This is a genomic window from Rhodanobacter sp. 7MK24 (assembly GCF_014842995.1).
Classification (GTDB): Bacteria; Pseudomonadota; Gammaproteobacteria; order Xanthomonadales; family Rhodanobacteraceae; genus Rhodanobacter_A.
Map to the genome: position 1 here is coordinate 1 of NZ_JACYXL010000002.1, position 56,924 is coordinate 56,924.

At 61.5% G+C, this 56,924-nt stretch carries 54 protein-coding genes and 1 tRNA gene (1 of these 55 running past the window's edge); 25 read left to right on the plus strand and 30 right to left on the minus strand.

The features are described from left to right. Positions 1-375 precede the first annotated feature (375 nt). The 5 genes from IHE49_RS04805 to IHE49_RS04825 all read right to left on the minus strand — a co-directional run bounded on the left by IHE49_RS04805 (position 376) and on the right by IHE49_RS04825 (position 4,232). Entirely contained in the window at positions 376-1,338 is a 963-nt protein-coding gene (locus tag IHE49_RS04805) for a TniB family NTP-binding protein (RefSeq protein ID WP_192155474.1), read from the minus strand. Further along, positions 1,322-1,873: a Mu transposase C-terminal domain-containing protein gene (locus IHE49_RS04810; RefSeq protein ID WP_192155476.1), complete on the minus strand. Its 552-nt coding sequence runs from the start codon at positions 1,871-1,873 to the stop codon at positions 1,322-1,324. Before IHE49_RS04810 ends, IHE49_RS04805 begins: the two co-directional genes overlap by 17 nt. Continuing rightward, complete coding sequence (locus IHE49_RS04815) at positions 1,857-3,146, minus strand: DDE-type integrase/transposase/recombinase (protein ID WP_192155477.1); 1,290 nt, start codon at positions 3,144-3,146, stop codon at positions 1,857-1,859. Before IHE49_RS04815 ends, IHE49_RS04810 begins: the two co-directional genes overlap by 17 nt. After that, positions 3,136-3,459: a hypothetical protein gene (locus tag IHE49_RS04820; protein WP_192155479.1), complete on the minus strand. Its 324-nt coding sequence runs from the start codon at positions 3,457-3,459 to the stop codon at positions 3,136-3,138. Before IHE49_RS04820 ends, IHE49_RS04815 begins: the two co-directional genes overlap by 11 nt. 497 nt (positions 3,460-3,956) lie before the next feature. After that, complete coding sequence (locus IHE49_RS04825) at positions 3,957-4,232, minus strand: hypothetical protein (RefSeq protein ID WP_192155481.1); 276 nt, start codon at positions 4,230-4,232, stop codon at positions 3,957-3,959. A 152-nt stretch (positions 4,233-4,384) separates the two neighbouring features. On the opposite strand from IHE49_RS04825, the gene IHE49_RS04830 reads away from it, so the two are divergent. The 4 genes from IHE49_RS04830 to IHE49_RS04845 all read left to right on the plus strand — a co-directional run bounded on the left by IHE49_RS04830 (position 4,385) and on the right by IHE49_RS04845 (position 7,303). Beyond that, positions 4,385-5,305 (plus strand): hypothetical protein, encoded by a 921-nt coding sequence (locus IHE49_RS04830; protein ID WP_192155483.1) that lies wholly within the window; start codon positions 4,385-4,387, stop codon positions 5,303-5,305. Between the two features lie 411 nt (positions 5,306-5,716). Then, positions 5,717-5,815, plus strand: a tRNA-Ile gene (locus IHE49_RS04835). Between the two features lie 15 nt (positions 5,816-5,830). Beyond that, positions 5,831-6,220: a hypothetical protein gene (locus tag IHE49_RS04840; RefSeq protein WP_192155485.1), complete on the plus strand. Its 390-nt coding sequence runs from the start codon at positions 5,831-5,833 to the stop codon at positions 6,218-6,220. Positions 6,221-6,460: 240 nt separating this feature from the next. Next, entirely contained in the window at positions 6,461-7,303 is an 843-nt protein-coding gene (locus tag IHE49_RS04845; RefSeq protein WP_192155487.1) for a hypothetical protein, read from the plus strand. On the opposite strand, the gene IHE49_RS04850 is transcribed toward IHE49_RS04845, so the two are convergent. The 4 genes from IHE49_RS04850 to IHE49_RS04865 form a co-directional block, all read right to left on the minus strand. After that, positions 7,290-8,603, minus strand: coding sequence for a DNA cytosine methyltransferase (locus IHE49_RS04850; protein WP_192155489.1), 1,314 nt, complete (start codon positions 8,601-8,603; stop codon positions 7,290-7,292). The two genes, IHE49_RS04845 and IHE49_RS04850, sit on opposite strands and share 14 nt — an antisense overlap. Positions 8,604-8,736: 133 nt before the next feature. After that, positions 8,737-9,144 carry a very short patch repair endonuclease gene (locus IHE49_RS04855; RefSeq protein WP_192155491.1) on the minus strand — a complete coding sequence of 136 codons (408 nt, stop codon included), beginning with the start codon at positions 9,142-9,144 and terminating at the stop codon, positions 8,737-8,739. A gap of 162 nt (positions 9,145-9,306) precedes the next feature. After that, positions 9,307-9,597, minus strand: coding sequence for a hypothetical protein (locus IHE49_RS04860; protein ID WP_192155493.1), 291 nt, complete (start codon positions 9,595-9,597; stop codon positions 9,307-9,309). Between the two features lie 24 nt (positions 9,598-9,621). Next, entirely contained in the window at positions 9,622-13,677 is a 4,056-nt protein-coding gene (locus IHE49_RS04865) for a helix-turn-helix domain-containing protein (RefSeq protein WP_192155495.1), read from the minus strand. A 393-nt stretch (positions 13,678-14,070) separates the two neighbouring features. On the opposite strand from IHE49_RS04865, the gene IHE49_RS04870 reads away from it, so the two are divergent. Together IHE49_RS04870 and IHE49_RS04875 are read left to right on the plus strand one after the other, a co-directional pair. Beyond that, complete coding sequence (locus IHE49_RS04870) at positions 14,071-14,538, plus strand: hypothetical protein (protein WP_192155497.1); 468 nt, start codon at positions 14,071-14,073, stop codon at positions 14,536-14,538. After that, positions 14,535-15,611 carry a serine/threonine-protein kinase gene (locus IHE49_RS04875; RefSeq protein ID WP_192155499.1) on the plus strand — a complete coding sequence of 359 codons (1,077 nt, stop codon included), beginning with the start codon at positions 14,535-14,537 and terminating at the stop codon, positions 15,609-15,611. Before IHE49_RS04870 ends, IHE49_RS04875 begins: the two co-directional genes overlap by 4 nt. Positions 15,612-15,760: 149 nt before the next feature. Here the strand turns inward: IHE49_RS04875 and IHE49_RS04880 are convergent, their stop codons facing one another. The 7 genes from IHE49_RS04880 to IHE49_RS04910 all read right to left on the minus strand — a co-directional run bounded on the left by IHE49_RS04880 (position 15,761) and on the right by IHE49_RS04910 (position 21,552). Then, entirely contained in the window at positions 15,761-16,117 is a 357-nt protein-coding gene (locus IHE49_RS04880; RefSeq protein ID WP_192155500.1) for an STAS-like domain-containing protein, read from the minus strand. Then, entirely contained in the window at positions 16,114-17,103 is a 990-nt protein-coding gene (locus tag IHE49_RS04885) for a hypothetical protein (RefSeq protein WP_192155501.1), read from the minus strand. Before IHE49_RS04885 ends, IHE49_RS04880 begins: the two co-directional genes overlap by 4 nt. A 116-nt stretch (positions 17,104-17,219) precedes the next feature. Beyond that, positions 17,220-18,875, minus strand: coding sequence for a serine hydrolase (locus tag IHE49_RS04890; protein ID WP_192155503.1), 1,656 nt, complete (start codon positions 18,873-18,875; stop codon positions 17,220-17,222). A gap of 190 nt (positions 18,876-19,065) precedes the next feature. Next, entirely contained in the window at positions 19,066-19,320 is a 255-nt protein-coding gene (locus IHE49_RS04895; RefSeq protein WP_192155505.1) for a helix-turn-helix transcriptional regulator, read from the minus strand. Position 19,321: 1 nt separating this feature from the next. After that, on the minus strand, positions 19,322-19,762 hold the full coding sequence (locus IHE49_RS04900) for a hypothetical protein (RefSeq protein ID WP_192155507.1): 441 nt from the start codon (positions 19,760-19,762) through the stop codon (positions 19,322-19,324). Positions 19,763-20,599: 837 nt separating this feature from the next. Beyond that, on the minus strand, positions 20,600-20,884 hold the full coding sequence (locus IHE49_RS04905; protein WP_225578194.1) for a YkgJ family cysteine cluster protein: 285 nt from the start codon (positions 20,882-20,884) through the stop codon (positions 20,600-20,602). Then, positions 20,881-21,552: a methyltransferase domain-containing protein gene (locus IHE49_RS04910; protein ID WP_192155511.1), complete on the minus strand. Its 672-nt coding sequence runs from the start codon at positions 21,550-21,552 to the stop codon at positions 20,881-20,883. Before IHE49_RS04910 ends, IHE49_RS04905 begins: the two co-directional genes overlap by 4 nt. Positions 21,553-22,474: 922 nt before the next feature. On the opposite strand from IHE49_RS04910, the gene IHE49_RS04915 reads away from it, so the two are divergent. Beyond that, positions 22,475-22,696, plus strand: a complete 222-nt coding sequence (locus tag IHE49_RS04915) for a TonB-dependent receptor (RefSeq protein ID WP_192155513.1) — start codon at positions 22,475-22,477, stop codon at positions 22,694-22,696. Between the two features lie 231 nt (positions 22,697-22,927). Here the strand turns inward: IHE49_RS04915 and IHE49_RS04920 are convergent, their stop codons facing one another. Further along, on the minus strand, positions 22,928-24,571 hold the full coding sequence (locus IHE49_RS04920) for an ABC-F family ATP-binding cassette domain-containing protein (RefSeq protein ID WP_192155515.1): 1,644 nt from the start codon (positions 24,569-24,571) through the stop codon (positions 22,928-22,930). A gap of 200 nt (positions 24,572-24,771) precedes the next feature. Here IHE49_RS04920 and IHE49_RS04925 point away from each other — a divergent pair, with 200 nt between their 5' ends. Beyond that, entirely contained in the window at positions 24,772-25,455 is a 684-nt protein-coding gene (locus IHE49_RS04925) for a Fe2+-dependent dioxygenase (RefSeq protein WP_192155517.1), read from the plus strand. A 4-nt stretch (positions 25,456-25,459) separates the two neighbouring features. Here the strand turns inward: IHE49_RS04925 and ung are convergent, their stop codons facing one another. From ung to IHE49_RS04950, 5 genes are all read right to left on the minus strand, one after another. Then, the gene (gene ung / locus IHE49_RS04930) at positions 25,460-26,158 is read right to left on the minus strand and encodes a uracil-DNA glycosylase (RefSeq protein WP_192155519.1); all 699 of its coding nucleotides are present in this window, start codon (positions 26,156-26,158) and stop codon (positions 25,460-25,462) included. Further along, positions 26,155-26,997 carry a response regulator gene (locus IHE49_RS04935; protein ID WP_192155521.1) on the minus strand — a complete coding sequence of 281 codons (843 nt, stop codon included), beginning with the start codon at positions 26,995-26,997 and terminating at the stop codon, positions 26,155-26,157. Before IHE49_RS04935 ends, ung begins: the two co-directional genes overlap by 4 nt. A gap of 16 nt (positions 26,998-27,013) precedes the next feature. Beyond that, complete coding sequence (gene ftsX, locus IHE49_RS04940) at positions 27,014-27,973, minus strand: permease-like cell division protein FtsX (protein ID WP_192155522.1); 960 nt, start codon at positions 27,971-27,973, stop codon at positions 27,014-27,016. Next, positions 27,970-28,647, minus strand: coding sequence for a cell division ATP-binding protein FtsE (gene ftsE / locus IHE49_RS04945; RefSeq protein ID WP_192155524.1), 678 nt, complete (start codon positions 28,645-28,647; stop codon positions 27,970-27,972). Before ftsE ends, ftsX begins: the two co-directional genes overlap by 4 nt. A 114-nt stretch (positions 28,648-28,761) precedes the next feature. After that, complete coding sequence (locus IHE49_RS04950) at positions 28,762-30,468, minus strand: DEAD/DEAH box helicase (RefSeq protein ID WP_192155526.1); 1,707 nt, start codon at positions 30,466-30,468, stop codon at positions 28,762-28,764. A 403-nt stretch (positions 30,469-30,871) separates the two neighbouring features. Between IHE49_RS04950 and trxA the strand changes: the two genes are divergently transcribed. The 3 genes from trxA (at position 30,872) to IHE49_RS04965 (ending at position 34,312) form a co-directional block, all read left to right on the plus strand. Next, on the plus strand, positions 30,872-31,198 hold the full coding sequence (gene trxA / locus IHE49_RS04955) for a thioredoxin TrxA (protein WP_192107499.1): 327 nt from the start codon (positions 30,872-30,874) through the stop codon (positions 31,196-31,198). 177 nt (positions 31,199-31,375) lie between these two features. Beyond that, positions 31,376-33,088: a transcription termination factor Rho gene (gene rho, locus IHE49_RS04960; RefSeq protein WP_192155528.1), complete on the plus strand. Its 1,713-nt coding sequence runs from the start codon at positions 31,376-31,378 to the stop codon at positions 33,086-33,088. A gap of 138 nt (positions 33,089-33,226) precedes the next feature. Further along, entirely contained in the window at positions 33,227-34,312 is a 1,086-nt protein-coding gene (locus IHE49_RS04965) for a hypothetical protein (protein WP_192155530.1), read from the plus strand. A gap of 250 nt (positions 34,313-34,562) precedes the next feature. On the opposite strand, the gene IHE49_RS04970 is transcribed toward IHE49_RS04965, so the two are convergent. Beyond that, complete coding sequence (locus IHE49_RS04970) at positions 34,563-34,898, minus strand: hypothetical protein (RefSeq protein WP_192155532.1); 336 nt, start codon at positions 34,896-34,898, stop codon at positions 34,563-34,565. Here IHE49_RS04970 and IHE49_RS04975 point away from each other — a divergent pair. The 7 genes from IHE49_RS04975 to IHE49_RS05005 all read left to right on the plus strand — a co-directional run bounded on the left by IHE49_RS04975 (position 34,897) and on the right by IHE49_RS05005 (position 41,278). Beyond that, positions 34,897-35,634 (plus strand): rRNA pseudouridine synthase, encoded by a 738-nt coding sequence (locus tag IHE49_RS04975; protein WP_192155534.1) that lies wholly within the window; start codon positions 34,897-34,899, stop codon positions 35,632-35,634. The genes IHE49_RS04970 and IHE49_RS04975 overlap by 2 nt on opposite strands. A gap of 867 nt (positions 35,635-36,501) precedes the next feature. Then, positions 36,502-37,122, plus strand: coding sequence for a DUF2170 family protein (locus IHE49_RS04980; protein WP_192155536.1), 621 nt, complete (start codon positions 36,502-36,504; stop codon positions 37,120-37,122). A 7-nt stretch (positions 37,123-37,129) separates the two neighbouring features. Further along, on the plus strand, positions 37,130-37,822 hold the full coding sequence (locus IHE49_RS04985) for a PspA/IM30 family protein (protein ID WP_192155538.1): 693 nt from the start codon (positions 37,130-37,132) through the stop codon (positions 37,820-37,822). A 68-nt stretch (positions 37,823-37,890) separates the two neighbouring features. Further along, on the plus strand, positions 37,891-38,544 hold the full coding sequence (locus IHE49_RS04990; RefSeq protein ID WP_192155540.1) for a DUF2491 family protein: 654 nt from the start codon (positions 37,891-37,893) through the stop codon (positions 38,542-38,544). A gap of 19 nt (positions 38,545-38,563) precedes the next feature. Next, entirely contained in the window at positions 38,564-39,118 is a 555-nt protein-coding gene (locus tag IHE49_RS04995) for a DUF1190 domain-containing protein (RefSeq protein WP_192155542.1), read from the plus strand. 2 nt (positions 39,119-39,120) lie between these two features. Continuing rightward, entirely contained in the window at positions 39,121-40,284 is a 1,164-nt protein-coding gene (locus IHE49_RS05000; RefSeq protein WP_192155544.1) for a glutathionylspermidine synthase family protein, read from the plus strand. Positions 40,285-40,369: 85 nt separating this feature from the next. After that, a complete protein-coding gene (locus IHE49_RS05005) occupies positions 40,370-41,278 on the plus strand; it encodes a prohibitin family protein (protein WP_192155546.1) in 909 nt (302 codons plus the stop codon). Between the two features lie 988 nt (positions 41,279-42,266). Here IHE49_RS05005 and IHE49_RS05010 read toward each other — a convergent pair. Beyond that, the gene (locus IHE49_RS05010; RefSeq protein ID WP_192155548.1) at positions 42,267-44,576 is read right to left on the minus strand and encodes an AAA family ATPase; all 2,310 of its coding nucleotides are present in this window, start codon (positions 44,574-44,576) and stop codon (positions 42,267-42,269) included. A 508-nt stretch (positions 44,577-45,084) separates the two neighbouring features. Between IHE49_RS05010 and IHE49_RS05015 the strand changes: the two genes are divergently transcribed. Continuing rightward, complete coding sequence (locus IHE49_RS05015; RefSeq protein WP_192155550.1) at positions 45,085-46,452, plus strand: glutamate--cysteine ligase; 1,368 nt, start codon at positions 45,085-45,087, stop codon at positions 46,450-46,452. 14 nt (positions 46,453-46,466) lie between these two features. Here IHE49_RS05015 and IHE49_RS05020 read toward each other — a convergent pair whose 3' ends face one another. Further along, on the minus strand, positions 46,467-47,342 hold the full coding sequence (locus IHE49_RS05020; protein WP_192155552.1) for a LysR substrate-binding domain-containing protein: 876 nt from the start codon (positions 47,340-47,342) through the stop codon (positions 46,467-46,469). A 126-nt stretch (positions 47,343-47,468) separates the two neighbouring features. On the opposite strand from IHE49_RS05020, the gene IHE49_RS05025 reads away from it, so the two are divergent. Beyond that, the gene (locus IHE49_RS05025; protein ID WP_225578196.1) at positions 47,469-48,425 is read left to right on the plus strand and encodes an alpha/beta hydrolase; all 957 of its coding nucleotides are present in this window, start codon (positions 47,469-47,471) and stop codon (positions 48,423-48,425) included. A 75-nt stretch (positions 48,426-48,500) separates the two neighbouring features. On the opposite strand, the gene dcp is transcribed toward IHE49_RS05025, so the two are convergent. The 4 genes from dcp to IHE49_RS05045 form a co-directional block, all read right to left on the minus strand. Further along, on the minus strand, positions 48,501-50,720 hold the full coding sequence (gene dcp, locus IHE49_RS05030) for a peptidyl-dipeptidase Dcp (RefSeq protein ID WP_192155554.1): 2,220 nt from the start codon (positions 50,718-50,720) through the stop codon (positions 48,501-48,503). Between the two features lie 109 nt (positions 50,721-50,829). Beyond that, entirely contained in the window at positions 50,830-51,180 is a 351-nt protein-coding gene (locus IHE49_RS05035) for a hypothetical protein (protein ID WP_192155556.1), read from the minus strand. Between the two features lie 57 nt (positions 51,181-51,237). Beyond that, the gene (bioD, locus tag IHE49_RS05040) at positions 51,238-51,915 is read right to left on the minus strand and encodes a dethiobiotin synthase (RefSeq protein WP_192155558.1); all 678 of its coding nucleotides are present in this window, start codon (positions 51,913-51,915) and stop codon (positions 51,238-51,240) included. Beyond that, positions 51,912-52,583, minus strand: a complete 672-nt coding sequence (locus tag IHE49_RS05045) for a TMEM175 family protein (protein ID WP_192155560.1) — start codon at positions 52,581-52,583, stop codon at positions 51,912-51,914. Before IHE49_RS05045 ends, bioD begins: the two co-directional genes overlap by 4 nt. A 59-nt stretch (positions 52,584-52,642) precedes the next feature. Here IHE49_RS05045 and IHE49_RS05050 point away from each other — a divergent pair, with 59 nt between their 5' ends. Then, a complete protein-coding gene (locus IHE49_RS05050) occupies positions 52,643-53,134 on the plus strand; it encodes a GAF domain-containing protein (protein WP_192155562.1) in 492 nt (163 codons plus the stop codon). A 23-nt stretch (positions 53,135-53,157) separates the two neighbouring features. On the opposite strand, the gene yihA is transcribed toward IHE49_RS05050, so the two are convergent. After that, positions 53,158-53,790, minus strand: a complete 633-nt coding sequence (yihA, locus tag IHE49_RS05055; protein ID WP_192156070.1) for a ribosome biogenesis GTP-binding protein YihA/YsxC — start codon at positions 53,788-53,790, stop codon at positions 53,158-53,160. Positions 53,791-53,897: 107 nt separating this feature from the next. On the opposite strand from yihA, the gene IHE49_RS05060 reads away from it, so the two are divergent. The 4 genes from IHE49_RS05060 to IHE49_RS05075 all read left to right on the plus strand — a co-directional run. Beyond that, positions 53,898-54,683: a c-type cytochrome gene (locus tag IHE49_RS05060; RefSeq protein ID WP_192155564.1), complete on the plus strand. Its 786-nt coding sequence runs from the start codon at positions 53,898-53,900 to the stop codon at positions 54,681-54,683. Between the two features lie 68 nt (positions 54,684-54,751). After that, positions 54,752-55,633, plus strand: a complete 882-nt coding sequence (locus tag IHE49_RS05065) for a thiol:disulfide interchange protein DsbA/DsbL (RefSeq protein ID WP_192155566.1) — start codon at positions 54,752-54,754, stop codon at positions 55,631-55,633. Positions 55,634-55,680: 47 nt separating this feature from the next. After that, the gene (locus IHE49_RS05070) at positions 55,681-56,352 is read left to right on the plus strand and encodes a thiol:disulfide interchange protein DsbA/DsbL (RefSeq protein ID WP_192155568.1); all 672 of its coding nucleotides are present in this window, start codon (positions 55,681-55,683) and stop codon (positions 56,350-56,352) included. Between the two features lie 69 nt (positions 56,353-56,421). Continuing rightward, positions 56,422-56,924, plus strand: partial view of an endonuclease/exonuclease/phosphatase family protein gene (locus IHE49_RS05075; RefSeq protein ID WP_192155570.1) — the 5' portion only. It continues 277 nt past the right edge of the window; 503 of the gene's 780 nt are visible here — the first part of the coding sequence; the start codon lies at positions 56,422-56,424; the stop codon falls past the right edge of the window.

The window sequence follows — 56,924 nt, forward strand, 5'->3', positions numbered from 1 at the left end:
CGCATGACCGAGGACTGGCGCCACCGCTACAACCATCAACGTCCCCATCGCTCACTCGGCGGACTCTCGCCCGTCGCGTTTGCCATGGCATCATCAACTACCTCTATTTCCGGGTGACTCGGGAAAACGAGGACGCTTCACGGGGAGCGCCATCCCTCGACACTCCCCGCCAATACTTGTTCAAGCTGCGCAGATGGATTCAGATCCAGATCGGATATTCCCTTCCCGAAAGCCCTCTCGCGACCAAGCAATTGGCCAATAAGTACCTTGGGCGGCATTGCGTAGAACTGCGAGGCACGCCCAAGAAATGAAGACATGCTCTCCCCCGGGAAGGGAGGCGCCACACGTAAACGCATCACAGAATGCCCCATAGCTTCACTCCCCCTGGGCAGCTTCTCTCTTGAGGAGACGCGCCGATGGGCGCCCGGCCGACGCCACAATCAATTCGGTCGTGATGCACTCGGTTCCATTCGCAATCGCCGCAAGCGCCGCATTCTTGATGCGGGCGACGATATTCCCCAGTACACCCTTGCCTACCTTGGCCAGGGCGGAGACTTTGTCTGGCGAACCCAAATTTGAGGGTCTCCGCAAGGGCAGCAACTGCTCATAGGTCACCAAGAAATTCGCCAGGCTAGCATCCGGTTTCCAGGATGGCATCGCGAACTCTGTAAAGCGTGCAGCAAGGTGGGGATCGCTCCGGAAGCCCTGTCCGGCACGATCCGTGCCGAACGCGAGTATGTGGATACTCAATTCGTTCATCAGCAGCTTGATGCCTTCGAGAGCCCTCAGCTGCTCGCGTTCGCTACCTTGCAAAATGTCCTGAACCTCGTCCAGCACGAGCAATCGACAATCGGCGTCCCGAAGCAAACGCTGCACCAAGAGTTCTCGATCGCTGAGGCGATGTGAGATGCGTGCCGGACTGCCGAGCTCCTCCATGATGCGACCGTAAACCGAACGTGCATCCCGGGTCCCGGACATGGAAATTTTCAGCACACAAGGTGCGTCACTTCGGTCGTTGTCGCCGTATCTTTGATGGACCAGCTTAGCGAGGCTTGTCTTTCCGTTTCCCCTGTCGGCACACACGATCAGCCCACGCGCCCTCGTTTGCCTGGGCTCGTACACCATCCATTCTGCTTCGTTCATCACCTCCAGCAAGGCCGGATACAGAATCTGGCGGTCTTCAATGATTGCTTTCGCACGGACGTCATTCGGAGCATCGAGCAAGCTTGCTGTCGACGGATGCAGATGACGCCTATCGTTCACCTCGGCTCCCCTTGCATCGTAGAAATCTCCGCCTTGTTTGTCGCGGCTGGGCATACCTTCAGCGGTAGCGTTCATTTTCGAATTCCTCTATGTCATAGGCTTGCGGGCGGTAGTCGCGCAGCTGCTGCTCGACGTCGCGAAGATTCACAGTGGCGGGCTCAGGCTTGGCAGACGGCGTAGGTTCGCTGCGGTACCGATCACCCGCCGCCTCCGTGGCCTTTCGTCTACGGATTCGCCTTGATGCTTTTGCCTGCTCGACAAGGGCGTCTGCTCGTTTCTGACTGGCGTCAGCCAACGCCACAAGCTCGGGCGACCTCGACAACGATCTCTCGTGGAAGCGCCTGACCTGCCATTCCGCAAGCGAGATCGGTTGAATGTCTGGCGTCGTCACAAGAGCCTTCACGAGCAAGCCGCCGGGCGTACGCACGAAGACATGAGTGATGTCTCGTGGGTCGTAATGGACGTGCACGTTCAGGTGTTGACCTACCCACGGCACCAACTCATCGCTCCAGTACTGAAGTGAGTGAATCTGCACACCAGTACGGGTCAGACGACGCGCGTCGCCTGGCAGAAATGTGGCAAGGAACTCAAGTTCATTGAGCGGCTGCATCGTCGCCCTCCGCAGCCCTCTTCCACATTTCGATAGGTGGAATACGGATCATCCGGTGCTCGTTCACGTGATACCGTCCGAGCAACTGCTCGACGAACCACGTCCTCGCTTGACGCAGCGTCAACACGGCATGCTTCGCACTGTCGTATTCGCCTTTCGCCTTGACGGAGTTCTTTGTCGTGCCTGGAAGAAGGTGGCACTGCCCTACCATGGTTCCGATCAGACGTTCGATGGATCCGCCGTAGTGTGGTGAACCCACAGGCCGGTAACAGAGGACGATTCCATGCTCCATGCACCCGCGCTTGAATGCGGCGGAGACGAAATCCTTCCCGTTGTCCACCACGATTTCACGTGGAAGACCCTGCATCGGCCAGTCAAGCGGCACACCAAACTCTGCAGCAGGCACCTTGGGCAGAACCGCATGAGTCAGGCACAAAGCAACTGACAAGATTGAAGGTGGCTCGAACCCAATATGGATGCCAAGGATGCATCGCGTGTAGACGTCGATAGCAACTGTCAACCAAGGGCGACCGATGTAATCGCAGTACGGATCATCGGATCGAACCATCACATCCATCGGCGTGTGATCGATTTCGACACGCTCAAGGCGTGCGGACACTTTCACATGCCCGGGCATCGCTTCGTAAAGGTACTTTGCCTTTTTTGATCCTATCCGACGCCGCTGTGCGGCCCGTGTCTCATAATTGCGCACACGCTTTGCCACCGTAGCTCTTGTCGGCGGCTGAAGGCTCTGTTCCCGACAAGCCACCGCTATGCGCTCATGCAGTGCCGTCACCGTCGGCCGCTCAGGTTGCAAGTAGTAGCTATCGATCTTCTCCGCGATAACGCGCTCGACGCCTGGATCCAAGACCGTCGTTCCTGCCTTGCGCCCTGGCGCCTGCCTGATCAGGCCGCTCACCGTTTCATGCAGCTTGTAGTCGCTGACAAGCCGCCAGAACTGGCGCTCACTGATACCCAGTGCAGAAGCCTGCTTCTGTGCCTCTGCAGTGCGCCCTGATTTCTTGCTCAGCAACAGGCGGATCGCTCCTGCGCGAGTGTCAGCCGGATCCCACTGGCCTGATGGAACGGCAGCAACATCCGTCTTTCCAAGCACATCTTCCGGATCTGCCATGGGGAGCAATTCCCGGCGCTTGACCGTGAGCTTGGTTCCCTCCATGTCGATGACGGCGGCGTCGTGGAATATCAGCTCAATCACTTTGACGACCGCACCACGGTAAAACGCCATCCTCTGTGGTCGAAGCTCAGGTGCCATGACGCACCTGCCGGTCAAGCACGAGGGAATCCAGATCGGTAATCAGGACGACAGGGTGTCCCGTAGCTTCCGACAGCGCGGCGAAACGTCGCGACAGTCGGTCACGGATCTTCAGGGCCTCAAAGTAGGGCTTAACCTCGACGTAGGTTCGACTGCCAAACCCAAGCTCAGCCAGAGCGAATGGGACGCTATGCAAGCGAACCATAAAGTCGGGTGTGTATGACCGCGCTTTCCCATCCTCGCGGTATGTCACCGTCACAGGCTGACTAGCAACGCGGATCAACTCGCTATAGCCAGTCAGCGCATCAATCACGCGCCGCTCCAGTTGTGATTCGAACCCAACCGCATCATGCCCAAGTCGAACAGGGTGCCAACCACGGACATGCCGGCTACGGGATAGAGGAATCACACGGTGATCGTGCTTGACCTCCAGGATGCTGTAAGGCGATGCAACACGGTCTTCCGCTAGATAGGATCGGAGCGCGTGTACTCGACGTATATGAAACATGCTGTTTTCCTCAGTTTTAGAGCCGCTATGCGGCAAGAACTGAGGCCCACGCCTTGCGAGATTTCCGGCAAACCTCACCCGCAACACGGCCGCTTGACGACTGCGCAGGGGTATGAAATGCTGGGGATGTCAGGACGCCAATCCGACACCAGTCCGCTAGGACAACCGAGGCTCGCAGATGTTTGCCCATCTGCGGGCCTCTGTCGTTCAGGGCCTCTCGAATTTAAAGCTGACAGCTAATCGTTCTTTCTCCTCCTCTGTGTTCGACGTGATCGTCTGATTACGGTGGCATAGCGGCGCGCTTACCCTTCCGGATGACCTTGAGCCACTTCGGCACGAGCCTCCGTGCGAGCTATCCACGCTGCCACATCCTTCGTACTCGCGAACCGCGGCTGGCGCCCCTCCTGCAAGAATGTGGTCACCGGCACGCGCTTGTGCATCACCGCCTGTCGGAAAGCCGCCCCCGTGCTGTAGCCCAGCAAAAGGCGCAGAGCGCTTCCGCCCACGAAAGGACCGTATTTGGCGAACAACTTCTCTTCGAGTTCGGCTTGCCGCTGGGCTAGATGGTGCGTGCTCATGGAGTTCCCTCGCTCTGTAGGCGTGATCTCGTTCTGTAGGCGTAATCCTCCCTCAGGTATGCCCCACATCGGTAGGTAAGGTTTTATGCAAAACCTTACCCGTGACTAGGCGTGATCAGTAAGATCAGCAAGTCCCGCCCAGCACCCACTTCATGCCACCTACTGCACGACGATGGACCAAGGAAGTCAGGCTGCTTCGGGCACGCGCCGCTTTCGCCGACATTGCCGTCGCAGCGAACGGAATCTGGCAGCCAAAGCGGCTAGAAGAGGTGGTACTCAGCAAGCACCCGAGCCGATCTTTCGTTGAAGCCTCAAACAAGTTCGGCAAGATGGCCAGAGATGGATTTGTTCCTGACAGCGCAACCATTCAAGCCGTAACGGCAGCCTTCCCGAACTGCAACATCCGGTACTGGCTGGATCATCCGCTGTTCTATCTTCTGGACGCCAACCAGGACAGGCAAGCGGCCCTGAACTACGCCCTCGATAGCATTCCGGGTGCTCTACGTACGGAGCTGTGGCGTGAACCGATCGACTTTGAACCCTGGACAGGAAAGACACTTCGCCCGTTGGACGGCGTGCCCCTGTTTGCCTTGCTACGCGGCACCCTTACCCAACACTTGGCTTGCCTCGATGAGAGAGACCACATCCAGTTCGTTGAGACGGGCATCGAACGCACCCCGGAGGCTGCCGATAAGCTCGACAGGAAGAAGCAGCAACTCACTCGAGACATGCTGCGACTGGAGCAGCCCGGCCAACTCGATCACCTGGATGCGCTGACCCTGATCACCGCCTTAGCCAAGTACGCTCAGGACATCCAAGAAGCACGCGCCTTTGAGTTGGCCTCCCTGATGCTGCGGTCACTATTTCCCAAAGCAATCGCCTACCACCCGCAGCTACTTTTCAGCGTAAAGTTGATCTCGAAACTGTTCTACGAACAGATCTGGGCGCCTGCAAACCATGCGTTCTCCGTTGCCACGCGATACGGCGCTGATCCAGACAGACTTGCGGAAGACGCCATAGAGTCTGCTGCGCTTCTTGGACAGATCTGTCCGCCCGATCAATACATCCGCTAGGCACAATGGACTGCTGCCGAAGACAATCACTACGGTCTAGGAGGTTCGCCATGTCACATCACCTTGGAACGTATTCCGACTGGCGAACCATTGCACCGGTGGATCATTGCCCTCGGTGCGGAGGGACACATCTGCGATCACGGGATTGCCCAACGGGTCTGGAAGTCGAGTGTGCAAGCGGCTGCGGCTATCGTGAAGTGCTCGCCGATTTCACCCGTGAGGACTTCGACCGGTGGATGCAACGCGTGCGCTCGCAGCGCACTTCGTGATGCCCAGTCCCTGTCCACGCTCACCCCATAGACGTACACCCATGTGGCTATGTGATCATGATAGGCTCATGACGTGATCCGCCCTCCTTTCCACCACGAGCGAATACCGACGAGCAGCTGAAGCATGCTCGTTCGTTGATTCGCCCCCGTGGCCGAGAGGTTAGGCGTCCGGCTTATATCCGGATAAAGGCAGTGGCCAGATAAGCCACCCATGCAGGTTCGAGTCCTGCCGGGGGCACCAATCCCAGGTGCCCGTATGAATCCTGAAAATTCACGACGACTGCAGTCGGACTTCCCGCAGCTGTACCGATCGCAGAGGCTCGATCCTCTTCGCCAGGATCAGCCCACCGTGCTCGCGCTCTGGGGCTTCGAGTGCGGTGATGGCTGGATGGACTTGATCTATCGCCTTAGCCAAGCCATCTCCAAGCGCATCGAATCCACCGGGCTGGACATCGTCGCGACGCAGGTGAAGGAGAAGTTCGGCACGCTGCGGTTCTATGTCGATGGCGGGGATGAAGAAGTTTTCCGGCTCATCGATTCTGCCGAACAAGAGTCGGCAACGATTTGCGAGGCATGTGGTGCACCTGGCACCCTTGTCACGAAGGGGTGGCATTCGACGCTCTGCGAATGCTGCAGGCGTGCCTGATAATTCTTTGGTTTTGTTGCGCGCGAGCGTGACATGCCGTCTCCGTAGGAAGGCCGGGCGTAGACACAGGAGCGCAGCTATTTCCTTAGGCAGCCAAGAGCTTCATGCCTGCGGCCAGAGCTATTGGGACAAGGCCTTGAACGACTTGTCGTGCCGTCGACGTGGTGGAGCAGCCCTCAAATCGCAAGCAGGGACTGGTTCGTGCGAGACTGCACATTCTCGATCAAAAGATGCCCGACCATGGCGCTTCCGTATGCAACGACGAGTCAGGCCGCAGCCTACGCCGACTATGACTGGGTAGCCGTTTTGCTTTTTAGACGGTTGACGGCCAATTATACGGTGGCGACCTTGCCTCCCCGCATCCCCTTCTCCCTAGATGATGTTCGAGATGCAGCGGAAGAAGCGTTACGAGACGGGCTTTTGAAGAAAGGCAAAATTCGAAACATCGCCGACATCAAGTATTCCTACGATGCACGGCGCGATTTCCCTGCAGAGATGATGCAGGCGTTTCCGATCACTTGGCTGTCATCTGGCAAGGGTCAATACTTCTTTAGAAAGACCATTCGAAAGAACATCATCGATCTGCAATCGATTTGTTCTCCTCTGCCCCAGCTTGAGTACGTTGTCGACCAGACGCCGATATTTAACTCGAAGCTCATGGGGAAAGACGAACAAGCCGTTTTTGCTCGGGCCCGATATGCTGGAATATTCAATCAGATACTTGGCTTCCAAGCCAACCCAGTTCAGGGACATCACCGAACGAGTGTCGGGTACGGGCAGGTGGAGGTGGACGAGGTTCAAGCCGGGCTTGAGGGACAGCTCGGCGTAATTGTCCCGATTTCCGGAAAGGGTGGACAGGACAGGCTCTCGTGGTCGCAAGTACTGAACCTCAACACCTATGGGGCAGCGTGCTTAGCACGATACGGCAAGATCCAACCCCCTCTTACTGGTGCCAAGGTGCGAAGCCTGTGCCTATGGATGGACAAGGTGACCGCTGAGATTTGGGTCGTCGAGTTCTCTGACCAGCACAGCGACATCGATTTGATCGATATCGTTCAGGTGCGCCGATTCAAGTTCGTTTGACACGAGTTGCTTCAATCTCTTGCTGGGTCCGCTTCTTAGCTCCACTCTTTCTGTTCCTTCGGCCAATTGGCGTCGTGATTCCCCAATACGCCGAAGCGTCGCTCATGGTCATCCGAAGCAATACCTGGTTGCTAAGTTCCAATACCTTTTCTGGCTTGGTTGGGACTGCGCCCATCGCTTTGAGGACCGCCCCGGCTACTGCCCGCCCTAGCGGCGGCGGCACTGCGTTCCCAATTTGTCGAGCACCATGCCATTTCGTTTCATGAAATCGGAACCAGTCGGGAAAACCATGTAGCCTTGCCATTTCCCGTACGGTGACGCAACGATCATGTTTGTAGTGGATCGGTCGGGGACTTGTGAAAGCACCTCTCGCAGAGTCAGTGCCCGCCCGTAGGGTGTTAGATACGCCCTTGATCGGTAGCTTGAAGAACCTGGAAATGGGTTCGACGCTTCCAGGTTTTGTCTCCGAGAATCGGCGGCGGGAAACTTCCGTATGATCCGTTCTGAGACTTGCGGTCAGTAGTTCAGGATTCCATTCGCGCCTATAGCCGAATACCCATCCTGAATTGTCGACGCAGCGCATGAGGCGTGCATATGCACTCGGCTTGCCCCATTTTTTGGTTTCAACCTCGTCGCTGTCTAGAAGTCGCTTAAACCCCTCGGCGTCTGGCAAATCACTGAGTGCATCGTGACAGGTCGGTGCGCTCGGTAGACCGTTAACTTTACCTGGCTTTCCCGTGATGGCGTCGGGATATTCGGGGACTTTGCGCCCTTTCTTTGCACCCATGAGGAAGAGGCGTTGACGATCTTGGGGTACTCCGTAGTTGTACGCGTTGAGTACCCGCCACTCATTTCGAACCTGATAGCCGTTGCGGGTGAACTCGGCGATCAGCTCTTCGAGAAACTTGCGATGCTTGCCAAGCGTCAATCCCTTGACGTTCTCGAAAACGAAATAGTCCGCATCCAACTCGTGCACGATACGCACAAAGTCCTTCACCAAGGAGTTGCGCGGATCGTCCAGTATCCGCTGCCCTATCAACGAAAACCCCTGGCATGGCGCTCCGCCAAACACCACGTCGACCTTCTTCTTGCCGATACCGGCCAACTTCCTGATTTGAGCACCTGTGAGATCTTTGACCGACTTGGGGATCACACGGCAATGAGGGAAGTTGAATTTGTGGATCGCCGCGTGAACGGGATCAATTTCGACTGCTGCCGCAACGTCGAAGCCCGCCTGTTCGAAGCCAAGACTCAGGCCGCCAGCTCCTGCGAAGAGGTCGATTCCGATAGGTCTTGCCATGTTCCGTGCACGTTCGGTGGTTTCGGTCAAAGGTTAACGCAGGTTCGCCAAAAAGTCGATCGGAATCAATCCGGCGTCCCTGAGTGATTTGTAGCCGAATCCAGTCGCACTTCGTGAGATAAAAGAGCTGGCATTAGTCGTTCGCAACGACAGCCCTGTAGAGCCTCTCCAGTCGGGACGGGCCAATCTTGCACTGCCACACCACAAGCACGCGCCAGCCCATTCTCCGAAGCCGTGTCTCGACTCGTCGATCCCTCGTCTTGTTCGCAGCGATTTTGGTGCGCCAGTAGACACTTCGCGTCTTTGGGATCCGTGCTTTGGCGCACCCAACGTGTCCATGCCAGAAGCACCCATGGACGAACACCGCAACTTTGCGGCTCTTGAATGCCAAGTCGGGCTTGCCAGGAAGGCTGGAATCGTTGAGTACGTATCGAAGCCCGCGCACATGCAAGTACCTGCGAACCGCAAGTTCGGGCTTGGTGTCGCGTCCCCGTATACGCGACATCAAGGCACTACGCGCTTTCGCATCTAAAAAGTCCATGCAAGCAAAGTACCTATCAACCGAGTCGAAAGACCCAACGGACTTAGCATCCTCCTGCTACAGACTGACCTACCTCTACCCCAGAGATCAAGGCACCTAGCGCCCCTGCCAAGAGCTGCCATTGTCTCTTGGCTATTGCCATCAGCGTCAGAATCAGCTTGATCAGCCCGAGGGCAAGATCGACAGGAACGTCGCGACACCAAAAAGGAAGGCCGCACATGCAGACCATCGTGCTGCTCGGCCGTTCAAGTCGGCGGATTTTTGATATGCAACCATGAGCGCGCAGATCTGCGCGTCTTGCTGAACTGCATGCAGCCCTGACTGCGCTCCGGGCCCAAAGTCAACCGACACCTCGCTTGCCTTTCTCCACAAGATGGCTGCAACCGAGGAGACGAGCACCGCCGTCATACCCACGAGGAACACGCTCATTTTCAATAACGGAAGTGCCGTCATAAATCCTCTAGCGATCTGTAGTTTTCAATCTCTTGGCGTGAATTCCGAATCGTCCTGCTCATCCATGATCCTCCCCTCTTCAACTTGCCTCTCGATGTCGCACATGGCGCTCTCTCGTACGCGCTGATACAGCTTGTAGGCAGGGTCGAAGCGACCCATGCTTTCCATGAGCTTAGTGGCTTCGTCACGCACCATGAGATCACGCGGGAATGGCTTGCCCGGAAGTCCATGTCTCACACCCGAGACTGATGATGCGTAGAGAGCACTTGACACTTGTTCCAAAGCATCATCACTCACGAACTTGGCTGTACGCAGCAGGTCGCGTACGAAGTTGCTGTTCGTAAAAATGAAGTCGTATGGCACTTCGCGTAGCACACATGTCAGCACATCTATTTCAATCTGCGTGGCGCTCGACGCCAGGCCCAGCACGAGCCCGCGCAATGACTCGCTCAGTGTGCCGAACAGGAACTTGATGAAGTCGCCAAACCACGGAAGGACACTGCTGCCAGCCTCTTCCAGCTCCACGGCCCACTGAAACAATTCACGAAGAAGGCGATCTGTGTGGGGAGTGACGGCAAGATCAGAGCTAACTTCGTTCGTCGCACCCCACGGTATCGGGCGGTAAGTCCAATCTTCTCGCCTGGTGGCGTGAAACATGCGCGCCTTTAAGAACTGGATGCCCATGTCTCGACGACTGTTCAACACCTTCTTCAAAAACGCGAGAATCCAGTAATCACCGATGTCTCTGCGGCCCTCCAATTTTTCGAGCAAAACCCTGATGTGCTCTTCAGTCAATCGATGGAATGGAACCTGATCATTGCCACTGAGCCACATCAGGTAGTCATGCGTCGCTTCCGGTGAGGCGTCGAACTCTGCAGCGACTACCAACTCCACCGCCAAGTCGTAGTCTTTCCTGGCAATGGTAAAGAGCGCAGAAGCCACAGTCCTGTGAACCATGGGGTCCACGGACAACGCCAGCCTCTTGAGGATCTGACGATCTTCGTCGGTGTAGTCATCCGTCGGCTGATGGCGACAGTAGGCTTCCGCCACAGCCCGTATGTATCGCTGATCGTCAGATGCCAAAAGTGTCTGGATCATTGCATAGGCATCTTCCGGCGCAGCGCGCATCAATGCTGCCAAAGCGATACCTACGTGCGGAAGGATCAGCGGATCCGGAGTGTTACAAGGCCTCGCGTGATCAAGCAACAGACGAGCAAATGATGTGGAAATCTCAACAAGTTGCTGTAGCAGCAGTTGGGAGGATGCATCGCTCGTCTTCGATGCTTGGATTTCCCCTAAACATTCGCGCAAGAACGCATAAAGCGCTTCGGGGTCAGTGAACTGTTGCAGTAGATCTTGTGCGAATGCCTGGAGACTTTGGAGGTTTTCTTGCCAGCTGTCCCCGCCAAGGGGCGCAGTCAGGTGCCCCCAACCATCCAACAGCTTGAGAATCGTACGCGACCTTAGATCTTTGCCGGGAAAGGCCATGATCTTTTCAGCCAATGCCCTTTGCTCGTCGGTTCCATGCTGCGCATGCCAGCGTACGTTGGAGGCCAGCTTGATAGCCACAGTGGCGGGAACAGCTCCTGTCTCAACCTTTTCTAGAAGGTCGTGCAGGGTTTGCAAGAAATCGCCATCCCAGCTCTTCTGGGTTGCCTGATCGACTTTCGCCCCGAACAGCCCCACCGGAAACCGCAAGGCGCCGCCCAGCACCTGAGCCGCTTTGATAGCGTGTGAAACATCCGAATCTGACAGAAGGCGGATGCACGCATCAATCACTTGACGCCGTAGGCGAGCCATTCCTTCTGGAGAAACGAAGAACGTCCGCATGCGGATCTCACGATTGTTTCCCTCGGTTGTATGTCCCTCTGTCGCCAATACTCCAGTCAAAAACTCCAACGGCGTGTGCGCACCTGTCCAGGCTTTCGGGTAACGCAGGAGCTCCAGTCCATATGCCACGACTTGCTCTATGTATCCGATCGGTTTTCCCGGCATAGGAGATGCCATTTCGGAGAGCACGCGGATGCCATGGGACGGCTGTTGATTGGTTGACTGCGTGTCGTTCTGCCCAAGCTGCCAGAGAAGCTCGCATGCCTCGGCCATGTGATCGAATTCCTTGCCCATGGAAGCATTGCGCGCGATCTGAGCCAACAACTCGTCTCGCTGCCCTTTCTCGATCACCCGGTGAGCGAATGCCAACGCCTGCTTGGGTTGGTAGAAAGCAACAGCCGCCGCGGCTCGCAGGTAGCTCTGCCCGACAGGGAAGTCCTTGAGGAGACGCGACCACAGCGGATCCAGAAATTGACTTCGATCCGTGTCGCCATTCGATCGACGCCAATCCAGTCGTCCCTGGTTGAGAAGAATCTGCTCGGCGTAGCGGTCAGGGACATGATCGAACACATCTTCGGCGGAGACACCCTGCTCCTCGATGAGGAAATCACCCATCAGATCCGGTATCAGACGACTTTCGTAACCTCGCTTGTAGAGCACACTGGCATCGTGCAAACGCTTCAAGATTTGCGCTACTTCGTGGCGTGAGATATGCGCGAGACGTGCCAAGCCCTCGATGAGATCAGGATCGCTGTCCCGAATTGGCTGAAGCATGGCGATCGCCGCCAGCACCGTCTTGAGCGATGGCTCGTTAAGACCAGAACTGACGCCCGATACGGTCTGGCTAACGATGTGACGAAGGAACTCTCCTCGGAACTGCGATTCATCACCGAGGAATTGCGCATCCATCACCCCAGATGCAAGAACCTTGGCACCAATGACGGTCGCCAATGGGCAATCACGCGTGTAGGCAGCGAGGCGTTCGACATGGCGCCGATCACCACCGAACTGACGCAGAGCTCGCTGAGCCAGTCGCTCGCTTTCGTCTTTGTTGAGTGGCGGCAGGGTGATTGGGATCGAATCTTCGGAGCGCAGCGCGCGGATCTGTTTGTCTACGCGCTGCCGACCATAAGGCCGAAGCGACAAGATCAACCGAGCCTGATGAGATGGGTCAGCCACATACTCAGCAAGCCGCCCCAAATCGTCTCTGTCATGAGCATCATCGCTTATCAGAACCTTGGGATCATTGCCAAACGCCTCGAAGTCTTTCGGGTGTGCTGTGGCATCGCGCGGCAGGAAGAAAACTCGCCTGTCCTTGGATATCGCATCGCACACAGCCTTGAGCAATCGCGTCTTGCCACTACCTCCATTGCCTATCAGCAACAAGGCGCGACCACCGGGCTCCTCGACAAAGCGCCTGATCACCTCCAGCTCTTTGGATCGACCAACTAGTTCCCACGCATAAGTCCATGGCTGGACGTTTCCACTTGAGGCTGCCGTCATGCCGGCGAAGAACTCCTCGGGGCGACGCCAAGGTGACGGCTCCAGCTCGCCCAGCAACTGTCGTCGCTGCCCTGGAAAGTAAACGTCCACCAGTCGCAGTTGGTCGATTCTGTCCAGGTCAAGCCGTGCGCGGCGCGTGATGTCTTCGCGATCCCATAGCTCCCAGCCTTGGTCGCGATAACTCTTTATTTTCTCGCGAGCCTGCGGGCTGGCAATGCCGCTGAACAGGATGACCTTTTTATCGGCGGGCTCCTTATGGTCCTTAACAATCTTGGCTATATGGGTCGGCCCCAAGCTCTTTTGGCGTTTGCATTGATACGTCGTACGCGAGCCATCACCGAAGACGGCGTCAATGTCGAGTCCGTTCTGCTTGTGACCTTGTGAGCCGTAGCGCGTCACCGTTGCAGCATCGCCATGCAAGCAATCAAGTAGATCCGCACAGAAGCGTTCAAAGGTTTCGTAAGGGAGGGCATCCACCGGCCACGGCAGATCAAGTCCATAGCGTGACGATGACGGGAGTTCGCCCCCGGAACTACCTTCGGCGTAACCGGCGGCCGAGAGGAGCCGCGCAGCATCGGTATTGAGAGCAGCGGCCAAGGCGGGAATTTGTGCCGCACGCGGCCGAGACTTTCCTTGCTCCCATCGACTGACGGTCTGCTGGCTGACTCCCAAGGCTGCCGCCAGTTCGACCTGGCCCGCCATGCCGACGTCGAGACGAGCCTGGATCAGGATCTTTCCGAATTCCACTAGGTGCATACGCATAACTCAAAAAAAGTGTTATGCTTTATCGTAACACGTTTCATGAGTTATGAAATTGTCCCAACCAACGATGGAAGCTACGAACATGAGGTGGGCCTCCACCGCGTCGTCACCTCCGCGCGGCGTTTCGACCGCCTGCGTGAAGCGGGCTAAGAGGGCGAGCAAAGCCGCGCCGATCAGCCCAGCTAATTTCCCAGAGCACATGGCTCTCCCTGTGATGCGACCCAGCACCTCGTACATTCTCGCGGCCTGGACTGGGCAGACCAACGCCGAGTGCGCCAGCATCGAAGCTGAGGCCGAAGCCTTGGCGCGCCAAGACCGCGGCCTGATACAGAGGGTGCTGGCGGCCGATTGGCTCGTGAATTCAGAGAAGGAATGGATATGAAGGTTCTCGGATTTCGCGGCGACCCAAAGGCTCCTCGCTACGCTGTCGTTTCCGAGACCGGCGGCGCGTATAAGCTGGAGAATGCGGCTAACGACAACAAGCTGCCCGTCCCCGCATCGATCGGGGAAGACGCGAATGCAGAGCGGCTGGACTGGCTGTACCGCGAAGTCCTTGCGATCTTCGATGCCCATCCTGGCATCACGATGGTGATGATCAAGCAGAACGAATACACGCCGAACGATACCAAGGCGAAGCGCAAGTCTGCCCATGCAGATGCCGTCGTGGTGCTCGCGTGTGCGCATCACGGAATTCCGGTCGAGTTGAAAACCTACGCCTCCATACCAACGACGAGCAAGGACACTAGGCGGCACGCCGAAACTCGGGTTGGAAAGACCGACAGGCACTGGGACGACAAGATGGCCGATGCCGTGAATGCCGCATGGTGTGGGCTGCGCAACTCATGAGCCAGCTCACCCCAGTCGCCCTCATGCCCGGCACGGATCTCTACAAGTACCGGCTGGTCAACAAGATCGGGGCAGGTAGCTTCGGCGAGGTCTGGCTAGCTCAGGATCTGGCGGTGCAACGGGAGTACGCTGTCAAGATCCTTCAGCCGGGGGTGTCAGTGGATGAGCGTTTGCGCGAAGCCCAAATTGGCAACCGGCTTGAGCACAACAACCTCGTGTACGTCCACCAGGCGGATGTCGTTGCCGTGGCCGGAGGCGATGTCGTCATCCTCGCCATGGACTACCAGTCGAACGGCTCAGTCGAGACCCTGGCAAATTCGGCGGGTTATCTTCCACTTCCTGCGATCCTGCGAATCGCGAGAGATATTCTGCAGGGACTGGAATATCTGCACGCGCGCAGCTTCTATCACAACGACATCAAGCCGGGGAACATCCTACTTGGACCGCAGCAGCAGGCCATGCTGTCCGATTATGGGATTACCGGCGTTTCATCGAACGGCGCGCCAGTGGCCGCCCCGAGAGCTTACGTCCTCCACCGTGCGCCGGAAGTCTTGTCGACGGGCAATATCGGCGTCAGTTCGGACATCTTCCAGGTCGGGATGACTCTTGCAAGACTGGCGATTCATTTGGATCACCTGCGAGCAGTTCGCGCCAGCGTCGGCTCGGAGCAGTACGAACAGAACATCGCATCTGGGAGGCTGCTTCAGGCAAAGGATTTCGGGCACCACATACCGGCAGCAGTTCGACGCATCATCCTGAAGGCCGTCGATCCTGATCCAGCTCAGAGGTACACCAGCGCCCTTGAGATGCGGCGAGCACTCGAAAGACTGGACTACCCCGGACACTGGACGGTCGACGATGCCGGCAATGAGGTTGGTAAATGCGGAAGCTATGAGTTCTTGCACTCAGTCCTGCCGGTCGCAGGCGGGAAGTTCGATGCGACCTGCAGCAAGCGCAATGTAATCTCAGGCAAGACTCAGCGTGTTACCCAGTTCTGCAAGCGCGGCCTCCCCCAGAGGCAAGCTGAGAAGGTCATCGCGGACTTCAAGCAATTCGTGGTGACCGGAAAATGACGTTTGAGGCCACCGAGAACTATCAGTCCCGGTTGCCGGCGCTGGATTGCGCGTGACGGATTGCCGACGAAGCAGTCCGGATACGAACATCACCTAAAGCTAGCGCTGACGCCATCGCAGAACGCTTTGCTTGACACCGCGAGGCGGTTTTAGGCCTGCGCCAAACGAGCATCTCTCTGCCGCACCGCACGCTGAGCCGCACATATTGCATCGTTTTGCCCGGACGTCAGACGATGCACAAGGCGGTATCTGATCGCCGCTGTGATCGTGCCCAGGATCGTCGGACTCGCATTCTTCACGTTTAGGTTGCTGAAAACAGCCTCCAATGAGTACTTCTCCACAAGAACACCAAACAGCTCATCCGCATAGGACTCAGACACGCTTAAGACGTCGCCAAAGTCCAAAACCACGCCAGACTGAAGAGCGCTCTCAATCCTCAGGCGCAAGGCAACAGCTGTCTGCCTCGACGCGAGATCCGTTCCTGGAATTTTGAAGATTGCGTTCATGACCTGTCCTCCAGCAATGTGGAGAGAAGACGATCCAAGTCGTCCATTTCTTTCTGCTGCCCAGCTGCCACGGCTTGGGCAACCTTGTCAGTCTCGAACCGACACGCCAAAAGTACACCACTCCACCCGAGCACAGACTGATGCATCTCTCTGTTTCCGGCGGCATCCACCGTGAGATAAGAGTCTCCACTTGCAAGCCACAACTGACCGTGAAATCGCTGTACAAGTTCCACAAGTTTGGCCAAGCCAAGACCTAGATGATTGTTTTCCTTGACTTTTACATAGGCCATATCGCCTATGGGATTTCCTACAGCGTCTGGCGGGAGAGCTTGAGCCCAAAAATCTAAGTCTTTCTTTTTACTTGAATTTCCTTCAACGATACACCAGTTGATGGCCTCCGCATGAGTGCTGAGTCCCTCCCGGCGATCTATCCCTGCGCGCCTTAACTCCGCAAGGAAGCCGGCCCCGGCATCAGCTAACGCAAACTCTAAAACATGCTCCTGGCCGCTGCTGTAGGGTTTCTTCCACTTCGAGGCCATGGATATCCCGGTGCTTTCGGCATGCGACCATACATTGTCGTGCAGGTCACCGACCACGTCACAGAGATTGGCCACGAACGGCCCCATCTTGGGGTCTGTGAACCAATTTCGCACACATGACGCAATATCCTGCGTTGCTCGGTCGATCTCCTCCACGCCGCGCAATAAAACCAAAGGACTGTAGTTCTTACCTTGATTTGTCCTTTGATATGCGTAGGTATCGTCGCAATCCAAGGCGGCTTCGATCCCAATCGCTCGCGCATACTGCTGCGTATTAATGTTCAAATCGCAGAAGATTTCTTCCACGTCCAACCCCTTAGCTCTTGCCAGCACCGCAAGTGCCGCCCAACAGCCTGGAGACGCATAGTCGCACCGAACCGCCTCAATAACAGCGTCAAGCGGGTCGGCATCCTTGCGACGCCCAAGAAAGCAATCCGGAGCTTTCACTTCGACAAATCCATCAAGAAAAGAGATTTTGTAGGTTGCCAGAGTTGTACGCTGCGCAATCCTGGCAGAGTCGGATGGAATTCACCCGAATCCCAAACATCATCGTCCAAATCGTCTTATTCGCCGATCTTAGGCGCCCGTTTTGTCTGGCCATTTTGATGTAGCACCAACGCCACGACCCTCCCTGAGGCATCACGCTCAAAGTCGATCTTCGCGTCGACCACCCGGTAGAAGAAATGGTCTTTGGCGCTGGCGTACAGGGGAAGCGAGGGCTGGCTGGCGAGCTTGGCCATCAGTTGCCCATGGTCGATGGTGACTACAAACGCCGCGCCTGGGGCGAGATCATAGCGCCCCAAATATCCCTGAAGGGTTGCAGTATCCAAGGTGACCTGGCTGATCCCTTCAACTTTGTCGGCGGTCGCTTCACTTATCTTGGGCGCGGGGTGGTCGCCATGTTGGTGCACGACGAGGCTGTCGACAGTGCCGTCTGCCTTGCGCTTGAAGCTGATCGTGATGTTGTCGAACTGGGCGAAGAACTCATCCCGCGCCGTAGGGTAGATCGGAATAGGCTGCTGGCCCGTCGCCTGCGTTAACAGTTGATCACCCGCCAGGCTGATTCGAAGCACCATGCGGGGGGAGAGCTGGTAGATGCCCTGATAGACCTTCAGCTCGGCGGCCGACATCGCGAGTTTTTTGTGTGCCTGTGCCAGCGGCCAGCCAGCGCGCAGTGTGGCAAGGCCCAGATCATCCACACCGATTTGTGCATTGGTGAGGATCACGACACCGTGCTTCCGGTCGGCAGTAAAGCCGATAAAGCTGGCATATCCACCGGTCATACCGTTGTGCCAGATGACGTCTTGTCCGCCCTCTTTGTGCAGGGTCATCCAGATCAAACCGATCTGGTTATCCGGTACTCCAGAGGAGGCTCTGGGCGATTGCGCCAGCTGCATCGCGGGAAGAAGTGGCGAACGCAGCAAGCCCATGTTGGCTTCCAGATAGCGCAGCATGTCTGCCCCGGTGCTACGGATGCCGCCTGCTGCAGCCAGGGCGTCGAAGTGCCAGTTGGGTACCGCTTTCCCCGAGGCATCGTGGCCGATCGCCATCCCGGCAGGGTTGCCCTTGCCCATCGCCACAGAGGTGTCCTTCATTCCCAGCGGTTCGAAGATCGCGGTCTTCAGCAAGGCGGGGTAGCTCGATCTGGCGTGCTGACCCAGTGCATAGCCCAACAGGCCCACGGCCAGATTGGAGTATTCGTAGGTGGTTCCGGGATCTCTGGGCAGGGTGTAGTTGGCCAGGAACTGTTTGAGTTTCGCCGCGTCGTAATCCGCGTAAGGATCGGTGGGGTCGGCCGGGGCCAGATTTGCAGGGAGGCGTGGAAGGCCGGAGTTTTGCTCCGCTATGGCGGCCAAGGTGATGGTCTTGCCATCCTTGGAAGGGATGCTGAAGCCGGGGAGCAACTTGGACAACGGTTGATCCAGGCGAAGTTGCCCGTTGTCGACGGCATTCGCCAAGAGCGTGGCCGTGAATGTCTTGGTCACTGACCCTATCTCGTAGATGGTCGCGCTCGTGGGCGCAGCTCCGGTATCGAGCTTGCCAAACGCGTGGACCTCGCCTTTGTCACCGTCTACGACAGCGATCACGAATGTGGGGTTTTCTCCGGCGGCCACGCGATCGTGAATGGCTTGCTCAACCCGGGCCGGAATGAGGGATGGCGCCGCCATGACGTTCATGGCAACCAGGCAGGCTCCAGCAACAACGGCGACTCGCTTCACGTTGGCTCCTTTCCGTCCTTGATGACGGAGACGTTGGGTTTTCAGCATTCAAAGTGCATCTGGACGATCATCCCGACGCCCACTCCGGAACCGCAAAACCTTTGGCGTCGCATGAATCCATGCGTATCGGAGCTGCCTCCGATACGTTACTTCGAAGGTCTTCGGTGGTTGGGAGTCGGTGTGGTTGGGATCAGATGCGTGGCATGGACAGCCGCTTCGTAATCGCAGACAGATCGAAGTCATCCAGACTGAAAATGTCCTCGACGGTGGTGCCAAGCGCATGCGCCAGTCGAAGCGCCAAGATCGTAGACGGCACCATCCTCCCTTGCTCAATCGCGTTGATGGACTTCCTCGTCACGCCGATCAGTTCGGCAAGATCCGCCTGTGTCAGTTCCTTGGCTGCTCGATAGACCCGCAAGGAATTCTTTAGCGCGGCCTCGTCCATGCTAGCGATCCATGTATAGGAACGAGGCCAGTAGAAAGATCGGCCCGATGGCTGCCGTCATGTAGGCCATGAAAAATGCGGGGCCACCCGGAAATGCGACCAGCGCGCAGATGCAAAGCGGCGCCTGCATGGCCAGAACGCCGATAAAGGCTATGCGGAAAGAACGATCGAGGCTGCGCTTGCGGAGCTCATCGGAAAACATTGCGCGAAGAAGTTCGGATGCCTCGGGGCCAAGCTGCCTGCGCTTCGTGTGAAGGACAGAAACAAGAGCCACGATCGCAACAGCGATCAGTGCGCCGACGATCGAAGGACTCGCGGCCGGGACTCCCAATAGTTTGACGGCTGGTAACGCCGCCGCGATCAAGATGAACATGCAAAGCAGTACCCACAGGGTTTGCCGCCCATACTTGACGCAGTCATCGAGCGAGGTCTGTGAGTTCATAGTCGAGCCCCTGTCTGGTGAAGCTAAAATGTAACACATAGGTTACTTTATGCAACCTTTGCATCACCTCTCTCCATGAGCGCTGGAGGCAGCGGATGCTCATCACCAGTGAATTTGAGCCAAGCGACGTAAGCGGCAAGCGCGCCAATCACTCCTAAGTAATTGTTTTTATGTAATTAGCTCACCCGAGCTAAAAAGCAAGATCAGAAAATTCCTGCTAATTCCAGCTGTGCGCAGAGTCGGCCTTGCCTGAGCCCGTTCGGTGGTAAGCGGCTGAAGTTGCACAAGCCGCAACAGTAAGCGGAAGGCACCCTTAAAGCGGTCAATACGACGGCCTTGTGGGCTTGAATTTGTCAGCAGCGTCGTTATCCCGCAGCGGCCGCGCAAGAGAAAATCTCTAGACATCAGAACCTTAGATCCAGCTGACACCGTTAAGGGATCTCGACACCTGCTATCGGGTTTGGTTAACGATGTCAGTGCCCCGTAACTGCGCCACTAGACACGGCAGCAAGGCACACCGAAACGACAATAAGTCATTGATGCTAAAATATTTTCTATCAAAACGAGCGCATTGCGCCGCCAGCCAAATAACCGGGAAAGCGTCCATCGATCACTTAGGGCTGGGTTGGGATGAAGGACAACCGCGGCTATGGCTTTGGTTGCTATCCGACAACGCCCTGCAACCGAAAGGGTTCGGCAAAACGGAGGAGATCCATTTCGCGTTGGCTGCGCGCCCGCGGCCAGGGTTTCCAAATGCGGGGCTTAGAGTTCCCAAATCCCGAACATCTGCCCGCTCGCGCCATATGTCGCCGAATCGGGGCATTGCCACACGGCGCTTCAGTATTCGGCGCGAATGGCCTTGCAATAGGGGCCATTCATCACAAATCGGCGGCACACGGAGGGCCGGGTTTCATAGATGCCGCAGTTCATGCGCGCACCGTTCAAGGCTACACACCAACCGTCCTCGCCACGCTTCATGACATGCAAGCCTGAAGGCAAGTAGGTGGTGAGATGCTCGGGAATATGGTCCTCCGGCTGCAGGACAACCATGAGGCGGCAGCAGACGGCCTCGCACGCGGAACAGCGTGCGGCACCCGGGGCACGGCCGGTTGGTGAAGTCATGCGCGAGAGGGCTCCTGGCCCCGGATGTAATGCAGAAGGTGGCCGCGGTACGGCGGCACGTCGCGATCGTCCATGGGACATTGCTCTTCGGTGAGTGTGAAGCCCTGCTCTGCCAATAGCTGGCTGAAGTGCTGACTGTGGCTGCGACCGGGGTCGGTAATCACAACCTCCGCTGCTGGGTAGGCATGCCCCCTGACCATCTCGGCGAGCAGCGGCGCCTGCAGGGGTTCGTACAGCACGTCACTCGCAATAATCACATCGAAGTGACCCAGTGACGGCCGCAGGGCGTCCCATGGCAGGCGGCGGTAATCAATGGCAGGCAATGCATTGAGCGTCGCGTTGTACGCGAGAAAGGATTCGGCGAGGGGGTGTGAATCTGATGCGACGATGTCGGCACCGCGACGCTTGAGGACAAGGCAGGCCAATCCGATACCGCACCCCAGTTCGAGGATGCGCTTCCCATCGATGGCGAAGCGATGCATGGCCTGAGCGAGAAGACGCTCCGATGGCCAAAGTTGACCAAACAGGCCCCATTGAGCGACCGAAAGGCCCATGCGTGCGCGGTGACCGGCGGCATCCGAAAACTGCTGTTTGTCGCTCAGAACTCGCAAGCGATACTTGTGGCCACCGATCAAAAGCTGCTCGCTGCGGGTTGCGTAAGCTTGCACGGATGCTTCCGGAAGAACCCTGCAAACAGGGCGGAATATTGGGGGCGACGCGCTTGGCCGACTGGCCCCACCATGGCGTGCACGGCAAACATGCCGCAACGTGAGCGCGGCACACCCGCCGCATGCACTTGGCCCACATCGCAAACCAGCACTGATGACTTGGCGGCGGCCTGATTCGGATGAGTGACTGCGTTGCCCAGGTTCTACCTTTGCGAACCGCTAGCGCCCGTTGCGCGACGGCGGCCGATTGGGCGCCGAACCGGGATGTCCTGCGACGCGCGCAAAACGATCGATTTTCCGATAGCGCTGTTCCGCTCCGTCCGTATCTCGCCTCTTCGCAGATCCGCAGTAAACATCGTGGATGTCCGATAACGTGATCGGCTTGGCCGGTGGCGGCATGACAAGTTCCTTGCAATCGGGGACGCAAAGGCCGCACCCGCCTCCCGGAATTGAGAGACCGATGCAGAAGAGGATGCCTTTCGATCAATGAAGGCTGTGGTACCAGAGCGCTTCCATGCCAAGGCGCGTCGCACACACCCTGGTCTGCTCCACACTTACCAAGCCCGCCTTGCAGAGCCAGCGCAGATCGGCAAGACGTTCTATCGCGCACAGTGACAATGGACAACGCTTTACAACCTCGCCCAGCAAGGCCCATTGCTTACAACTCAAACCACAGGGTCGACGGGTACTCATGCGCTCTTGGTCGCGAGCATCCCTGCACGCGTCGTTGGAGTAACCGCTAGAAGGCGAATCCAGCTTCGCCACCATACGCCCTTGTGCTGCTTCAAGTGTTAGTTTCTTCGCGTGAGCCGCAACGCGGGTGTTTAGCCAGGCAACGGTTCTCGTCCCGCTCCGTGTATTCGCGCAACACCCTCGTCAAAGGAGTAGTGTCAGCTCACGACTTCACGCGGAGCACGCCGCTATGGATGACCTCGTTGGCACCACCAGCAATGGCTTCAACTACACCGCACAGTACGACACGGCGGCGCTGGACAGCGTCGCATGGGCGGCGACCTTTCGAAAGGATGGAATCTACCGGGGGATGCGGCACGGGCGTGTTTTCGACGTTTCTAATCTGTCGAATCCCGATATCAAACTCGCCGTCATGGACGACATCGAAGAAATATGGGTCAAGGAGCATTGAGACCCATTGGCTCGCATCGCTGACGGACGTCTATCCAGGCCCTGTGCGTATCCGGCGCGATCGAGTTTGCCGTGACTGAGCCAATGAGACATCGTCCGCAGCCTTACCCGAAGCACGTGCGGTTCAACGGGTTGCAGCCCAACTCCCACGACTGGCACAAGACGGAAGAGGTCTACCTGACACCGGCGCCAGGCATGGGCCGTTCGGAGGATTCGAAAGCCGCCTCGTGCCCTACCCTTCCGGCTGCTGCCTGCGACTCTTGATGACATCGGTCACCAGGCATCCTTTCGCCGACAGGTCGATCCGGGAATCGAGCCGGAGGTTGCCGAGGAATACCTCGTCATGCGAAACGAGAACCAAGGCCGCTCGATACTGGAGAAGCATCTGTTCCAGCGCCTGCACGGAACAGAGGTCGAGATGGTTGGTGGGCTCGTCGAGCAACAACAGACCTGCCGGATTCTCCGCATACAGGACGCAAGCCAATGCGGCCTTCAAGCGTTCACCGCCGCTCAAGCGTGCGCAGGGTTCCAGTGCGGCAGCGCCGGAAAGCCCAAGTAGGGCGAGCCGGGTCCGCATGTCGGCCTGTCCGATCGAAGGATTGGCTGCGAGCAATTGATCCAAGGCGGATGCATCCGGGTCGAGGATGCCCAACTGCTGATCCAGCCAGGCGACCGGAACGTGTACGCCGCATCGCCCTGCTGCTGGCGTAATCGCACCGGCAAGCATCTTCAACAGGGTGGATTTGCCGCTGCCGTTCGCTCCCGTCACTGCTATGCGCTGGCGTCCCCAGATCGTCAGATCGATGACGCCGCCCGCCGCACTGCCGAACGGTAGCCGAACACCTTCCAGCGTAGCCGCCTTGCGCCGTGGCGCCGCTCCCGCAAGGGGTGCCAGCAAGCTTACGTCCGCCTCCTCCCGCACCCGCGACGCCGCTTCACGGACGCGCTCCGCCAATTCATCCCTGGCGAATTCCAGGTCGCACTGCCTCTTGCCGGCACTCACCTGGCTGTTTTGCTTGCGCCCTCCCAGCAGGATGGCAGCCTGATTGGCGCCGCGCGCGTCACGCGAAGCGCGTGCCTGACGGCGATCCAGCCTTTCTTGGCTGGCACGCCGCCCTTCTTCGCCACGGCGCTGTTCCGCCTTGCGATGTTCCAGCTCCTGCAGGACGCGTTCCTGCTCCTTCGCGCGGGCTTGTTCGTAGAAGGCAAATCCGCCGCCGTAGTCGCGCAGGCCCGAGGGCGACAATTCGATGATGCGTTGCATGCCCTTCAGCAGTTCGCGGTCGTGGCTCGCGACCAGCAGACCTTTCGGCCACGCACCCAGCTTTTGCATCAGCAGATCACGTTGCGTGCAATCCAGATGGTTGGTCGGCTCGTCGAGTATCAGCACATCAGCGCCGCCCATCCATGCGCCCAGCAACGCAACGCGGGTCAGCTCGCCGCCGCTCAAGCTGGCGGCATGTCGCTCCGGCGCAAGATGAGGTAAGCCATGCTCTTCCAGCAGGTTGCTCAGATGCTGCCGGATATCCCAGCGGTCTCCGACGATCTCGAAATCGACCGGATCCACTCCCCCGGCTTCAATGCGGACCAGTGCATCCAGCACCGCTTGCACGCCCGCAATGCCGGCAACCGTGGCACCTGGCGGACAATCCACCTGTTGCGGCACGTAGTAGATCGTGCCCATGCGTAAGACGCGCCCCTGGGCGGGCTCCAACTGCCCGGCCATCAGGCGTGCCAATGCGCTTTTGCCGACGCCATTGCGCCCCACCAGGCCGGTATGGCGCTGGTCGAGTTGCATGTCGATGTCCGAAAAGAGGCGATGGCCGTCCGGCCATGCAAACGCCGCACTCTGCAGCGTCAAAAAAGATTCCGTCATGGAGGCTCCCGCGATGTCAGGTATCGCTCTATCGCAATCGATGGAGGCGAAAGGCCGTCAGGAAGACGGCGACATCACTGGCGCATCGGACGATTCCCCGGTTGTGCGGAAAGAGGGCGGCGATGATAGCAAATGATCGCCGCGCGGCTTCCCTGCTCACTACAATGCCCGGACACGCCACGCTGCCAGAGGGAATCCACTTGATCGTCTGTGTACCCGATGTGCTGACCGCACAGGAATTGGCCGCATTGCGCGCCGAACTGCAAACCGCCCCTTTCGTCGACGGCTCCGCCACGGCCGGCTGGTCGGCGCGCACCGTGAAGAAGAACCAGCAGATCGACATCGGCAGCGCCAGCTACGCACGCATGGCCGATGTCGTGCGCACGGCCTTCCATCGCCATAGCCTGCTGCAGGCCGCGCTGTTGCCCGCGGCAACGACCCAGGCGCTGTTCAACCGCTATGCCGGCGGCATGGAGTACGGCGCGCACGTCGATGCCCCCGTGATGGGCGGTGTGGGCAACGCGGTGCGCACCGACATCGCGATCACCGTGTTCCTTTCCGATCCGAGCGGTTACGACGGTGGCGAACTGGTGACGCACGCCAGCGGCGGTATGGAATACAAGTTCAAGCTGGAGGCCGGTGCCGCCATCGCCTATCCGGCCAACACCCTGCACCACGTCAGCCCGGTGACCCGTGGCGTGCGCGACGCGGCCATCATCTGGGTGCAGAGCATGGTGCGCGACCCGGCCCGGCGTGAACTGCTGTGGGATCTGGAAAACGCCAAGCGCGACATCTTCGGCCGCGAAGGCAAGAGCCAGGCCTTCGACGCCGTCAGCCGTTCGCACGCGAATCTGCTGCGGATGTGGGCCGAGGTAACGGGCTGACCGATCAGCCGGACAGGACGGCGCGCGACGGCAGCGACCAGTCGACAGGCGCCTGCCCTTGCGTCTCGAGGTAACGGTTGGCGGCGGAGAAATGCCCGCAGCCGAGGAAGCCGCGATGCGCCGACAGCGGTGAGGGATGCACGCTTTTCAGCACGCAGTGCTTGCGCGTGTCGACGAGCTGGCCCTTGCGCTGGGCGTAGCTGCCCCAGAGCATGAACACGATGCCTTCGCGCTCGCGGTTGAGCGCGTCGATGGCTGCATCGGTGAACCCTTCCCAGCCCTTGCCCTGGTGCGAAGCGGCCAGACCGCGCTCCACCGTGAGCACTGCGTTGAGCAGCAGCACGCCACGGTCCGCCCAGGGTATGAGGCAGCCGTGATCAGGAGAACCGATGCCGAGGTCGCGGTCGATTTCCTTGAAGATGTTCACCAGCGACGGCGGCGTCTGCACGCCCGGGCGCACCGAGAAGCACAGGCCGTGCGCCTGCCCGGGGCCGTGGTACGGATCCTGCCCGAGGATCACCACACGCACCGCGTCGAACGGCGTGTGGTCGAACGCGGCGAAGATCTCCGCGCCCGGCGGATAGATCGCCTTGCCTGCATGCTTCTCGGCACGCAGGAATTCAGCCAGCGCCTGCATGTCGGGCCGCTGCAGGTACGCACCGATGCGCGCCTTCCACGAAGGTTCCAGCCGCACCTCGCTCATGCAGAGGCACCACGCTGGCGCAGGTGTCGCGCCACGCGCAGTTGGAACAGCAGCTTGGTGACCAGCAGCTTTTCGTCCACCGGCTTCTCTACCAGGTCGTTGGCGCCGGCCTTGATGAGCGCAGCCTGGTTGGCCGGGTTCTCGTCACCCGTCATCACCAGCACCGGCAGCTTGCCCTTGCCGTAGCCGAAATGGTTGCGGATGCGCTCCAGCAGGTCGCCGCCGGTGAGTTCCCCCTTCAGGCTCACGTCGGTCAGCACCACGTCGGCACCTACCTCGCCGCGCACCCTGGCGGTTTCCAGCATGGCCAGCGCGTCTTCCACGCTGACCACGTGGCGCACGGTAAGGCCGTACTTCTCCAGCATGCGGCGGGTGGCCAGCGCCACCACGCGGCTGTCCTCCACGTACAGCACTTCACCTTCCGCGCTGCCTTCGGGGCATACGTAGCCACGGATGAATTCGGCCAGCGCCTGGAAGCCCAGCGACTTGTCGAAATAGTCGGTGACGTCCTCGCCCAGCGTGCGGCGATGCAGACGGTCGTCCACGTCGCCGGAAACCACCATGATGGGAACGTAGGTCTGCGGCGCGGATTCGCGCACGAAGCGCGCCAGTTCCAGGCCATCCATGTCGGGCATGCGCAGCGCGATGGTGATGAAGTCGAACACGCCTTCGCTGAGCAGCTGCTGCGCCTCGCCGCCGCTGGCGCAACCCACCACTTCTACGCCGGGCAGCTCGGCCGTCAGCACGCGGGCGATCATCTGCCGCACCATGCGGGAACCGTCGACTACCAGCACGCGTGGCGCCGTGCCTACCGAACGGTTGCTGATGTTCGTTTTCATGCCTGCCCCTTTCCCCTCAGGCCGCCCTGCGCAACTGCCACGCGCTGACCAGTCGCGCACCCAACCAGCCCAGCGCCGCGGCCGCCGGCGGCACCGCCAGCAGCAGCCACAACGGCAGGCCGCTGATATGCAGCTTGCCATCATAGGCCTGACTCAGCCGTGCGACAGGACCGTCCAGCGCGAATTCGATCGCCAACGCAAGCAATCCGGCCAGGATGCCGCTGAACAGGCCGTACCAGATGCCGGCATAAAGATACGGCCGGCGCACGAAAGCGCCGCTGGCGCCCACCAGCAGCAGTACACCGATCTCCTCGCTGCGGCTGGCGATGTCCACCCGTACCGTGTTGCCCACCACCAGCAGGGCGGCCAGCGCCAGCATCAAGGCAAGCGCGAGCACCACACGATTGCCGACGCCGAGCAGCGCGTCCAGCCGCTGCCGCCAGGCACCACTGTCCTGCACCTGGGCCACGCTGCGCAGATCGCGCAGGTCGCCGGCCAACCGTTCCACAGCAAGCGCATCGAGGCCAGGCTTGGGCTGCACCATCAACACAAAGGGCAGCGGATTCTGGTCCAGCGCATCGAGCGCACCGGAAAAGCCCTGCAGCTTCGCCAGTTCATCCAGGCCCTGCTGCGGCGTCTTGACCGTCACCGCCGCCACGTCGGAACGGTCGCCAACCTGCTTCGCCAACAGTCGCGCCTGCGACTCGCCCTGATCCGGCTGCAGGAACACGTTGATCGCCTGGTCCTGGCCCAGTGCCTGGCCCATCTGTTGCACATTGCCCAGCAGCAGGTAGAACGCCAACGGCAAAGCCAATGCCAGGCCCATCACCGCGATGGTGAGCAGGCTGCCGAGCGGGCGCGCGGCGAGCCGGCGCAAGCTGTCGGCGGCGCTCCAGCCGTGGTGTTCGCGCCAGCTGGACACGCTGCGGGTGCGGCTCGGTTCGTTGCGCGGGTGTGCGGCGGCATCCGTGTTCACAGCACCTCCTCGGCGGCCAGGTCGGCCACCAGCCGGCCGTGGTCGAGCACCACCACGCGCTTGCGCATGCGCTTGATCAGCGGCAGGTCGTGACTGGCGATCAGCACCGTAGTGCCCACCTGCTGAAATTCGGCAAACAGGCCCATGATTTCCAGCGCCAGCTGCGGATCGAGGTTGCCGGTGGGCTCATCGGCGATCAGCAGGGAGGGACGGCCCACGATGGCGCGCGCGATGCCCACCCGCTGCTGCTCGCCGGTGGACAACGTGGCGGGCAACTGGCGCTCGTAGGAAAGCAGGCCCACTTTCTCCAGCGCAGCGCGCACGCGGCGGCCGCGCTCCTGCCGCGCGAGGCCGGCGATGGTCAGCGGCAGCTCGACGTTGGCGAATACCGTGCGATCCATCAGCAGGCGATGGTTCTGGAACACCATGCCGATGCGTTGGCGCAGCCTGGGAATGCCGCGGCCGCGCACCTTGGCAAGGTTCTGTCCGTCCACCGAGATCGTGCCGTGGCTGGGACGCTCGATCACGCCCAGCAGCTTGAGCAGGGTGCTCTTGCCCGCACCGGAGTGGCCGGTGACGAAGGCCATTTCGCCCGTAGGCACGGTGAAGGAAAGCTGCGAGAGCGCCTCGTGGCCGCCCGCGTAATGCTTGCTCACCTGGTCGAACTGGATCACCGCGCATCCCCGCCGCCTGTCGTAACAGCAACAAGGATAAGGGATGCGGCACGCCAGGTCGCCTCACGCGCACAAATGCAGCCGTCGCCGGTTCAGCCCCGGCGACGTGCGCGATCAGCGGCCGGTGAACAACCGGGTCAACCGGCGGAACAAGCTGGGTTTGTTCGGGTGTGCGGGCTCGGCGGTGGTCGCGGCCACCTGGCGCGAGGGGCGGCCGCCATCTGCTGCATTCTGTTCGCGCGGCGGGCGGCGTTCCCCGCGTGCCGGCCGGCTGCCTTCGCCCGGCGCCGACTGCTGATTGCCGGACATGGCGCTGGCCCCCACCTCCCCGCCCTCACGACGCCGGTTGCGGCCACCCCGACGACGGCGACGCTTGTGCTCGCCCTCCCCGGCCACGGCAGCCTCGTTCGCCACCGGCGCGGCAGGCACGGCAGCTTCGGGGGTCGTGGTTTCGGCGCGTGGCGCACGCGGCGGTCGCGAATCGTGCGGGCGGCCTTCGCGCGGCCCGCGCTCGCCGCCGCGTCCGCCGCTGCGGCGCGAGCGGCCATCCTTCTTGTCGTCATGCCGTGGCTCGACGCGATCGCCGAACGCGGCGCTGTCGGCGGCGGCATTCGCGGCGAAATCGGCATCGATCTCGCGCGGCTTCGGCATCACCAGCAGCTCGGGTTCGATGGCTGCCACCGGAATGGTCTGGCCGATGTAGGTCTCGATGTCCGGCAAGCTCATCGCGTAGAGGTCGCAGGCGAAGCTGATCGCGTCACCCTCCGCACCCAGCCGCGCGGTACGGCCGATGCGGTGCACATAATCTTCGGCATCCTGCGGCAGGTCGTAGTTGAAGACATGGCTGACCGCCGGGATGTGCAGGCCGCGTGCGGCTACGTCGGTGGCGACCAGGATGTCGAGCTGGCCGTCCTGGAAACGCTGCAGCAGCTTCTGGCGCTTGAGCTGCGGCACGTCGCCGGAGATCGCGCCGACGCGGCAGCCGTGCCGCTTCACGCGGTCGGTGACGCGCTCGGCGGCGGCCTTGGTGTTGACGAAGATGATGCTGCGCTTGGGCTGGTGCCTGTCGATCAGGTTGAGCAGCAATGGCAGCTTCTCTTCCTTGGCCGGGAAGTACACGACCTGGCGCACCTTGTCGGCGGTGACGTTGTCGCTCTCCACCACCAGCTTCTCGGCGTTGTGCATGTGCTCGTAGGCCAACTCCAGCACGCGGTGGCTGAGCGTGGCGGAGAACAGCAGCACCTGGCGCTGCTCGCGCGCCGGCAGGCGGCGGAAAATGAACCGTACGTCCTTGATGAAGCCGAGGTCGAACATGCGGTCGGCCTCGTCGATCACCATCACTTCGACGCCGTTGAAGCCGAATACCTGCTGCTTGTAGTAATCGAGCAGGCGACCCGGCGTCGCGATAATGATGTCGCAGCCCTCATGCAGCTGCTGGCGCTGCTTGTCGTAGTCGACGCCACCGTAGATCAGTGCGGTGCGCAGGCCGGTGTGACGGCCGATCGCTTTGGCATCCTTCTCGATCTGGATGGCCAGCTCGCGGGTGGGCGCGATCACCAGCGCACGCGGATCGCTGTCCTTGCGCTCTGCCACGGCAGGCGTGGTGAGCAGGCGGTTCATCAGCGCGACCAGGAAAGCGCAGGTCTTGCCGGTGCCGGTCTGCGCCTGGCCGGCGACGTCGCGACCGGTCAGCGCCACCGGCAGGGTCAGCTCCTGGATCGGCGTGCAGCGGGTGAAGCCGGCGTCGGCCAGGCCTTGCTGCAACAGGGGATGGAGTTCGAAATTGGCGAAAAAGGTATCAGTGAGTACGGTTTGCGACATGGAATGGAAAGCCGATAGGGTGCGGGCACAGGCATGGGCCGGCCCGGCTCCGGTCGCAGGAGGCGCGTGCGGAGCGGTGGGATGTGCGGCGCGTGGCAATGCGCGGCGCCGGGTCATTGGGCGCAACCGGCAGTCCCGCTGGCATAGGCGAAAGGACTCGGCAAACCCTGAGCCCGCATTTGTTCCGGAAGCGGTTGAGTCGCCTCGCCTATGTCAACGGAACCGTCCGTTGCCGCCCTTGAATCGCTTGAATCGCGCCCCGAGTTACGTTGCAATGAGGCACCGGGCCGCTATGGCCAAGCCCCTTTTCCCGGTTCGACCCGCGCTTCTTGGGCGCCCCAGTGTAGCCGATGCAGGCCGCGCGGTCGCCGAACCTCCCTCCCTCCCTCTTTCGGAGATCCCGGTGAGCGACCTGATTACCCATGTGAGCGACGACGCCTTCGAACAGGAAGTGCTGCAGTCCGATACCCCTGTGCTGCTGGACTTCTGGGCCGAGTGGTGCGGTCCGTGCAAGGCCATCGCACCCATCCTCGACGAGCTGGCCGGCCAGTACCAGGGCAAGCTGCGCGTCGTGAAACTCAATATCGACCACAACCAGAAGACGCCCCGCACCTATGGCGTTCGCGGCATTCCCACCCTGATGGTATTCAAGAACGGCAAGGTCGAGGCCACCCAGATCGGCGCCGTGAGCAAGGGCCAGCTGGCCCAGATGATCGACAAGGCGATCTGATCGCCACTTTAGCCATTCGCCGCAGCCATTCGCCGCGCGCAGCGCTTTACGGCCACGCGCGGCGGGTGCTAGATTGCTTCTGCGTCCGTCGGGATCTCCCTGATCCCCCTGCGCCCTACTTGGCGCGACGCACATCCTTCCCTCCTGTTTCTCAACGGCGCCCCGTGAGGTTTGCCCGTGTCCGATACCGATAGCACCATCCCGAACGACGCCGGCGGCGCCGAGAATCCGCCCGAGTCGCGTCCGCGCGCACCACGCCGCCAGCCCCGCGGCGCCAAGCCTGCCGGCGAAGCGCCAGCTGCGAGCACCGGCGCGCCGCCGTCCGAGCCTCCCGCTCCGGCGCCTGCTCCAGCGCCTGCCCCGGCCCCTGTCGCCACACCCAGCGAGTCCACCGGGACCGAGGCGCGTGAGCAGGGCCAGCCGCAGAACCCGCAGCAGCAGGGCCAGAACAACGGCAACAACCGCAATGACCGCGAGGGTCGCGGCCGCCGGCGCCGCCACGAACGCAACCAGCAGCGCCCGCAGCAGGGCGGCAGTGGTGGCGGCGGCAACAACAATCCGCGCTACAACAACCCGCATGGCCTGCCGGTGGACGACGACAACGCCGACCCGGGCGCCGACGACCGCCTGATCAACCTCACCGAGCTGAAGCGCATGAAGGCGCCGCAGCTCATTGCCTACGCCGAGTCGCTGGGCATCCGTGAGGGCGTGGCGCGCGCGCGCCGCCAGGACGTGATCTTCTCCATCCTCAAGGCGCACGCCCGCTCCGGCGGCGGCATCTGGGCGGAAGGCGTGCTGGAGATCCTGCAGGACGGCTTCGGCTTCCTGCGCTCGGCCGACGAGAGCTACCTGGCCGGCCCCGACGACATCTACGTCAGCCCCAGCCAGATCCGCCGCTTCAACCTGCGCAACGGCGACTACATCACCGGACGCGTGCGCCATCCCAAGGAAGGCGAGCGCTACTTCGCGATGCTGCGCGTGGACGACATCAACGGCGACCCGCCGGAAGCGTCCAAGAACAAGATGCTGTTCGAGAACCTCACCCCGCTGTTCCCGCGCAAGGCGTTCAAGCTGGAGCGCGGCAACGGTTCGAGCGAGGACATCACCGGCCGCATCCTCGACCTGGTCGCACCGATCGGGCGCGGCCAGCGCGGCCTGATCGTCTCGCAGCCGAAGTCCGGCAAGACGATGATGCTGCAGAACATCGCGCAGGCGATCCAGTACAACCATCCCGACGCCCACCTCATCATCCTGCTGGTGGACGAGCGCCCGGAGGAAGTGACCGAAATCGCCCGCACCGTGCGCGCCGAAGTCATCAGCTCCACCTTCGACGAGCCGGCCGTGCGCCACGTGCAGGTCGCCGAGATGGTGATCGAGCGCGCCAAGCGCCTGGTCGAGCACAAGCGCGATGTGGTGATCCTGCTCGACTCGATCACCCGCCTTGCCCGCGCCTACAACACCGTGGTGCCCAGCTCCGGCAAGGTGCTCACCGGCGGCGTGGACGCCAACGCGCTGCAGCGCCCCAAGCGCTTCTTCGGCGCCGCGCGCAACGTGGAGGAAGGCGGCAGCCTCACCATCATCGCCACCGCGCTGATCGACACCGGCAGCAAGATGGACGAGGTGATCTACGAGGAGTTCAAGGGCACCGGCAACATGGAAGTGCACCTGTCCCGCCGCATCTCCGAGAAGCGCGTGTATCCGGCCATCGACATCAACCGCTCCGGCACCCGCCGCGAGGACCTGCTGATCGAGCCGGACATGCTGGCCAAGATCTGGATCCTGCGCAAACTGCTGCATCCGATGGACGAGCTGGCCGCGATGGAGTTCATGCTCGACAAGATGAAGAACACCAAGTCCAACGACGAGTTCTTCAATTCGATGAAGCGCTGATCGGCTTCGGTTGACCCGCTTCGATGGAACAGGCCGGCACACATGCCGGCCTGTTCGTTTCTGCGGCCGCCCACGCGTCGCAGTGAGGCATTTGTCGTGTGCTAACGTGGCCCGACCCAACCCTCCCAAGGCGACGGCATGCGACAGTTTCAGCGGTTCCTGCTGCGTGTTGTGTTGCTTACGTGTGCCGGTACGGTTGTTCCAGCTGCATCTGCCACCGACACCCCGCCGTACACCCATACCGGCACGCTCCAAGGCGCCCCTTATCGCATTGACGTCCCTGCGGACTGGAACGGCAACCTGGTCATGCTGATGCACGGCTACGTGCCGGCAGGGGCGCCACGGGCGACGCCGATGAAGCCGGCCGACGAAACGGCCATCTTCCTCAAGCAAGGCTATGCGGTCGCGCAAAGCGCCTACGCGTCGCAGGGATGGGCGGTGGGCGATGCCATCGCCGACAACGAGCGGCTTCGCCAATTCGTCGAGCACAGCATTGGACGCCCGCACCACACGTACCTGGTAGGTTTTTCGCTGGGCGCCCTCGAAGGGGCCGCCAGCCTCGAACGCCATCCGCACACCTATGCGGGCGCACTGTTCATGTGCGGCGCGACGGTCTCTACCCCCGAACTGATTTCGCGCGGCTCGCTGACGCCGCTGGTTGCCTTTGATGCGCTGATTCCCGGTGTGCTGCCGGACCTGGCCGCCCCGGGCTCACCCGCGTTCGTACCGCCCACGGTATTCGCGCAGGCGCTGAAAGCGCATCCGGAACAGGCCGCCATCCTGGAGCAGCGCCTGCAAGAGACTCCCGAGTCGCTGCCCACGCTATCGCTCTACTACATGGTGTTGCGCGAACTGGAACGGCGTGCCGGCGGCATGCCCGTGGACAACCGCAAGACCGTCTATCAGGTTTTTGGCGACGACATTGCTTTCAACCGGCGCGTACACCGCTACGCCGCGTCGCCCGCGGCGCTGGCCTATGCCCGCCGCAATGTCACCCTCACCGGCCGGATCGATACACCGGTGGTGATGGAGTGGAACGCCTTCGATCAAACGATTCCCGCGCGGCTCCATGCCGTCTACCCGGATCAGGTGCGCGCAGCGGGCAACGGCAGATTGTTGACCGTACTCGCACCTGTCGGGCAAGGGCACTGTGCCTTCAGCGATGCGCAGATCGGCACCGCGTTTGACGCCTTGCTGTCCAAGGTGGCGACCTCGGCGCACTGACTGCCGCGGTCGTCGAAGGCCGTGCCGAGGCCGTGCGGTATCTGCTCGACCACGGCGCCGACGCCTGTGCAGACAATCGACTCATTCGCAAACCCGGCGCCACGCTTGCCAGTATCGGCCGCCGCCGGCACCTGCCCAACGCGCTGGTGCAACGCCTGACTTTCCCTGCTTCTGACGCCCACTGACGCCGTGTATTTGGAGCCATAAATCGGCCGCACGCTGAAAGCATAATTTGACCGCGACCGTTCTTTTAGTTGCGACTCAACATCAGCACGGTTCGATCTTGCCGCGCCGATTCAGCGGAGACGATCCCGACCTCCATGCCGAGCAGGGAAGTGTTTATGGCAGCGCGAACGCAGGTCACCCGCGCGGACGCAGCGGAATCGATCGCGGCCGCGTTGCAGCGATAGACGGGCAATGCCGGACCGAACCTGCGAAGGATGCGCAACCCATGACCGGGCTCGGGGCAAGGACGCCTCTCCCGTTGCCGAAATTCCCTCGGGTTGTAGTTGCCTGCGATCTTCGCCCTGCGCATCGACGACTTTCCGGCCGTTACACTGCGTGCCCGCTCCTTGGCCATTCCCATGTCCGCTCCGGTCCGACTCAACCATCGTGTCTCCGAGCTGTTCGGCTTCTCGCGCGCCGAAGCCGAGCAATTCATCCAGAACGGCTGGGTGTCGGTGGACGGGCAGGTGATCGAAGCGCCGCAGCACAAGGTAACCGTCGAACGTGTCGAACTTGATCCCGACGCCCGCCTGGAAGCGATAGAGCCGGCCACGATCCTGCTGCACAAGCCATCGGGCATCGACGCCATCTACGGCGACAAGTCCGCCAGCACACTGGTGACACCGGCGACACGCTGGGCCGACGACCCCAGCGGTGAACGTCTGCTGCGGCGCCATTTTCACCGTTTGACATCGCCGGTGCCGATCGACGCCGAAGCCAGTGGCCTGATGGTGCTGACCCAGGACGGCCGGGTATGGCGCCGCCTGACCGAGGACGCCGCCTTGATCGAGCACGAGTACGTCGTCGAAATCAGCGGCGAGATCGCGCCCGACGGTTTGCGCCGACTCAGCCACGGCCTCAGTTTCAACGGTCGCGCGCTGCCGCCGTGCAAGGTCAGTTGGCAGAACGAGACCCGGCTGCGCTTCGCGATCAAGGGCGTGCAAGGCGGTCAACTGCGCGACATGTGCAGGCAGGTCGGGCTGGGCGTCGTGTCGATCCGCCGATTGCGCATCGGCAGGATCGCGTTGGGCAAAGGTCCGAACGGCGCGATGCCGCCGGGGATCTGGCGCTATTTGCCGGCGGGTGAGAAATTCTGAAGCCGGGACGCATCGGCGCTTCTCATCGGGTTCCAGTCTTGCCCTGTCGCCTCGCGGCCCTGCTGCCGATCACGGCGGGCTGCCCCAAAGGTGACGACACCTTCAATCGGCAGCACGGCCGCCGACGGTGACCAGCCTTACTGGCAATGCCGGTCAGTCGTGGTACCGAACGCGACAGTTGGCTGGTTTTCGCAACTCCGGTCATTGCCAGCATCCGCACCATTTCTCGCCTGAGCGCACATAGCGAGGCAACGGATGGTCGAGCTGCACCTGAAGCAGCGGGGGCCAAGCTAGCTGACTCAAGCCCATGAATGAAAGAAGACCAGGTCAGCAAGGTTCTGCGGCCACTTCATGATCAATGCTTCGTCACAAATTCGCCGTCTTGGCCAATTTATGGTCAAGCCCACAACCCTGTGTGCTTGGAACCATAAATTGGCCGGTCATTGAAAGCATAATTTGACCGCTACCTTTCCTTTAGTTGCGTCTCAACATCGACACGTGTTCCACGTCGCCGTGGCGATCGAGCAGGCCTCCATTCGAGCTAGCCCGCAGTGGAGCGCGCACTCATGGGTTTGCTCCAGGGGACGCACTTCACTTCGGGGGTGCGATGCTGTCAGAGCGCTCTCGGACACCTGCAGGAGCCCCATGGCTCAATCGATCGAGGAATTCGAGCGGCTGATCGGTATGGGCGCAGCGCAAGCGGACATCTTACGCATGAGTGGCGAAGCTGGCGGGCTGTTCTGCGGAGGCACCCCGCACGATACGAGGCAGGTGGTTTGCCGACTCCTGATAGCAATCACGCCAATGAGATAGTGTATCAACGCCATTACATGTAATGATTACTTGTAATGAAGCTGGAGCCGTACGATGCCACGAAAGAAAAGCAGCCCATCGCCCGGCGCGATCGCCCAGCGACGCTTCCGGGAACGCATGCGGGACATGGGACTGTCTCCCTATCAAGTCTTCATCCGGGAGGAGCACAAGGAAGCCCTTTCGCGCATTGAGCAGACCCTGCGTTTACCCACCCTTCCTTCCTACGTCTACCTCATGGACAACCAAGCAATGGCACATCAGTGGACAACCCGTTCCTTGTTCGAGGCCTTGCAGGCCTCCGATTACGTCAAAGAAGGCCGCGCACGGATCAGCTTGGAGCATGCTCCTGAAGCGGTGATCCATATCGAGGCCCACGATCACGGCGATCTGCCTATGCAGATGCTGGCCTCCGGTACCGAGGTGCACGTATCGACCGTGCTCTGCCTGGCGTCGAGCGTGAAGGATCGCGGCACCTTCAACGACGCGTGCCTGCGCCTGAATCCGATCTACCCGCTATCGAACATCGGCCTGAGCACCGTGCACGGCAACGATGCCTACATCGTGTTCGGCCAGCTTTCGGCGCTGTCGCCGTTGGCCAACGTGATCGAGGAGATCCATACCCTTGGCCACTGCGCCACGCAGGCCGCCCACGAACTCCACTCCCACCTGCACTGAGGCAACCATGGCCATCATCGAGAAACTCATTACGCTGGTGCGCGGCACCGCTACCGAAGCCGGCCAGGCCATCGTCGACCGCAACGCGATCACGATATTGGAACAGGAGATCCGTGATTCGAATACCGCCCTCGACCAGTCGAAGGTCGACCTGACCAAGCTCATGGCCGAGCGGAAGATCGCCAGCGACAAACTGGACGCCAAGAAAGCGAAGGTCGCGGACTTCAATGCCACCATCCAGAAGCTCGTGGACAAGGGTGACCAGCAGGCGCTGGCGCTTGAGGTCGCCGGCAAGGTCGCTGCGCTCGAAAACGAAATCACCTCGGACAGCGCGACGATCAAGGGCATGGACGACAACATCGAGCGGCTGCGCGGTTCGATCCGCCAGGCCGAATCGACCGTCGAGCACCTCACGCGCCAGATCGACACCGTGAAGGCCACCGCTTCCGTGCAGCGCGCCCAGGAAGCAATCGCGTCGCGCACGTCGGGATCGAACGCCAAGCTGCGCACCGCCATGGATTCGCTGGACCGCATCCAGGAGCAGCAACGCCTGAAGGACGCCCAATTGGATGCCGCGAAGCAGCTGGAAGAGAGCAGTGGCGACGGCGACCTCCAGAAACGTCTGCAGGCCGCGGGTGTCGCGCCTGCCGATACGGCCGCGGCAGACGTACTCGCACGCTTCACCAAGCCGGCCGGCTGAGACGGCATCACACCGGCGGCGCGAATCGCACGCTGCCAGCCTTACTCACAGAGGCGAAAGGACACACCATGTTCGGAAATTTGTTCGGCAAGAAGGCCGAAGCCTCGACTGCGGCCGGTGCGTCGCGCGGCTTGGGCGGCTTCCGACTCGGGGGCGCTGTCGTCGTCGATGCCCTGCTCTTCAAGGCCAACGCCGGCGCGTTCGGCTTCGAGCCACCCGCGGGCGATCAACCCATCGAGGCATTGGGCACGGTCGATCTGGGCGGGGGCACTTTTCTGTACCGCTGGTACGTCGAGGACGACGCCTGGTATCAGGTCAAGGCGACGGCGGGTCAGGTCGACGAGATCAAGCTGTTCGTGTTCGCCGACACCATCAATCCACCGACCGTCGACGCCTTCCGCCAGTGGGTCGAACCGGCGTCCGATCTCGGCAAGCCTGCGTTGACATTCAACGGCCGCACCTACAGCCGCGTCTGGGGAGACGGTGCAGCCAATGCATGGGCGCCCCCGATCGTCTACGACGAATCGGTCACCCATCCGGCCGGTGGGCCGGCCGACTTCACCATGACGCACTACTCGATGCTGTACGAGCGCGAGGTCGAGGGCCTGCCCGGTCGCTTCGAATACTTGTTCGTCACGGCAGAAGACTACGGCCCGAACAACTTCGACATCGTCTATTCGCTGGGCACCGACGTCAGCGACGCCGACCTGTCGCTGACCTGAGCCAAGGAAGGAGAAAACCGTGAAACGATCCACTACCGCTTCGCTGGTGCTGATGGGGTTGGCCCCGTTGCTGCTCACCGCTTGCGACGATCCGCCGGCACCGACACAGCAAAGCTTTACCACGGTCGACGGCTGCGTCACCGCCGGCGTGCCGCGCGACACATGCCAGACAGCGCACGACCAGGCAGTCGCCAACGCCGAAAAGGACAGCCCGCACTTCGGCACATTGGAGCAATGCATTGCCCAGTTCGGCGCAGACATGTGCCAGCAGTCCGGCGGCGATCATGGCTCCTTCTGGATGCCGATGCTCGGCGGCTTCATGATCGCCCGCCTGTTCGACAACTCCAACAACACGTCGTATGTACCGGTGGGGCCGATCTACCGTTCTGCCAGCGGTGGCTATTACTCGCCGCCCAGCAACGGTGTCTACGGTGGCAGTTACCGTTCGAGCTCAAGCGGTTGGAGCTCGGCAGCCAGCAGCGACGGCAGCAGCGGATCCGGTTCCCGCGCGATCACGGACAGCCGTGGCGGCTTTGGTTCGGCGCACGCCGCGGCGGGTGGCTGGGGCAGCTGACCATGCGTCGCATCGCAATCACCCCACGTACGGATTGGCAACGGACGGCGGAGGCCTACGGCTTTCGCTTCCACACGATCAGTGGAGAGATGTACTGGGACGAGTCGGCGTATTACGCCTTCTCCCTGCAGGAAATCGAACGGGACATCGAAGACCCGACCGGCGAACTCCACCAGATGGCGATGTCCCTGGTCGGCGATGTATTGCGCAGCGAAGCGCTTCTCACGAAGCTCGCGATTCCATCGTCTCATTGGGACTGGATCGCGGACAGCTGGCACCGGGGCCAGCCGCATCTCTATGGCCGCATGGATCTCGCTTACGACGGCAGCGGTCCAGCCAAGCTCTACGAACTGAACTACGACACGCCGACGTCCCTGTATGAAGCAGCCTTCTTCCAGTGGATCTGGCTGGAACAGCAGATCGAGCGTAACGCGCTGCCGAAGGGTGCCGATCAATACAACAGCATCCAGGACAAACTGGTGTTGGCGTTCGCCGAGCTGGCGAAGGGGCTGCCACGACCGTTCTACTTCAGTGCGGTGCGCGGGAGCGTCGAGGATCAGGGAACAGTCGACTACCTGCGTGACTGCGCCCAGCAAGCGGGACTTGCCGCCAGCACCATCGCCATCGAGGACATTGGCCTGTCCACCACGGGTACGTTCACCGATCTCGACGACATCGTCATCGGCACCTTGTTCAAGCTGTACCCGCTCGAAAACCTGTTCGCCGATCGGTACGGCTCCGCATTGCCGACGTCCGGCCTGCAACTCATCGAGCCGCCGTGGAAATCGGTGCTCAGCAACAAAGGCATCCTGCCCTTGCTGTGGGAGCGCTACGAGGGTCACCCCAGCCTGCTTCCAGCCTATTTCGAGGCGGAGAATCCAACGCCGCTTCCGGACGGATGGGTGCGCAAGCCGCTCTTTTCACGCGAGGGCGCGAACATCCGCATCCGAACATCCGAGGGCGACACCCTGGAGTCGGACGGCCCGTATGTCGGCGCACCCTACATCCGACAGGCCTTTCACCCGTTGACGGAGTTCCCGGGCGGATATCCGCTCATCGGAAGCTGGGTCGTCGGCGACGCGCCGGCCGGCATGGGCGTGCGCGAAGACGCCGGACTCATCACGCGCGATACCTCGCGGTTCGTACCTCACGTGATTCTGAACTGACCGCTCGAGCTTCACCGCTCGAAGTCCGCTTCGGGCATTGCATCGAGTGTCTGAATCCGCAACACCAAACAAAGGGTGGAATCGTATGTTGAAGGACTTGACTGTCAAATCAGAAAGCCATTCCGGGCTCATCAAGCTTGCGGCGATCGCGATCGTGGCAATCGTCGCGCTATCGGGCTCGTTCTTCGTCGTGCAGCCCAGCGAGATGGCGGGAATCCGCTGGATGGGCGGCAAGGTCGTCACCGCCGAACCCTTGGGGCCTGGCGTGCATTTCAAGGTGCCGCTGATAGAAACCGTGGACCGCCTCCAGACCAGCCGCTCGATCTACACGCTGGCTGGGCTCGACGTCTACACGAACGACAACCAGAAGGTCACGATCGACATCAGCGTCATCTATCAGATCCCCGGGCGGTCTGTGTTCAACCTGCTCTACAAGATCGGCCGGGCCGGTGCCGTGGATATCGATTCCACACTGCTGCCTGTCGTTCGCGATCGCGCTTTGGAGGCCTTCGCCAAATACAACACCCTGTCGATCAGCGATCAGCGCGCCCAGATCACAGCCCAGATGCGGAACGCGATCAGCCAAGGGCTCGGCAGCCTTTTCGGCGTCGACGTGATCGACGTCCAGCTCACGGGGATTCACTACTCACCCGTCTTCGAAGCGTCGATCGAGCAGGCCGTGAAGGCCAAGGCCGATGCGGTGCAAGCCGAGAACACGGTCGCGCGCGCAAAGTACGAAGGTGAGCAAGCCACGGTGCTTGCCGCGGCTCATGCGAAGGCGGCCGTCGAAGCCGCTCAGGGCCGCGCCGACTCTCAAGTGATCGAGGCGAACGCCCAGGCGAAGGCCGCCGAAACGATCGGTGCTGCGTTACGTGCAAATCCGGAATACACGAAGTTCTACGGCCTGCAACACTGGAATGGCGTTCTGCCGTCCGTCACCAGCGGAGGCATCCCGCTGATCGACCTCGGCAAATCGGCACCCAAGGAAAACTGATCCTCAAGTGCCCGAGAACGTAGCGCGCCGGGCGCTGTCGGCCCGGCATGCGGGTAATGATTCGAATCCCACCGACGTCCCCCCGCTACTGAAAGCGGGGGGACGTCGACGTAGCCCGTGGAACCGTACGGAGAAGTGGCCACGGCGTCGAATGCCAAGAGGCCGTCATCGATGACCTTCAGTCAACCTGTCCGGATAGCGGGGTCCACCCAACTCGCGCGGCCTGCTCAGTCGCATACGATTAGCGCGGGGCTGTGATCATCTGCATCCTGACACGCGCCCCAATGTGGTTGATCACCTAAGCCAATCGATGACGGCCGTCGCACCACATTTTGGTCTGTGCGGACTCATAAGCGGAAGTCAGCCATGAGCGGACGTTCAACGCGCAGCGATGAAGCATCGGGTTGCGACGCCTGGCGGCCATCAACCGCGAATCGGTGCGATTGGTTAAAAGTCCTGACCAAGCTTGGGCCAATTTTGAGTGAAATAGGTTTCTATTCCTTTGCCAGGCTGATATCGAGGGTAGAGAGTTTTAAACTCGTTCCGAGCGGAGCTGTAGGAACTATCGTCGATTGCAGAGATTGACCGAGCAAGAAACAGCAAGGCTAGGGAGGGCGCTCGTGACTCTCCTTGATTGCAGTGAATGATGAGCTTTTTTCCACCGTTCCAATGCATAACTGAAAAATCCAGGAAGCTCTTAAAGAGCAACGGCATGAACATTGGAACCGGTGGATCAATGATGTTGAGATAAAGATCTGAACCTTGCTCAAAAACTAGGTAGTTTGGATGCGAGCTCGGGAGCTTGCCTGTGTATCCAACAGCTCGCTGATGACAAGGGCTTTTGCACGCATGCACGACCGCAGTGTCATGGGAGCCTGTGCGACAGAAGGTCGCATCGGTTACAAACACCCTTTCATGAACCTCTTGCATCGTAGACTCCGCGGGGTTCTACCCCGGCAGCATGGACCCATCCAAGAAACAGATGAACTTACTCGACTCGCGCGTCCTCTTTGGGCGTCGCTAGCGAAACTGTAGCCATCAACGCATTGAAGTGCAGCTCATCAGCACGCAGCAAGTCCATCAACTCTTCAACAACCGGGTTTATTGCAGAGATTAGTTGGGTATGGCTCGACATACGGTCAACGGTCTCCAGGTGACTGAAGTGGTGCAGCAACTGGGTCACGCGTACTGACGCCTCTGAACCGACCAAAAGACCCAGACGTGCTTCCACATTGGTATCGGCCAACGGCAATCGCATGTATGTGTATAGCTCGACGAAGCGGCGCAGCGCGTTGGGAAGCGCGAGCAACTGCGCCACGTCGTCTTTCGTGGGATGCTCAGAAAACGCGTGAATGACGCTGAAGAGGTAATGGTACTCCGAGGTGTACCGACGAAGCGATGCAGGCAGGTCAACGAGCGTGGATGCAGTCTCACTGATACGTTTGACCAAGTAATAGCGCGCGCCATCCAATTGCGTAGGCTTTTGCCGGTCGATAGGTAACTTCTTCAGCATTTCGAAAAATTCGAAGTTGTGCGTAGAAACAAATATCTGCTGGCACGCGGTAACCCACTTTGGCTTGCCTTGCGCGTCTATCATTTTTTCGAAAAAAAGATTCTTGATAATGGCAAACACTTGGAATACGTGATTACTGTCCAAGCTTGAAATAGGATCATCGATGTATACGATGATATCTTTTAGATTTTTATGCTCTTTCAGTTTCGTCAAGAAATATGCAAACGCGATGGCGGTGCGCTCCCCGTCACTCAGGTTTCGAGCGGGATGCCCACGGCGTCGAAGCACGAATCGGTCCACGCCAGCGACAGCGACCACTTCAATCTGGATAGCATCTGATCCGAGCAGCAGTGCAATGCGTTCGTTGAGCTTTTCCCGACCTTTTTGTGCGCGGTCGATGCTCGACTGAAGCGCCTGGACAACACCTTTGATGCGCTGGCCCGCTGCTGTGATATAGGCTGCTAGCTCGGTAAGCACCTTGAGCCTTTGCTTGGCATTGGCCAAATGTTCGTCTCGCGCGAAGGTTGCCACTAGGTGCGACTTTGCACGTCGCGTAGCTTCGCCGCGCGTATCCTTGAAATTGGCGACAGCTTTATTGTTGTCGGCAATCAGCGTGATAGCTTCATCAAACGTACGTTCCAGAAGGGTCGACACATTCGGCTCCAGTGCTGGGGCCGATTGAATCTCGAAAGGGCTTTCGGCCTTGGCCTGCACAGCGTCCAGCAAACAGCGCAGGTCATCGTTATAGGCCCGACAAAGCGCTTGCAGTCGCCTTTCGATGCGTCCGGCAGCTGCCTGGTTCGCCGGTAAAAAGCGAGCGGGCTCAAGCCAAGCATTTGCTGGTAGCGATGCCGCCTGAGTGGCTCGCGAAAGAGCTTCCAATCGTTGCTTTTGCCCGGTCAACGCTGTCGAGAAGTGACCTTGAAGTAATCGAAGTCGGCTCTCCGTCAACGGACCACCACAAAATTCACAAGCGGATAGGCCGGCATGCAATGGCAAGCCCTCTCCAACCCAGTTCGCTATGACTGGGTGGTCGCGCAGGTGCTCAATAATGGCAGAGACAGCTGGAATCTCATTGAGCAGCGATTCGGCATCTTTCTGCCGCTGGCTGAACTGGAGAGTTGGCGCAGTGAGTGAAGGGGCATTGCTTGGCTTCTGGGCATCGCTGGTCAGCGCAACGTTCAGTTCGAACGCAAATTCCTCAGGGGTCAGAATGACCGAGGCGATGTCAGCAGGAAGTTGCGCCATGGCGCTGGTCAGTTGAGTCGCGCCAAATGCCTCCACAATTTGAAGGGTGGTTTTGATTTGTTTAGCAGCAGCCGTCTTGGCATCGCTGATTGTTTGCTCAGCTTCCTTGGCAGAAGACCGTGTCGACGTGAGCTGCCGTCGTCGCTTACCAAGCAACCCGTTGAGGCGCTCAATGCGCTGCTGCGCCTCAATAGACTCATCGCCAAGCAGGAGGATGGATTCGAAGTCCTCGCCTGACCAGCTCAGGTTGGAAGCGACAAAATCGGAATTGAATACCTCAACGGCCACACGAGGCGGGTTCAGCGTCGTCTCAGTGATGGACGCGCCGCCGTCTAATTTGACCTCAAAAGATGCTTGCGGGCACTCGGCGTATGGAATTCCTGCCCCTAACGCGCCGAAAAAACGGGATAGCGTGGTCTTGCCAGAATAGTTCCAGCCATAAATGATGTTCTTTGCACCGAACTCGGGGAGATCGTTCGTCTTTCGCAGATCCTCAAAGACCCCGAACCCTCGCAGCCGCTGGATGGACCGAATCACCTTTCCCCCTCAGGTGGCGCGGACATGGTGCCTCCCGTCCTTAGGTGTGCCTAGGGAATGGTGCGCCGGCTACGCTCCGGTTGCAACGGACCCACTGCCGACACACGCTGCAATGCAAGCCTATGACAGCTATGGGCGAATTTTTATCGGTCCAGCGTAGTCGACTAGTAATCAGCTCCACCGGCGAGATGATCCTGATCAATCTGCCCGCACCTGCAACGTTGCTCGGTTTGGTGATCGCGATTCATCGTCGCACACATCCTGATACTCGGATGAGCCGGCCTCAGCCTGCGGCAGAAACATCCTTGAATACTTGGATCCGCGTCGGTCGTCAGCCGGCTGTCCTGCCGGACGCCCGCAGGTGCCCTAAGGCCAATCTATGGTTTCCCGCACACTGACGTGCCACGCGGCCCCTCCTGTACCGCCTCGTACAAAAATTTTCCGTCAACCCCTTTTCGTGGCCGCGCGGCGCCTCCATAGTCGGTGCTCCCCCCGCGAGGTCGCGCCAGTGTCCATCCCCAGCGCCGTCAAGAGCACGCCCATCGAAGGGCGCCAGCAACTGATCGATTACCTCGCCGCCGGCGAAAAGCCGCGCGAGGCGTGGCGTATCGGCACCGAGCACGAGAAGTTCGGCTTCCGCACCGACGACCTGCGGCCACCCACCTACGAGGGCGAGCGCGGCATCCGTGCGCTGCTGGAAGGCATCGCCGCACGCTACGGCTGGGAAATTGCCCGCGAGGGCGAGTTCCCAGTGGCTCTGGTCCGCGACAAGGCCAACATCACGCTGGAACCCGCCGGCCAGCTGGAACTCTCCGGCGCACCGCTGGAAACCATCCACCAGACCTGTTGCGAAGTGAACCAGCATCTGGAGGAGGTCCGTTCCATCGCCGATCCGATGGGCGTCGGTTTCCTCGGCATGGGCTTCCAGCCGAAGTGGCGGCGCGACGAAATGCCGTGGATGCCCAAGGGCCGCTACAAGATCATGCGCGAGTACATGCCCAAGGTGGGCAAGCTCGGCCTGGACATGATGACGCGCACCTGCACCGTGCAGGTTAACCTGGATTTTTCCAGCGAAGCGGACATGGTGAAGAAGTTCCGTGCCAGCCTCGCCCTGCAGCCGATCGCCACCGCGCTGTTCGCCGATTCGCCGTTCACGGACGGACGTCCAAACGGCTACCAGTCCTTCCGCTCGCACGTGTGGGAAGACACCGATGCCGACCGCACCGGCATGCTGGACTTCGTGTTCGAGGATGGCTTCGGCTACGAGCGTTACGTCGATTATGCCCTCGGCGTGCCGATGTACTTTAGCTACCAGGACGGCCGCTACATCGACCTCGCCGGGCAGGACTTCAAGCGCTTCATGGCCGGCGAGCTCTCTGCAGCGCCGGGCGTAAAGGCCACCATGAAGGACTGGGCCGACCACCTCACCACCGCTTTCCCCGAAGTGCGACTCAAGCAGTACCTGGAAATGCGCGGTGCCGACGGTGGTCCGTGGAACCGCCTGTGCGCACTGCCCGCGCTGTGGGTGGGCCTGCTCTACGACGACGAGGCGCTGGAGGCGGCCTGGGACCTGGTCAAGGATTTCTCCATGGCCGAGCGCCACGCGCTGCGCAACGGCGTGCCGAAGGAAGCTCTGAAACTCTCCTTCCGCCACGGCACCGTGCGCGACCTTGCGCGCGAGACGCTGAAGATCGCCGCCCACGGCCTGGCGCGCCGCGCCAGGCTCAACCGTAACAATGCCGACGAACGCATCTACCTCGAACCGCTGCTCGAAATCGTCGAAGCCGGCCAGACGCCCGCCGAACGCAAGCTGGAGCTGTTCCGTGGTGCATGGGGCGGCAGCGTGGACCCGGTGTTCCGCGAGTTCGCCTACTGAGCCACGGGCTGCGGTCAGGCATCCGCAAGCTGGTGCAGCCACTTCCGGAACGCCGCGGCCAATTCCGAATCGGGCCGGTCCGCTGGCGACACCAGGTAGTAGCTCTCGCGTGAGACGATGCTGAGCCCACCAATGCGCACCAGCGAACCGGCTGCCATGGCGTCCACGACCAGCCGGCTGCGCGCCAGTGCCACGCCCTGCCCGGCCTCGGCGGCCTGCAGCAGCAGGGCGGAATCGTTGAAGACCGGGCCGTATCGGCACCCCGCCACGACAACCTCGGCCTGCGCGAACCAGTCCGCCCAGGACTGGAAATCATCCTGCAACAACAGGCCGCGCGACAGGTCGCTTGCATCTCGCAGCTTCTTTTGCCGGGCGTAGGCGCTCGTGGCAACGGGGAATATTTCCTCGCCGAACAGCTGCTCGCTACTCATGCCGGGCCAGCGCCCACCCCCGTAGCGGATGCCGAGATCGACCTCCTCGGTGCCGAGTTCGACCAGTTCCAGCGTGCTACGCAACTGGAAGTCGGCCATCGGGTATCCACGCAGAAAATCGCCCAGCCGCGGCACCAGCCAGCGGCTGGCGAGCGACGGCGGCGCGGTGACTCTCAACCGTTGTCCAGGCCGCGTGCGGATCGCTTCGCCCGCCGTCGACAACTGCCGCAGCACGTCCTTCACCACAGCCAGCAATGCCTCCCCTGCAGCCGTGAGGCTCACGCCGCGGCGACCGCGATGAAAGAGCTTCGTGCCATAGAAGGATTCCAGCGCCCGGATCTGGTGGCTGACCGCGCTGGTGGTCAGATGCAGCTCGTCGGCGGCATGTGCGAAATGCAACAGCCGCCCCAGCGCCTCGAACGTGCGCAGGGTGTGCATCGGCGGGAGCAGGTATTTCATCGTTGAACGACATTCATCGCAGGGTGAGGAATTATCACTTCACCGCCCTCGACCGCTCCACCAAGCTTTCGCGGCCGCTGCTGCGGATCCTCGACGTCGTCACCGGGTAGATCGATGAAAACAATGATGCGAATCCTGCTGACCATCATGCTCGCCGCCGCTGCAGCCGCTGCGCCGGCGCACGCCGCGACGCTGAGGCACGGCTGGCAGAGCGTGGACGGCGTTCACATCTTTTACCGGGAGGGCGGGCCGCCAGAGGCGCCGACCGTGGTGTTCCTGCCGGGCAATCCGCTGTCCTCGATCCAGTACGAAAAGGTGATGGAGGATCTGGCCGCCGTGCAGTCTCTGCACGTGATCTCGCTGGACTATCCGTCGTTCGGCTATTCCGACGCGCCGAGTCCCGGCACCTACGCCTACACTTTCGACCATCTGGCCGAAACCGTGCGCGACTTCCTGAAGGCACGCGGCATCGCTCGCTATGCGCTGTACATGCAGGACTATGGCGTGCCGGTGGGCTTCCGCCTGATCTGCGCCAATCCCACGGCCATCACCGCGATCGTGGTGCAGAACGGGGTCATCCATCTGGACGGCTTCCCTGCGGCACAGGATCCGCACGGCGAGCTGCGCAGCCATTGGGTGCAGCGCAATGCCGGACTGGACAGCCGCCGCGCCGCCTACGCGCGTTCGCTCGGCTATCCGCAAGCCGGCTGGAACGACGAGGAACAAGTCGGCCCGGACGTGATGTGGCTGGCGGCGTCGGCGGAACAACGCCCGGGCGTCATCGAGGCACGCAACGACCTGTGGTTCGACTACGGCAGCAACGTGGCCCGCTATCCGGCCTGGCAGGCGCAGCTGCGACGGATCAAGGCGCCGCTGCTGGTGCTGTGGGGCAAACGCGACAGTTACTTCACCACGCCCGGCGCCTATGCCTATCGTCGCGACGTGCCGAGCGCGGAGGTACACATCCTCGATGCCGACCACTTCGCAACGCTGCAGATCCCGGATCGGATCGCCGCCCTGCTGGGCGATTTCCTCCAGCGCCACCACATTGTCCCTACGAAAGCACCGGCCACCGGCGGCTGAGAAGCGGACGCCATCGTCCGAGCGTGCCTTCCATGACGGGAAACGAAAGGGCCGGCTTGCGCCGGCCCTTGCCACTTATTTCGTGCCGCCTTTCGGCGCGTCCTTCAGGCCGCGGTTTTCCAGCATCGGCTCGATGCTGGGATCCTGGCCGCGCCAGTCCTTGTAGAGCTTGGACAATTCCACGGTGTTGCCGCGCGAGAGGATCATGTCGCGGAAGCGCTGGCCGTTTTCGGCGGTAAGGCCGCCGTGTTCGCTGAAGCCCTGGAAGGCATCGTCGGCCAGCATCTGCGTCCACAGGTAGGCGTAGTAGCCGGCGGAGTAGCCGTTGCTCCAGATGTGCAGGAAGTAGCTGGAGCGGTAGCGCGGCGGCACGTAGCTGAGGTCCACGCCGTCCTTCTTCAGCGATTCGGCCTCGAACTTGTCCGCGTCCTGCTTGGGCGCATCGGCGCCGAGCATGTGCCAGTTCATGTCGAGCATGGCGGCGGCCACCAGTTCGGTCATGGCATAGCCGCTGTTGAACTTGCCGGCCTTCTGCATCTTGTCCACCAGCGGCTGCGGCATCGGCGCACCGGTCTGGTAGTTCTTGGCGAAGTTCGCGAACACCTTGGGATTGCTGGCCCAGTGCTCGTTGAACTGCGACGGGAACTCCACGAAGTCGCGCGCGGTGGCGGTGCCGGACAGGCTGGGGTACTGCTCGTCGGCGAACATGCCGTGCAGGCCGTGGCCGAACTCATGGAACATGGTGATCACGTCGTCCCATGACAGCAGCGCGGGCTGGCCAGCCGCAGGCTTGGTGAAGTTGGCGACGTTGTAGATCACCGGCTTGGTGCCGAGCAGCTTGGACTGGCCGACGAAGTTGTCCATCCAGGCGCCGCCGTTCTTGTTGTCGCGCTTGAAGTAGTCGCAGTACCACAGCGCCAGCGACTTGCCGTCCTTGTCGAACACTTCGAACACGCGCACGTCCGGGTTGTATACCGGGATGTCGTGGCGCTCCTTGAAGGTGAGGCCGTAGAGCTGGTTGGCGGCGTAGAACACGCCGTTCTGCAGCACGTTGTCCAGCTCGAAATACGGCTTGATCTGCGACTCGTCGAGGTCGTACTTGGCCTTGCGCACCTGCTCGGCGTAGTACTGCCAGTCCCACGGCTCCAGCTTGAAGGTGGGCTGGTGCAGGGCAGCCTGGTCCTTGTCGATCTGCGCCTGGATATCGGCGGCCTCCTGCCTGGCGCGGGCCACGGCGGCCGGCGCCAGTTTCTCCATGAAGCCCATCGCGGCTTCCGGCGTCTTCGCCATCTGGTCCTGCAGCGTCCACGCGGCGTAGTTCGGAGAGCCCAGCAACTTGGCCTCCTGCGCACGCAGCTGCGCGAGCTGCTCGATGATGTCGCGGGTATCGTCGGCGTTGCCCTTCTCGGCACGGTTCCACGAAGCCTCGAACAGCGCCTTGCGGGTGTCGCGGTCCGTCAAGTACTGCAGCGCCGGCTGCTGCGTGGTGTTCTGCAGCACGACCACCCACTTGCCGGCCAGCCCGCGATCCTTGGCGGCTTGCGCGGCGGCGGCGATGTCCTCGTCCGGCAGCCCGGCCAGCTTGGCCTTGTCGTCCACCACCAGCGCGCCGTCCTTCGCGGCGGCGAGCAGCTTGTTGTTGAACTGCGCCTCCAGCGTGGATTCCTGCTGGTTGAGCGCCTTCAGCTTGGCCTTGTCGGCATCGGACAGCTTGGCGCCGTTGTGCACGAACTGGCGGTAGGTCACTTCGACCAGGCGCAAGGATTCGGGATCGAGCTTGAGCGTGTCGCGCTGGTCGTACACCTTCTGCACGCGGTCGAACAGCTTGCTGTCGAGGTACAGCTCATCCTGGTGCGCGGCGAGCTTGGGCGCCTCCTCTTCCTGCACCTTCTGCAGCGCGTCGTCGGTATTGGCCGAGGTGACGCCATTGAACGTCATCTCCACGCGGGTCAGCAGCGCGCCGCTCTTTTCCAGCGCCACATAGGTGTTGTCGAAGGTGGGGGCATCGGGGTTGTCTGCGATCTTCTGCCATTCGGCGAGCTGATCGGCCATGCCTTTCTCGATCGCCGGCTGGTAGTCGCCGTCCTTGATCTTGTCGAACTCCGGCGCCTGGAACGGCAGCGTGCTGGCGGCGAAGAACGGATTGGTGGCGTTCGTATCGGTCACGGCTGTGGCGCTCGCGGACTTGGCCGGCGCAGTGGAGGCCGGCGCCGGCTGGCTGGCCTCGTTCGAACCCTGCGAACAGGCGGCAAGGGCGATGCTGGTGGCGATGGCGAGGGTGCGTAGGCGGAGCATACGATTTTCCAGGTCGGTGCGCGCGAGGCGCAGGCAAAAGAGTCGTTAGCCGCCGAATGTAACGACAACACCGCTGTTTTTGCCAGCCGCAGCGCAGCGAACCGCCGTGTCAGCCGGGGCGCACATCGCGCAGTTGCCATGCCGCGCCGATCAGCCAGTTCAGGCGCTGGCGCAGCAGGCTCATCGGCAAAACGGTAAGCACGTCCACCTCGACGTGCAGGTCCGCCACGCGCGCCTGCACTTGCGCCTGACCATCCGTGGCGCCCAGCGAGGGATCGACCGCATCCGGATCCGGCTGTTTTGCGCACCAGTGCTCGAACAGCGTGCGGCTGCGCAGCGCCTCCTGCAGGGCCGCGGCGAAATCGCCGGGGCCGGCACCGCTCCAACTCAGCGCGGGATCGCTGCCCCGTGCCCGGGCGAGATCGGCGATGGAAAGGTAGTAATGGTTGCGGCTGGTCATGGTTTCTCCCTGCAGGTGTTCACCAGCATGCGCACGGCCCGGCATGCCGGATGTGAATCAATCAGCCAGTCCGGCCAGGTCGAGCCCGGTTGCTGCCCGCGCCGGCGCCACGCCATGCGGCAACACGCCGAGGCAGGGCGCGGGCAGCAGTTCACGCAGGGTGGCAAGGTTTTCCTCCACCGCCTCCATCGCAGGATCAACGCGATTGGCGATCCAGCCGACGAGGCGGCAGCCATCGGCACGAATCGCCTCCGCGCTGAGCAGCGCGTGATTGAGGCAACCCAGGCGCATGCCCACCACCAGAATCACCGGCAAATCCCACTGCTTCGGAATGTCGGAAGCGAACAGGCCAGGCGCCAGCGGAACGCGCCAACCGCCCACCCCTTCCACTACGACGGCGTCGTGTCCAGCGCACAACGCATCGAATGCGGCGCGCAAGGGCGGCAACGCGATCGTCGTGCCTGCGTGCGCCGCAGCCAGATGCGGTGACAAGGCATCGCGCAGCGCCACCGGGTTGCTCTGCGCATACGCCGGCAGCGGCGTGCTGCTGGCCGCGCGCAACGCCAGTGCGTCCTCGTTCTGCAAACCCTGTGGCGTCTCGACGCAACCGCTGGCCACCGGCTTCATGCCGGTGGCGCGCAGGCCCGAAGCGCGCAGCGCATGCAGCACGGCGCACGAGGCATGTGTCTTGCCGATGCCGGTATCGGTGCCGGCGACGAACAGTGCCGCGCTCATCCGGCAGGATGCCGGCGCTTGTACCACGTGGTCACCGGACCGATCAGGCCAAGCAGGACATATTCGAAGCCCGCCAGCGACAGCAACCCTTCGGGAACCAACAGTGCAGTGAGCGCCGAGAGCACCCCGATCGCAGTCGGAACGGCCCACGACACCATTCTGATGCCGGCCCGTCGGCGCTCCTCGCTGCCTGCAGGCCACAGGCGTGCGGCGTGCCGGAAGAGCAGAGTCAAGGTGCCGGCCATGGAGGTATAGGCAAGGCCGTAGCAGACGAACATCGTCCGTGCCTCGCTGGACAGCTGCACCGCGACATCGCTGGAGAGCACGCCGCCGCTGAAGCCATAGCACGCCGAGCCGTACACCATGTGCAACGGATAGACGAAGATCAGCGCGAAGAAAACCAGCAGCAGCGACAACAACAGGCCGGTCCGCGTGGCTCGCGTGCACAGGTGGCGCCACTGCACATGGCCGTGCCACATCCAGGCGATCTGCGCGAAGCACAACGCCGCCGCCGGTACACCGGCCAGGATATGCAGCAACTTCTCCGCCGTGTTCGGGATGGTTTCGCCACCGATTGCCAGCAAGGTCAACGTGAACGCGAACGCGCCGTCCACGAACATGTCCAGCCGCCCTGCCTCGATGCCTTCGCGATGTTCAACCAAGCTCATGCGCAGTCCTGTCCGTAACGACACGCGCATAATACGGACTTTGCCAGCGGATCCATGCCATGTTCGAAGTGAAAGCACAGGCCCATGCGGACAAGCGGGAGCATTACGCCGACCTCGTGCAGCAGGCGCGCGGCCTGATGGCCGGCGAGCGCGACCTGATCGCGAACGCAGCGAATTTCTCTGCGCTGCTGTTCCACACCCTGCCCGACCTCAACTGGGCCGGCTTCTACCTGTACGACGGCAACGAACTGGTGGTCGGCCCGTTCCAGGGCAAGCCGGCCTGCATCCGCATCGCATTGGGCCGTGGCGTGTGCGGTACCGCCGCGCAGACGCGGCAGACGCAGGTGGTGCGCGACGTCAACGCGTTCGACGGCCACATCGCCTGCGACGCCGCCTCGCAGTCGGAGATCGTGGTACCGCTGGTGAAGTCCGACGGCAGCCTGCTCGGCGTATGGGATGTGGACAGTCCGCACGTGGCGCGCTTCGACGAGGACGACCGCGCCGGCATGGAGGCTCTGTGCGCGGTGTTCATGGAGCTCGCCGCGGCATAACGCCGCGCCTCATGCCGTCGGCATCAGCCGCGCGGCGTGCGCAACAACTCCACCACCCGTGCACGCGCCTCGTCCACGCCGGTGTTCGCGGGCGAGGAAAACACCTGCGCGGTGGCGTGCAGGCCGTCGGGAAAGCTCTTGCGCATCGCCGCCAGCGCCTGCGCAGCCTGATTGCGCGAAAGCTTGTCGGCCTTGGTCAGCAAGAGATGGCAGGGCAGGCCGGTGGCGAAGCAGAAGTCCAGCATCATCCGGTCGAATTCCTTGAGCGGATGACGGATATCGGCGATCAGCACCACGCCGCGCAGGCTCTCCCGACGATGCAGATAGGCATCGATCTCCTGCTTCCAGTGCGCGCGCAGTTCCTCCGGCACCTTGGCGTAGCCGTAGCCGGGCAGGTCGATCAGGCGCGCGACCAGCGGCGCCTCCCCGTCGCCCTGCGCCAGCGGTGGCAACGCGAACGCCACCATCTGCTGGGTGCGGCCGGGCGTCTTGGAGGTGCGCGCCAGCCCCTTGTGGCCGGTGAGCGTGTTGAGCGCGCTGGACTTGCCGGCGTTGGAGCGCCCGGCAAACGCCACCTCGGCGCCCTGGTCGGCAGGCAGCTGGTTGACGCGGTGGGCGGCGAGCACGAATTGCGCGCCTTGCAGGAGGTTGGGCATGGTTTGACCGGAGCGCGAAGGCATGGGGATAATCCGACGGTTTCTGCCCGTGGCGCCGATACCGACCGGCGATGGCAGCCTTCGACAGTTTCTGAGAGGGGAAGTGTATGGGTTTTCGGTTCGCAGGTTTTCGACCCGCTGCGCTGGGCTACGCCGCAGTCCTGATCTTCGCCTTGAGCGCGAGCGGGGTGGCGGCGCAGTCCGCGCCGGCCAAAGCCACCACGGCCGCCAACCCTGCCGCCGCCACACCGGCCGCCCCGACCACCACGGCTGCTGCTGCGCCCGCCGCCGCTGAAGCCGCGGCCAAGCCTGGCGATGCCACTGCGGGCCAGGCCAAGGCCGCCGCCTGCGGCGCCTGCCACGGCATGGACGGCAACTCCACCGATCCGCAGTACCCCAAGCTGGCCGGCCAGAGCGAGCAGTACATCGTTCGCCAGCTCGAGAACTTCAAGAGCGGCAAGCGCCAGAACCCGATCATGCTCGGCATGGCCACGCCGCTGTCCGAGCAGGACATGCACGACGTCGGCGCCTACTTCGCCAGCAAGACCGCCCTGCCCGGTGTGGCCGACCAGGCGCTGGTCGAGCGTGGCCAGCAGTTGTTCCGCGAAGGCGACGTCACGCGCGGCATTCCCGCCTGCATGGCCTGCCATAGCGCCGACGGCCGCGGCAATCCTGGCGCGGAGTATCCGCAACTGGAAAGCCAGCACGCGCAATACATCGAAGCCCAGCTCAAGGCCTGGCACGACGGCAATGCCTGGGGCACGGACGCGCACTCGCAGATCATGCCCAGCATTGCCCAGAAACTGAATGCGAACGACATCGCCGCCGTGGCCAGCTATATCGAGGGCCTGCACCCGGCCGCCGTCGATCCGCAACAGGCCGCCTCGCCCTGACCGACTCCCGGGCGCACCGGCCCATGCCGGCGTGCCCTTCCTGCTTCGCCCATCCCCGAGGTAATCCCATGTTGAAGCGTCTGCCGTTCCTGTGCGCCGCCCTGCTGGCGCTGGCCGCCTGCGGCCAATCCACCGACAACGGCACCGCCGCGCCAGCCACCACCAGCACCGCTGCTACCACGCCTGCGGCACCCACCACCGCTCCGGCTCCCGCCAGCACGGCTCCGACCAGTGCCGCCCCGGCAGCGAACACCAGCACCGCCGCTCCGGCAGCAGCCGCCACCGCCGCCGCCACGCCCGCCGCGCCGCCGGCCCAACCGTTCGTGGACAACGGCCAGTGGGTCGAGGGCAAGGATTACTTCCGCATCGATCCGGCCCAACCGAAGTACATCCCCACCGACAAGATCGAAGTGGTGGAAGTGTTCTCCTACGCTTGCCCGGCCTGCAACGCCTTCCACGACGCGATGGATCAGATCGAGAAGAGCCTGCCGTCGAACGCTGTGGTGCATTACCTGCCCGCCGCATTCCGCCCCGACGAAAACTGGCCGGTGTATCAGCGCGCCTACTTCGCTGCCGAGGCGCTTGGCGTGCGCGCCAAGGCCCACGATGCGTTCTTCGACGCCACCTGGAAGACTGGTGAGACGGCCACCTACGACCTGTCCACCGGCCAGCCCAAGCCCAAGGCTGCATGGCCGACGATCGATGACATTGCAAAGTTCTATGCCAAGTTTGGCGCAGACCCCAAGGAGTTCGTGGCGGTGGCCAACTCTTTCACCGTGAACACCAAGATGAAGCAGGCTGATGATGTTATGAAAGCCTATGGCGTGGGTGGCACTCCCACTATCGTGGTGGATGGCAAATACCGTTTCTCGCCTTCGGATGTGCATTCCGTGCAGCGCGCAATCGAGCTGACCCAGTGGTTGGTAGCCAAGGAAGCCGCCGGCAAGTAAGCCTGCGGCCATCCGACCTCTCCCTAATTGCCTTGCCGAGTATTTCCGTGATGAAACATCTCGCCCGACTGCGCACCCTGAGCCTGTTCGCCGGCCTGTTGCTGGCCACCGCCTGCACCGCGCAATCCAGCACCGACGGGTCTGCGCCCTACACCGAAGGCGACCAGTACGTCACCTTGCCTGGCCCGCACCAGCGTTACAGCAACCTGGGCAAGGTGGAGGTGGCCGAGGTTTTTTCGTACGGCTGCATTCATTGCGCCGAGTTTTCGCCCATCGCCGACAAGCTGAAGAAATCGCTGCCCGCAGGCGTGAAGTTCGAACTCGTGCCGGCCCCCTTCAGCGACGAGTGGTTGCCGTACGCACGCGCCTACTACGCGGCAGACAAGCTGGGTGTGGTGGACAGCACCCACCTGCAGCTGTTCCAGGAAAAATTCGTCCAGCACTACCCGATGAACTCGCTGGACGAGCTTGCCGATTTCTACGCGCGCCATGGAGTGAACCGCGATACCTTCATGAGCCTCGCCACCTCCGATGCGGCCACCACCAAGCTGAAAGCCGACCTGGCACTGATTCGCACCTGGGGCGTCGACGGCACGCCGAGCATCGTGATCGACGGCAAGTACCGCGTCACCAACGTGAAGACCCTGGACGAACTTTCCGCCATCACCCAATGGCTGGCCAAGCGCGAACTGGACGAAGTGAACAAGGGCGGCAAGTGACGCCCTGATCGAAGCCGCCGCGGAGATTCACGTCCGCGGCGACCTTGTGCGTGTACCGTACACAGCCCCATGGAACGTGCCACGCCAGCCCCCAAAGAACGCCGCCTGCGCCTGCTGAGCTGCAACATCCTCGCCGGCGCCAGCGTGCAGCGTTATAGCGAATACGTCACCCGCAGCCTCAACGCCGTGCTGCCGGGACGCGCCAAGATCGCCAACCTCGACAGCCTCGCCGCCCTGCTGCCGCAGTTCGACGTGGTCGGCTTGCAGGAAGCGGACGCCGGCAGCCTGCGTTCCGGCTTCCTCAATCAGACGCGCTACCTCGCCGAAGCCGCTGGCATGCCGTACTGGAGCCACCAGCCGAACCGCCCCGTGGCCGGGTTGTCGCACACCGCGAACGGCCTGATCAGTCGCATCGAACCCAGCATGGTGCTGGACTATCCATTGCCCGGCCGCGGCCGTGGCGCCTTGCTGGCGCGCTTCGGCACCGGCAAGCACACGCTGGCCGTGGTCATCGCCCACCTCTCGCTGGGTGCCGCTTCGCGCGCGCGGCAACTGGGCTTCATCACCGAGAT

Bases quoted from the DNA above. Each gene is read 5' to 3' on its own strand.
- IHE49_RS05035 (WP_192155556.1), bottom strand. From the start codon at position 51,180: ATGACCAGCCGCAACCATTACTACCTTTCCATCGCCGATCTCGCCCGG.
- IHE49_RS04875 (WP_192155499.1), top strand. From the start codon at position 14,535: ATGAGCCAGCTCACCCCAGTCGCCCTCATGCCCGGCACGGATCTCTAC.
- IHE49_RS04810 (WP_192155476.1), bottom strand. From the start codon at position 1,873: ATGCAGCCGCTCAATGAACTTGAGTTCCTTGCCACATTTCTGCCAGGC.
- IHE49_RS04845 (WP_192155487.1), top strand. From the start codon at position 6,461: ATGGCGCTTCCGTATGCAACGACGAGTCAGGCCGCAGCCTACGCCGAC.
- dcp (WP_192155554.1), bottom strand. From the start codon at position 50,720: ATGCTCCGCCTACGCACCCTCGCCATCGCCACCAGCATCGCCCTTGCC.
- IHE49_RS04855 (WP_192155491.1), bottom strand. From the start codon at position 9,144: ATGGACTTTTTAGATGCGAAAGCGCGTAGTGCCTTGATGTCGCGTATA.
- IHE49_RS04920 (WP_192155515.1), bottom strand. From the start codon at position 24,571: ATGACGGAATCTTTTTTGACGCTGCAGAGTGCGGCGTTTGCATGGCCG.
- IHE49_RS04805 (WP_192155474.1), bottom strand. From the start codon at position 1,338: ATGAACGCTACCGCTGAAGGTATGCCCAGCCGCGACAAACAAGGCGGA.
- IHE49_RS05065 (WP_192155566.1), top strand. From the start codon at position 54,752: ATGTTGAAGCGTCTGCCGTTCCTGTGCGCCGCCCTGCTGGCGCTGGCC.
- IHE49_RS04965 (WP_192155530.1), top strand. From the start codon at position 33,227: ATGCGACAGTTTCAGCGGTTCCTGCTGCGTGTTGTGTTGCTTACGTGT.
- IHE49_RS04900 (WP_192155507.1), bottom strand. From the start codon at position 19,762: ATGAACTCACAGACCTCGCTCGATGACTGCGTCAAGTATGGGCGGCAA.
- IHE49_RS04870 (WP_192155497.1), top strand. From the start codon at position 14,071: ATGAAGGTTCTCGGATTTCGCGGCGACCCAAAGGCTCCTCGCTACGCT.
- IHE49_RS04970 (WP_192155532.1), bottom strand. From the start codon at position 34,898: ATGGGAATGGCCAAGGAGCGGGCACGCAGTGTAACGGCCGGAAAGTCG.
- IHE49_RS04985 (WP_192155538.1), top strand. From the start codon at position 37,130: ATGGCCATCATCGAGAAACTCATTACGCTGGTGCGCGGCACCGCTACC.
- IHE49_RS05000 (WP_192155544.1), top strand. From the start codon at position 39,121: ATGCGTCGCATCGCAATCACCCCACGTACGGATTGGCAACGGACGGCG.
- IHE49_RS04860 (WP_192155493.1), bottom strand. From the start codon at position 9,597: ATGACGGCACTTCCGTTATTGAAAATGAGCGTGTTCCTCGTGGGTATG.
- ung (WP_192155519.1), bottom strand. From the start codon at position 26,158: ATGAGCGAGGTGCGGCTGGAACCTTCGTGGAAGGCGCGCATCGGTGCG.
- IHE49_RS04830 (WP_192155483.1), top strand. From the start codon at position 4,385: ATGCCACCTACTGCACGACGATGGACCAAGGAAGTCAGGCTGCTTCGG.
- yihA (WP_192156070.1), bottom strand. From the start codon at position 53,790: ATGCCCAACCTCCTGCAAGGCGCGCAATTCGTGCTCGCCGCCCACCGC.
- IHE49_RS04850 (WP_192155489.1), bottom strand. From the start codon at position 8,603: ATGGCAAGACCTATCGGAATCGACCTCTTCGCAGGAGCTGGCGGCCTG.
- IHE49_RS04905 (WP_225578194.1), bottom strand. From the start codon at position 20,884: ATGACTTCACCAACCGGCCGTGCCCCGGGTGCCGCACGCTGTTCCGCG.
- IHE49_RS04950 (WP_192155526.1), bottom strand. From the start codon at position 30,468: ATGTCGCAAACCGTACTCACTGATACCTTTTTCGCCAATTTCGAACTC.
- IHE49_RS04915 (WP_192155513.1), top strand. From the start codon at position 22,475: ATGGATGACCTCGTTGGCACCACCAGCAATGGCTTCAACTACACCGCA.
- IHE49_RS05045 (WP_192155560.1), bottom strand. From the start codon at position 52,583: ATGAGCTTGGTTGAACATCGCGAAGGCATCGAGGCAGGGCGGCTGGAC.
- IHE49_RS04975 (WP_192155534.1), top strand. From the start codon at position 34,897: ATGTCCGCTCCGGTCCGACTCAACCATCGTGTCTCCGAGCTGTTCGGC.
- IHE49_RS04980 (WP_192155536.1), top strand. From the start codon at position 36,502: ATGCCACGAAAGAAAAGCAGCCCATCGCCCGGCGCGATCGCCCAGCGA.
- IHE49_RS04880 (WP_192155500.1), bottom strand. From the start codon at position 16,117: ATGAACGCAATCTTCAAAATTCCAGGAACGGATCTCGCGTCGAGGCAG.
- IHE49_RS05060 (WP_192155564.1), top strand. From the start codon at position 53,898: ATGGGTTTTCGGTTCGCAGGTTTTCGACCCGCTGCGCTGGGCTACGCC.
- IHE49_RS05020 (WP_192155552.1), bottom strand. From the start codon at position 47,342: ATGAAATACCTGCTCCCGCCGATGCACACCCTGCGCACGTTCGAGGCG.
- IHE49_RS04895 (WP_192155505.1), bottom strand. From the start codon at position 19,320: ATGGACGAGGCCGCGCTAAAGAATTCCTTGCGGGTCTATCGAGCAGCC.
- IHE49_RS04840 (WP_192155485.1), top strand. From the start codon at position 5,831: ATGAATCCTGAAAATTCACGACGACTGCAGTCGGACTTCCCGCAGCTG.
- IHE49_RS04815 (WP_192155477.1), bottom strand. From the start codon at position 3,146: ATGGCACCTGAGCTTCGACCACAGAGGATGGCGTTTTACCGTGGTGCG.
- IHE49_RS05025 (WP_225578196.1), top strand. From the start codon at position 47,469: ATGCGAATCCTGCTGACCATCATGCTCGCCGCCGCTGCAGCCGCTGCG.
- bioD (WP_192155558.1), bottom strand. From the start codon at position 51,915: ATGAGCGCGGCACTGTTCGTCGCCGGCACCGATACCGGCATCGGCAAG.
- IHE49_RS05005 (WP_192155546.1), top strand. From the start codon at position 40,370: ATGTTGAAGGACTTGACTGTCAAATCAGAAAGCCATTCCGGGCTCATC.
- IHE49_RS04990 (WP_192155540.1), top strand. From the start codon at position 37,891: ATGTTCGGAAATTTGTTCGGCAAGAAGGCCGAAGCCTCGACTGCGGCC.
- IHE49_RS05050 (WP_192155562.1), top strand. From the start codon at position 52,643: ATGTTCGAAGTGAAAGCACAGGCCCATGCGGACAAGCGGGAGCATTAC.
- IHE49_RS04935 (WP_192155521.1), bottom strand. From the start codon at position 26,997: ATGAAAACGAACATCAGCAACCGTTCGGTAGGCACGGCGCCACGCGTG.
- IHE49_RS04825 (WP_192155481.1), bottom strand. From the start codon at position 4,232: ATGAGCACGCACCATCTAGCCCAGCGGCAAGCCGAACTCGAAGAGAAG.